The sequence below is a fragment of the Fundidesulfovibrio agrisoli genome (assembly GCF_022808715.1).
Taxonomy (GTDB): Bacteria; Desulfobacterota; Desulfovibrionia; order Desulfovibrionales; family Desulfovibrionaceae; genus Fundidesulfovibrio; species Fundidesulfovibrio agrisoli.
The window spans coordinates 1-56,571 of sequence record NZ_JAKZKX010000002.1 but is presented as its reverse complement, the minus strand read 5'-3'; the positions used below and the strand labels follow the sequence as shown (position 1 = coordinate 56,571).

At 65.9% G+C, this 56,571-nt stretch carries 48 protein-coding genes, 1 tRNA gene, 2 other RNA genes and 1 pseudogene (1 of these 52 only partly in view); 27 read left to right on the top strand and 25 right to left on the bottom strand.

All coding sequences use genetic code 11. The features are described from left to right. The 6 genes from MLE27_RS01695 to MLE27_RS01670 all read right to left on the bottom strand — a co-directional run. Positions 1-266: the 5' portion of an RNA recognition motif domain-containing protein gene (locus MLE27_RS01695; protein ID WP_243310137.1), read on the bottom strand. Its footprint begins 25 nt before the window's first position; only the first 266 of its 291 coding nucleotides appear in the window; it begins with the start codon at positions 264-266; its stop codon lies off the left edge, out of view. 254 nt (positions 267-520) lie between these two features. Continuing rightward, entirely contained in the window at positions 521-2,515 is a 1,995-nt protein-coding gene (gene tkt, locus MLE27_RS01690; protein WP_243310136.1) for a transketolase, read from the bottom strand. A 19-nt stretch (positions 2,516-2,534) separates the two neighbouring features. Beyond that, positions 2,535-2,969 carry a ribose 5-phosphate isomerase B gene (gene rpiB, locus MLE27_RS01685; RefSeq protein ID WP_243310135.1) on the bottom strand — a complete coding sequence of 145 codons (435 nt, stop codon included), beginning with the start codon at positions 2,967-2,969 and terminating at the stop codon, positions 2,535-2,537. A gap of 132 nt (positions 2,970-3,101) precedes the next feature. After that, entirely contained in the window at positions 3,102-3,929 is an 828-nt protein-coding gene (locus MLE27_RS01680) for a hypothetical protein (RefSeq protein WP_243310134.1), read from the bottom strand. Further along, the gene (locus MLE27_RS01675) at positions 3,926-5,593 is read right to left on the bottom strand and encodes a tetratricopeptide repeat protein (RefSeq protein ID WP_243310131.1); all 1,668 of its coding nucleotides are present in this window, start codon (positions 5,591-5,593) and stop codon (positions 3,926-3,928) included. The genes MLE27_RS01680 and MLE27_RS01675 overlap by 4 nt, the downstream gene beginning before the upstream one ends. 7 nt (positions 5,594-5,600) lie before the next feature. Next, a complete protein-coding gene (locus MLE27_RS01670; RefSeq protein WP_243310130.1) occupies positions 5,601-6,659 on the bottom strand; it encodes a sigma-70 family RNA polymerase sigma factor in 1,059 nt (352 codons plus the stop codon). 115 nt (positions 6,660-6,774) lie between these two features. Here MLE27_RS01670 and MLE27_RS01665 point away from each other — a divergent pair, with 115 nt between their 5' ends. The 9 genes from MLE27_RS01665 (at position 6,775) to MLE27_RS01625 (ending at position 15,926) form a co-directional block, all read left to right on the top strand. Then, positions 6,775-9,177, top strand: a complete 2,403-nt coding sequence (locus tag MLE27_RS01665) for a homocysteine S-methyltransferase family protein (RefSeq protein WP_243310129.1) — start codon at positions 6,775-6,777, stop codon at positions 9,175-9,177. A gap of 57 nt (positions 9,178-9,234) precedes the next feature. After that, positions 9,235-9,705, top strand: a complete 471-nt coding sequence (locus MLE27_RS01660; RefSeq protein ID WP_243310127.1) for a TlpA family protein disulfide reductase — start codon at positions 9,235-9,237, stop codon at positions 9,703-9,705. A 1-nt stretch (position 9,706) separates the two neighbouring features. Continuing rightward, complete coding sequence (locus MLE27_RS01655) at positions 9,707-10,174, top strand: N-acetyltransferase (RefSeq protein WP_243310125.1); 468 nt, start codon at positions 9,707-9,709, stop codon at positions 10,172-10,174. Between the two features lie 3 nt (positions 10,175-10,177). Further along, on the top strand, positions 10,178-10,708 hold the full coding sequence (gene hpt / locus MLE27_RS01650) for a hypoxanthine phosphoribosyltransferase (RefSeq protein WP_243310122.1): 531 nt from the start codon (positions 10,178-10,180) through the stop codon (positions 10,706-10,708). Between the two features lie 4 nt (positions 10,709-10,712). Further along, a complete protein-coding gene (locus MLE27_RS01645; protein WP_243310121.1) occupies positions 10,713-11,690 on the top strand; it encodes a DUF3426 domain-containing protein in 978 nt (325 codons plus the stop codon). A 3-nt stretch (positions 11,691-11,693) separates the two neighbouring features. Continuing rightward, positions 11,694-13,031, top strand: a complete 1,338-nt coding sequence (gene radA / locus MLE27_RS01640) for a DNA repair protein RadA (protein ID WP_243310120.1) — start codon at positions 11,694-11,696, stop codon at positions 13,029-13,031. A gap of 43 nt (positions 13,032-13,074) precedes the next feature. Beyond that, complete coding sequence (locus MLE27_RS01635; RefSeq protein WP_243310119.1) at positions 13,075-13,683, top strand: TetR/AcrR family transcriptional regulator; 609 nt, start codon at positions 13,075-13,077, stop codon at positions 13,681-13,683. A gap of 129 nt (positions 13,684-13,812) precedes the next feature. After that, positions 13,813-15,009: an MFS transporter gene (locus MLE27_RS01630; protein WP_243310118.1), complete on the top strand. Its 1,197-nt coding sequence runs from the start codon at positions 13,813-13,815 to the stop codon at positions 15,007-15,009. Between the two features lie 101 nt (positions 15,010-15,110). Then, complete coding sequence (locus MLE27_RS01625; RefSeq protein ID WP_243310117.1) at positions 15,111-15,926, top strand: hypothetical protein; 816 nt, start codon at positions 15,111-15,113, stop codon at positions 15,924-15,926. A 278-nt stretch (positions 15,927-16,204) separates the two neighbouring features. Here the strand turns inward: MLE27_RS01625 and cysS are convergent, their stop codons facing one another. From cysS to MLE27_RS01590, 7 genes are all read right to left on the bottom strand, one after another. Continuing rightward, a complete protein-coding gene (gene cysS / locus MLE27_RS01620) occupies positions 16,205-17,662 on the bottom strand; it encodes a cysteine--tRNA ligase (RefSeq protein ID WP_243310116.1) in 1,458 nt (485 codons plus the stop codon). Positions 17,663-17,719: 57 nt separating this feature from the next. Beyond that, the gene (gene ispD / locus MLE27_RS01615) at positions 17,720-18,934 is read right to left on the bottom strand and encodes a 2-C-methyl-D-erythritol 4-phosphate cytidylyltransferase (protein WP_243310115.1); all 1,215 of its coding nucleotides are present in this window, start codon (positions 18,932-18,934) and stop codon (positions 17,720-17,722) included. A gap of 156 nt (positions 18,935-19,090) precedes the next feature. Further along, positions 19,091-19,459: RNase P RNA component class A (rnpB, locus tag MLE27_RS01610), an RNA gene on the bottom strand. 32 nt (positions 19,460-19,491) lie between these two features. Next, positions 19,492-20,241 (bottom strand): zinc ribbon domain-containing protein, encoded by a 750-nt coding sequence (locus MLE27_RS01605; RefSeq protein WP_243310113.1) that lies wholly within the window; start codon positions 20,239-20,241, stop codon positions 19,492-19,494. Between the two features lie 37 nt (positions 20,242-20,278). Next, positions 20,279-21,301, bottom strand: coding sequence for a Nif3-like dinuclear metal center hexameric protein (locus MLE27_RS01600; RefSeq protein WP_243310112.1), 1,023 nt, complete (start codon positions 21,299-21,301; stop codon positions 20,279-20,281). A 125-nt stretch (positions 21,302-21,426) separates the two neighbouring features. Further along, positions 21,427-21,502, bottom strand: a tRNA-Ile gene (locus MLE27_RS01595). A gap of 69 nt (positions 21,503-21,571) precedes the next feature. After that, the gene (locus MLE27_RS01590) at positions 21,572-22,465 is read right to left on the bottom strand and encodes an NAD(P)/FAD-dependent oxidoreductase (RefSeq protein ID WP_243310110.1); all 894 of its coding nucleotides are present in this window, start codon (positions 22,463-22,465) and stop codon (positions 21,572-21,574) included. Positions 22,466-22,628: 163 nt separating this feature from the next. Here MLE27_RS01590 and MLE27_RS01585 point away from each other — a divergent pair, with 163 nt between their 5' ends. Further along, complete coding sequence (locus tag MLE27_RS01585; protein WP_243310109.1) at positions 22,629-24,908, top strand: Rossmann fold nucleotide-binding protein; 2,280 nt, start codon at positions 22,629-22,631, stop codon at positions 24,906-24,908. 92 nt (positions 24,909-25,000) lie between these two features. On the opposite strand, the gene MLE27_RS01580 is transcribed toward MLE27_RS01585, so the two are convergent. The 10 genes from MLE27_RS01580 to MLE27_RS01535 all read right to left on the bottom strand — a co-directional run bounded on the left by MLE27_RS01580 (position 25,001) and on the right by MLE27_RS01535 (position 37,817). Next, positions 25,001-26,503: a hypothetical protein gene (locus tag MLE27_RS01580; RefSeq protein ID WP_243310108.1), complete on the bottom strand. Its 1,503-nt coding sequence runs from the start codon at positions 26,501-26,503 to the stop codon at positions 25,001-25,003. 284 nt (positions 26,504-26,787) lie between these two features. Beyond that, on the bottom strand, positions 26,788-28,551 hold the full coding sequence (locus MLE27_RS01575; RefSeq protein WP_243310107.1) for an aldehyde ferredoxin oxidoreductase family protein: 1,764 nt from the start codon (positions 28,549-28,551) through the stop codon (positions 26,788-26,790). Between the two features lie 90 nt (positions 28,552-28,641). After that, positions 28,642-29,799 carry an iron-containing alcohol dehydrogenase gene (locus MLE27_RS01570; protein WP_243310106.1) on the bottom strand — a complete coding sequence of 386 codons (1,158 nt, stop codon included), beginning with the start codon at positions 29,797-29,799 and terminating at the stop codon, positions 28,642-28,644. Between the two features lie 83 nt (positions 29,800-29,882). Next, a complete protein-coding gene (locus MLE27_RS01565) occupies positions 29,883-30,587 on the bottom strand; it encodes an ABC transporter ATP-binding protein (protein WP_243310105.1) in 705 nt (234 codons plus the stop codon). After that, a complete protein-coding gene (locus MLE27_RS01560; RefSeq protein ID WP_243310104.1) occupies positions 30,584-31,348 on the bottom strand; it encodes an ABC transporter ATP-binding protein in 765 nt (254 codons plus the stop codon). Before MLE27_RS01560 ends, MLE27_RS01565 begins: the two co-directional genes overlap by 4 nt. 1 nt (position 31,349) lies before the next feature. Next, complete coding sequence (locus MLE27_RS01555; RefSeq protein WP_243310103.1) at positions 31,350-32,327, bottom strand: branched-chain amino acid ABC transporter permease; 978 nt, start codon at positions 32,325-32,327, stop codon at positions 31,350-31,352. 1 nt (position 32,328) lies between these two features. Continuing rightward, complete coding sequence (locus MLE27_RS01550) at positions 32,329-33,216, bottom strand: branched-chain amino acid ABC transporter permease (RefSeq protein ID WP_243310101.1); 888 nt, start codon at positions 33,214-33,216, stop codon at positions 32,329-32,331. A 74-nt stretch (positions 33,217-33,290) separates the two neighbouring features. Then, positions 33,291-34,487, bottom strand: a complete 1,197-nt coding sequence (locus tag MLE27_RS01545; protein ID WP_243310100.1) for an ABC transporter substrate-binding protein — start codon at positions 34,485-34,487, stop codon at positions 33,291-33,293. A gap of 509 nt (positions 34,488-34,996) precedes the next feature. Further along, the gene (locus MLE27_RS01540; protein ID WP_243310099.1) at positions 34,997-36,760 is read right to left on the bottom strand and encodes a sigma 54-interacting transcriptional regulator; all 1,764 of its coding nucleotides are present in this window, start codon (positions 36,758-36,760) and stop codon (positions 34,997-34,999) included. 289 nt (positions 36,761-37,049) lie between these two features. Further along, positions 37,050-37,817 (bottom strand): substrate-binding periplasmic protein, encoded by a 768-nt coding sequence (locus MLE27_RS01535; protein ID WP_243310097.1) that lies wholly within the window; start codon positions 37,815-37,817, stop codon positions 37,050-37,052. An 80-nt stretch (positions 37,818-37,897) separates the two neighbouring features. Between MLE27_RS01535 and MLE27_RS18105 the strand changes: the two genes are divergently transcribed. Continuing rightward, a complete protein-coding gene (locus MLE27_RS18105; RefSeq protein WP_341482494.1) occupies positions 37,898-38,815 on the top strand; it encodes a nitrous oxide reductase accessory protein NosL in 918 nt (305 codons plus the stop codon). Positions 38,816-39,019: 204 nt separating this feature from the next. Here MLE27_RS18105 and MLE27_RS01525 read toward each other — a convergent pair whose 3' ends face one another. After that, entirely contained in the window at positions 39,020-41,545 is a 2,526-nt protein-coding gene (locus MLE27_RS01525) for a fibronectin type III domain-containing protein (protein WP_243310095.1), read from the bottom strand. A gap of 1,147 nt (positions 41,546-42,692) precedes the next feature. Here MLE27_RS01525 and MLE27_RS01520 point away from each other — a divergent pair. From MLE27_RS01520 to MLE27_RS01505, 4 genes are all read left to right on the top strand, one after another. Beyond that, a complete protein-coding gene (locus tag MLE27_RS01520) occupies positions 42,693-43,196 on the top strand; it encodes a DUF2062 domain-containing protein (RefSeq protein ID WP_243310094.1) in 504 nt (167 codons plus the stop codon). Between the two features lie 78 nt (positions 43,197-43,274). Next, positions 43,275-46,001: a cation-transporting P-type ATPase gene (locus tag MLE27_RS01515; RefSeq protein WP_243310093.1), complete on the top strand. Its 2,727-nt coding sequence runs from the start codon at positions 43,275-43,277 to the stop codon at positions 45,999-46,001. A 14-nt stretch (positions 46,002-46,015) separates the two neighbouring features. Further along, on the top strand, positions 46,016-47,440 hold the full coding sequence (locus tag MLE27_RS01510; protein WP_243310092.1) for a ferredoxin reductase family protein: 1,425 nt from the start codon (positions 46,016-46,018) through the stop codon (positions 47,438-47,440). 100 nt (positions 47,441-47,540) lie between these two features. Beyond that, positions 47,541-48,761 (top strand): methyltransferase domain-containing protein, encoded by a 1,221-nt coding sequence (locus MLE27_RS01505; protein WP_243310091.1) that lies wholly within the window; start codon positions 47,541-47,543, stop codon positions 48,759-48,761. Positions 48,762-49,196: 435 nt separating this feature from the next. Here MLE27_RS01505 and MLE27_RS01500 read toward each other — a convergent pair whose 3' ends face one another. Next, a complete protein-coding gene (locus tag MLE27_RS01500; RefSeq protein ID WP_341482488.1) occupies positions 49,197-50,027 on the bottom strand; it encodes a LexA family transcriptional regulator in 831 nt (276 codons plus the stop codon). Positions 50,028-50,236: 209 nt separating this feature from the next. Here MLE27_RS01500 and MLE27_RS01495 point away from each other — a divergent pair, with 209 nt between their 5' ends. The 12 genes and pseudogenes from MLE27_RS01495 to MLE27_RS18245 form a co-directional block, all read left to right on the top strand. Then, positions 50,237-50,677 (top strand): hypothetical protein, encoded by a 441-nt coding sequence (locus tag MLE27_RS01495; RefSeq protein WP_243310090.1) that lies wholly within the window; start codon positions 50,237-50,239, stop codon positions 50,675-50,677. Then, positions 50,674-50,910, top strand: a complete 237-nt coding sequence (locus tag MLE27_RS01490; protein WP_243310089.1) for a hypothetical protein — start codon at positions 50,674-50,676, stop codon at positions 50,908-50,910. The genes MLE27_RS01495 and MLE27_RS01490 overlap by 4 nt, the downstream gene beginning before the upstream one ends. Further along, positions 50,910-51,518, top strand: coding sequence for a DNA-binding protein (locus tag MLE27_RS01485; protein ID WP_243310088.1), 609 nt, complete (start codon positions 50,910-50,912; stop codon positions 51,516-51,518). The genes MLE27_RS01490 and MLE27_RS01485 overlap by 1 nt, the downstream gene beginning before the upstream one ends. Positions 51,519-51,623: 105 nt before the next feature. Further along, positions 51,624-53,021 (top strand): Mu transposase C-terminal domain-containing protein, encoded by a 1,398-nt coding sequence (locus MLE27_RS01480; protein WP_243310087.1) that lies wholly within the window; start codon positions 51,624-51,626, stop codon positions 53,019-53,021. A gap of 11 nt (positions 53,022-53,032) precedes the next feature. Beyond that, a complete protein-coding gene (locus MLE27_RS01475; RefSeq protein WP_243310086.1) occupies positions 53,033-53,776 on the top strand; it encodes an AAA family ATPase in 744 nt (247 codons plus the stop codon). Then, positions 53,777-54,346, top strand: coding sequence for a winged helix-turn-helix domain-containing protein (locus tag MLE27_RS01470; protein WP_243310085.1), 570 nt, complete (start codon positions 53,777-53,779; stop codon positions 54,344-54,346). Positions 54,347-54,655: 309 nt separating this feature from the next. Then, a complete protein-coding gene (locus MLE27_RS01465) occupies positions 54,656-54,814 on the top strand; it encodes a hypothetical protein (protein ID WP_243310084.1) in 159 nt (52 codons plus the stop codon). Beyond that, complete coding sequence (locus MLE27_RS01460) at positions 54,815-55,432, top strand: DUF3164 family protein (protein WP_243310083.1); 618 nt, start codon at positions 54,815-54,817, stop codon at positions 55,430-55,432. It begins immediately after the preceding gene. A gap of 2 nt (positions 55,433-55,434) precedes the next feature. Then, positions 55,435-55,499: hammerhead ribozyme type II (locus MLE27_RS01455), an RNA gene on the top strand. Between the two features lie 23 nt (positions 55,500-55,522). After that, positions 55,523-55,936 (top strand): gp16 family protein, encoded by a 414-nt coding sequence (locus tag MLE27_RS01450; RefSeq protein WP_243310082.1) that lies wholly within the window; start codon positions 55,523-55,525, stop codon positions 55,934-55,936. Next, positions 55,933-56,481, top strand: a complete 549-nt coding sequence (locus tag MLE27_RS01445; RefSeq protein ID WP_243310081.1) for a Mor transcription activator family protein — start codon at positions 55,933-55,935, stop codon at positions 56,479-56,481. The genes MLE27_RS01450 and MLE27_RS01445 overlap by 4 nt, the downstream gene beginning before the upstream one ends. Then, positions 56,415-56,571: pseudogene (locus tag MLE27_RS18245) on the top strand (transposase); the annotation flags it as partial. The gene MLE27_RS01445 and the pseudogene MLE27_RS18245, both read left to right, overlap by 67 nt.

Below are 56,571 nucleotides of genomic sequence, written 5' to 3'. Positions count from 1 at the left end.
TCGCCGTAGGAAGGACGGGGAGCGCGCTCCTGAGCCTCGTTGATCTTCAGGGTGCGGCCGCCGAAGCTCTGGCCGTCCAGGGCCTCGATGGCAGCCACGGCGCCTTCGTCGTTCATCTCGACGAAGCCGAAACCGCGCAGGCGGCCGGTCTCGCGGTCGGTGATCAGGGCAACCGAAAGAACCTCGCCGTAGGGGGCGAAGTGGGCGCGAACGGAATCTTCAGTGGTGGAAAAGGGCAGGTTGCCGACATACAGTTTCTTGGACATGTGCGATACGCTCCAATTAAAAGTTGGCATTCATTCTCATCAGACCAGGAGCGAAGCACATGCTAAGCCTAACCTCAATGAAGACCGATGCCTTAATTAGACTTAAGTTAGCCTTGTCTTGCGAATAAGTCAATATCAATTTCGGAAATATTTGTCAGCACGAACGCAATGTCCTGAAAATCTTGGATTGATTCCCAAAAAAAGCCGGGGAAGCGCATGCTTCCCCGGCCTGGGAGTCGTTATGCGTTCCCGGGTCAGCCCTGGGCCAGCTTCTCGCGGATGCGGGCGATGCAGCTCTCGGCGGTGAAGCCGTACTCCTGGGCCAGGCGCTCGGCCGGGGCCGAGTGGCCGAAGTGGTTCAGGCCGATCACCAGGCTGTCCATACCCACGTACTTGTACCACAGCTCGGGCCGACCGGCCTCGATGGCCACGCGCGCCGTACAGGCCTTGGGCAGCACGGCCTGCCTGTACTCCTCGGGTTGCTCGTCGAAGAGCTCCATGGAGGGCATGCTCACCACGCGCACCTTGCGCTCGGCGATCTCCTTGGCGGCGGCCAGGGCCAGGTGCACCTCGGAGCCGGAGGCCAGGATGATGAGGTCGGGCTGGCCGCCGGGGGCGTCCAGCAGGACGTAGCCGCCCTTCTTCGCCCCGTCCGTCACGGCCGGGAGCTGCGCCGGGTCGAACACGGGCAGGTTCTGGCGGGTGAGCAGCAGGCAGGTGGGGCGGCTGGTCTGGGTCAGGGCGGTCTCCAGGCAGAGGGCGGTTTCGACGGCCTCGGCAGGGCGCAGCACCAGCATGTTGGGGATCAGCCGAAGCGAGCTGGCGTGCTCGATGGGCTGGTGGGTGGGGCCGTCCTCGCCGACCCAGAAGGAGTCGTGGGTGAAGACGTGCAGCACCGGCAGCTGTTGCAGCGCGGACATGCGCAGCGCGTTGCGCTCGTAGTCCGAGAACATCAGGAAGGTCGCGCCGAAGGGCACCAGCCCGCCGTGCAGGGCGATGCCGTTGCAGATGGCGCCCATGGGGAACTCGCGCACGCCGAAAGGCAGGTTGCGGCCCATGGGTGTGGCGGTGTTGAAGTCTCCCGTGGTCTCCCGGAACTTCATGGTCTGGTTGGAGGGGTCCAGGTCGGCGGAGCCGCCCACCAGGATGGGCAGCTGCTCGATGAGGGCGTTCAGGCACTTGCCCCAGGCCGAGCGGGTGGCCACCTTGCTGCCGGGCTCGAAAGCGGGCCAGGCGAAGCTCCGGTTGCCGGGGGCGCGCTTGGTGAGGCGCCAGAGATCCTGGAAGGCCTTGTCCGCGTCGAACTTCTTCTCGAAGGTCTTGTTCCACTCGGCCGCGGCGGCGCGCAGGGCGGGGAAGCGGGTGCGGAAGTGCTCCACGGCCTCTTCGGGCAGGTAGAAGTCCTTGTCGTCGGGCAGGCCAAGCTTGCGTTTGGTGGCCGCGATCTCCTCGGCGGGCAGGGGCGCGCCGTGGGTCTCGAAGTCGCCCTCGCGGGTGGCGGTGCCCTTGGCCATGGTGGTGTGGCCGATGATGAGCGTGGGGCGGCGGGACTCCAGCTGCGCGTTGGCGATGGCCTTGGCGATGGCCTCGCGGTCGTGCCCGTCCACGTCGATCACGTTCCAGCAGAAGCCCTCGAACACCTTGCGGTAGTCGGTGCAGTCGCTGCGGCTGGTGGGGCCCGCCAGCTGGACCTTGTTGGAGTCGTAGAAGACGATGAGCTTGTTCAGGTTCCACAGTCCGGCCAAGGAGGCCGCGCCCAGGCACACGGGCTCCTGCAGGTCGCCGTCGGAGGCCAGCACGTAGGTGTGGTGGCTGCAGATGTCCTCGCCCATGCGCGCGCGCAGCATGGCCTCGGCGGTGGCCATGCCCACGGCCATGGCCAGGCCCTGGCCCAGGGGGCCGGTGGTGGCCTCCACGCCGGGGGTCATGTGCTGCTCGGGGTGGCCGGGCGTGCGGGAGCCGAACTGGCGGAAGTGCTTGAGGTCGTCCACGGTGAGCACGCCCGCCAGGGTCAGCAGGCTGTAGAGCAGGGTGGACTCGTGTCCTGCGGAGAGCACGAAGCGGTCGCGGTTGAACCACTTGGGGTCGTCGGGGGAGTACTTCAGGAAATCCTTGAACAGCACGTAGGCGAAGTCGGCGGAGGACATGGCCCCGCCGGGGTGGCCGGAGTTGGCCTTGCGCACGGCGTCCATGACGAGGCCCTTGATCACGTTGACTGTCAACCGGTCCTTCTCGGCAAGCGCGGGCATATGCGGTTCCTTGTTGTGATTAGAGAGAGTCGAAGAGGTCGATGCGGCGCTGGTGGCGTCCGCCCTCGAACTCGGTCTTGATGAAGGTTTCAATGATGGATTCGGCCAGGCCCGCGCCCATCCAGCGCTCGCCCAGGCAGAGCACGTTGGCGTTGTTGTGCAGGCGCGTCATGCGGGCCATGTACTCGTTGGCGCACAGCGCGGCGCGGATGCCCGCGCGGCGGTTGGCCGCCATGGACATGCCCAAGCCGGTGCCGCAGATCAGCACGCCCAGGCACTTGTCCGCCAGGACGCGGGTGCAGAGCTTTTCGGCGAAGAGAGGGTAGTCGCAGCTCTGGAGGCCGTCGCAGCCCACGTCCACGACCTCCACGCCGAGCTTGGCGGCGAAAGCCTTGAGTTGTTCCTTGAGGGCGAAGCCCGCGTGGTCGGAGCCGAAGATGACGGGTGTGCTCATGGCTGGTATCCGTGAGTGGTTTGCGCCAGAGGCGCGCTGTGTCCGTGCCCCCCGGGCGGCGCAGCCGGGAGGCCGCTCCGCGAATGGCCGGGCCGGGGGCTGGCCGGGTGTACGGTCTTTGGCCGGAGAATCCTAGGGGATGTCCGGCGTCTGGAAGTCGCCCTCGCGGTCCAGGGGGATGTGGCGCGCCTGGGGCGGAAGAGCGAGTTCCAAGGATTGCAAGGGCATGGGCTCGGTGCCCAGTTCCAGCTTCTTGACGCGCAGGATGGCCTGCACCCCCCCTGGGGTGGTCAGCGTGATGAGCTGTGCCATGGGGGGCCGCCCGGCTTGCGGGGGCGCGAAATCGGAGAGATCGACGTTCCAGGGTTCCACGCCCCGGCCGGTGAGATGAATGGGTTTTCCCTCGAAGTCAAGGGTGAGGGCGGCCACCGGCGAGGAGGCCGGGAAGGAGTAAAGGAAACCGTTGGAGATTTTTTTCACGCTGGAATAGCTGGCCGGCAGGATCAGCCCGAAGCTGCCCACGCTCACGGCGGCAAGCTCCTTCATGCCGAAGGGGAAGGGCATGCCCAAGCGGGAGAGGGCCGCCTTGGTGCTGGAGTGGGTGAAGGCCTGATTGGCCCCCGGATAGACCGCCAGCCAGCCCTGCGCGTCCTCCCGCCACATGGAGAACACCTGGCCCATGCCTGTGGAGAGGTCCAGGCGCAGGGGCCGGTCCAGGTTGCCCCAGAAGCGCGCCAGCAAACGGGCCGACTTCTTGGGCGACTGCAGCGAGAGGCTGGCCGAAAGCGTGAACGACTTGGCCTGGGAGCCCCCGGCCATGAGCTGGGACCAGAGCGCCTGGGGCTGCGGGCCTTCGCCCGGTCCGGTGGCCGTGGGCTTGGGGGCGCAGCCGCCCAGCGCGGCCAGGCACAGCGCCGCCAGGAGCAGGGCGCGCCCCGGGAAGGATGCCGGGCGGATCATTTCAATCCGTCCAACTTGCGCTTGATCTCGTCGGCGTTGGAGGCCTTCATCTCCAGGGCCTTCCTGTAACCGGCCTGGGCCTGCTTGCGGTTGCCCATGGCGGCGGCGATGTCGCCGTAGTGTTCGTAGATGGCCGGGTCTTCGGCGGTCTTGGTGACGGCGCGCTGGATCTCGGCCCAGGCCTGCTTGTTGTCTCCGCGCTTGAAGTGCACCCAGGCCAGGGTGTCGATGTAGTAGGGGTTGTCGGGGCTTACCACCAGGGCCTTGGTTATCAGGTCCAGGGCGCGATCCAGGTCGCGGCCCTGTTCGGCCAGGGCGTAGGCCACGAAGTTCAGGGCGTCGGGGTTGCCGGGAGCCTGGGCCAGTACCTTCTCCATCATCTCCAGGGCCTCGCCCTGGCGCTTCAGGCGCTCCAGGGAGACGGCGTAGCGGTACACGGCGTCGGGGTTGCCGGGGAAGGCGTTCACCGTGTCGGCGTAGACGGCGGAGGCCTTCTCCAGGTCGCCCTGCTTGTCGTAGAACACGGCCTCGAGGAAGCGGTACTCGATGCGGTCCGGGTAGAGCTGCCTGCCCTCGTCGATGAGGGGCCTGGCCCTGTCGAACTGCGAGGCGTCGATGGCCAGCTGGATGCGGGTGCTCAGGGACTTGTCGTAGAGCTTGTTGTCCTTGGGAATGCGGGAGAGCAGCTCGAAGGCCTTCTCCAGGTTGTTCTCCTTCTCCACGGCCAGCATGGCCTGGATGAAGAGCACGTCCGGGTTGCCGGGCTGTTCCTGCGAGAGCTTGTCCAGCACCTGGGCCGCGGCGTTCTGGTAGCCCGCGTCAACGAACATGCCCATGACCTCGAAGAGGAAGGAGCGGTCGTTGGGGGCCTTCTCCAGCAGGGCCAGGGCCCTCTCGGGCTTCTTCTGCTTGAGCTCCAGGCGGATGAGCCTGATCCAGAGCTCGGGGCTGTCCTCGCCCAGGTCCAGGATGCGGCGGTAGGCCTCCTCGGCCTGCTTGAAGTCGCCCGCCTTCTCGAACTGGAAAGCCAGCTCGGACCATGCGGCCATCTGGTTGGGGTCTTCGCGCAGGGCCTGGCGCAGCTTCTCGATGGCCAGCTTCTGCTTGCCCATGGCGCTGTAGGCCTTGGACTCGTAGTAGGCCATGGCCGGGGTGCGGCGGTCCTTGGGGAGGGAGGCCATGAAATCCAGGGCTTCCTGGTTCTTGCCCGCCTCGACCATGATGGAGGCCAGCTCCTGGCTGGCGGTCTGGTCCTTGGGGTGGGCCGCCAGGTACTTGCGCAGCACGGCCAGGGACTCGTCGTAGCGGCGCTGCAGCAGGTAGGAGTTGGCCATGTAGAAGTGGAGGGTCTTGTCCTCCGGGTAGGCGGCCAGGCCGTGCTCGAGCACCTCGCGGGTTTTATCCGGCTGGGCCATGCCCCAGTAGATGTTGGCCAGCTCGCGGTAGAGCTCGGGGGTGGGGGCGAGCTCGATGATCTTCTCCAGCACCACGGCCGCCTGTTGGGGCTGGCCCTTGCGGGAGAGGTCCTGGTAGATGAGGAAATAGTAGTCCGCGGCGGCCTGGGGGGTGAGGCCCCTGTCGCTCACGTCGGAGGGCGCGGGTTTCTTCGGGGCGCAGGCGGCGAGGCCGAGCACCAGGGCGATGACGAGGGCGTATCTGAACATGGGGGCTTTACTCTTCTTTGCGGATCCACTCTGCCGAGAAGTCGCCTATGCGCTTGACGAAGTGGCTGCGGATCTTTTCGAGCAGTCTTGTCTCGATCTGGCGCACCCGCTCGCGGGTGATGCCGTACTTGTTGCCGATTTCGCGCAGGGTCACCGGGGAGTCGGAAAGGATGCGCTGCTCCAGCAGGTCGCGCTCCTTGTCGGAGAGCTCCGGGATGATGCTTTGCAGGTGTTTCTCCACCAGCCCCGCGATTTCGTCCTTGGCGAGCATGTCCTCGATGCCGGGGGTGAGCGCGGGCAGGTAGTCCAGCCGGGTGGAGGTGGAGTCGTCGCCGAGGGTGATGTCCAGCGAGAGGTCGTTGCGGGCCATGCGCTGGTCCATCTCCAGCACGTCGGCCTCGGACACGTTGAGGCTCTTGGAGATGTTGCTGGCCGACGGGTCGAAGCCCTGCGAGGTCAGGCGCTGGCGTTCCTTGTTCAGGTTGTAGAACAGGGTGCGCTGGGCCTGGGTTGTGCCGATGCGCACGAGCCGCCAGTTGTCCATGATATATTTAAGGATGTAGGCCTTGATCCAGTAGGCGGCGTAGTAGGAGAACTTGATGCCCTTCTCCGGGTCGAACTTCTTCACCGCCCGCATGAGGCCCACGTTGCCCTCCTGGATGAGGTCCGCCACGTTCTGGGCCCAGCGGCGCTGGAAATCCATGGCGATCTTCACCACCAGGCGCAGGTGGGATGTGACCAGGCGGAAGGCCGCCTTCTGGTCCCCCTCGTCGCGCACGCGCCGGGCCAGCTCGAACTCCTCGTCGGGCTTGAGCATGGGGAACTTGCTGATCTCGCGCAGGTAGGCGTGGAGGTTGTCGCGGGAGGCGGCCGGGACGGCCTGCACCTTCAGCGCGGGGAGGTTGGCCTCTTCGTCGAGGCCCGCCTCGGCCGCGAGGGCGACGTCGTCCTCGGAGGCGTCATCCGACTCGCCATTATAGAGGCCGTCCTCCGAGGATGCCTCTTCGGCGTCCGCGGGAAGGAGTTCGGGCTCTTCGGGCTGGTTTTGGTTCGTGCTGTTGCTCATATGCTTGTCCAGGCAGCGTAAAACGCTGGAAGGTATTATCCATACGCTTTTCATTTGCCGGATTCAACGATTTTCAGTACGAGAACGTGGCTCGGACCCCCAAGGAGGATGACTGGTGGCGGATTTTCGCAAAGCGTTGTCGGACGGAGGCATCATAGTTTTCGATGGTGCCATGGGAACGTTGCTTCAGGCCAGGGGGCTGCCCCCCGGGGCCTCCCCCGAACTGTGGGGGCTCGACAACCCCGGCATGGTTCGCGCCGTCCATGAGGACTACCTCCGCGCCGGCGCCCGCGTGGTGACCACCAACACCTTCGGCGGCACCCGTTTCAAGCTCCCTCCCGGAACCGACATCCGCCGCGTGAGCCGCGAAATGGCCCTGGTGGCCAGGCAGGCCGCCGGCGACGCCAATTTCGTGGCGGGCAGCGTCGGCCCCACCGGGCACTTCATCGAGCCCCTGGGCACCGTGACCATGCGCGAGATGGTGGCCGCCTTCGCCGAACAGATCAAAGGTCTGGCGGAAGGCGGGGTGGACCTGGTCATCGCCGAGACCCACTTCGACCTGGCCGAGGCCAAGGCCGTGGTGCTGGCCGCGCGCGAAGTCTGCGACCTGCCCGTGGCCGTGCTCATGACCTTCGAGCCCGCCGGTTCCCTCACGGGCACGCCTTCCGCCGTGTTCGCCGACACCATGCAGAACCTCGGTGTGGACCTGCTGGGCGTCAACTGCGGCCTGGGCCCCGAGCAGATGGTCCAGGTTGCCAAGGATTTCCTGCCCCGCATCGACACGCCGTTCTTCATCAAGCCCAACGCGGGCCTGCCGCGCCTGGAAAACGGCGTGACCGTCTACCCCATGGGCCCCGAAGAGTTCGCCGGCCGCATGGAGCCCTTCCTCGAGATGGGCGCCAAGTGCGTCTCCGGCTGCTGCGGCACCACGCCCGCGCACATCCAGGCCCTGGCCAAGCTGGCCGAGGGCCGCGCCTGGAGCCGGCCCGAACCCTCCGAGGGCCGCCCCCTGGTGGTCACCTCCCGTTCGCGCTCCGTGTGCATCGGGGTGGGGCTGCCCGCCGTGTGCATCGGCGAGCGCATCAACCCCACCGGCAAGAAGGTCCTCACCGAGGAGTTGCAGGCCGGTGAGTTCACCGAAGCCCTGCGCCTGGCCGAGGAGCAGGTGCAGGCCGGGGCCGGGCTGCTGGACGTGAACGTGGGCGCGCCCATGGTGAAGGAGGACGAGCTGCTGCCCAGGCTGGTCAGGCAGCTCTCCAGCCGTTTCCTGACCCCCCTGTGCCTGGACAGCACCAAGTCCGAAGCCCTGGTGGAGGGCCTGTGGTCCGTGCCCGGCTCCGCCCTGGTGAACTCCATCAGCGGCGAACCCGGCCGCATGGAGGAGCTCGGCCCCCTGTGCAAGCTGCACGGCGCGCCCTTCATCCTGTTGCCCCTGGCGGGCAAGAAGCTGCCGGTGACCGCGGCGGAGCGCATCGCGGCCATCGAGGCCCTGCTGGAAAAATCCGACGCCCTGGGCATCCCCCGCAGGCTCATCCTGGTGGACGCCCTGGCCCTGACCGTCTCCTCCAAGCCGGAGGCCGCCCGCCACTGCCTGGAGACCATCCGCCACTGCGCCAACGTGCTGAAGCTGCCCACTGTGCTGGGGCTTTCCAACATTTCCTTCGGCCTGCCCGCGCGCGAACTGCTCAACTCCACGTTCCTGGCCATGTGCCTGGGCGCGGGCATGGGCGCGCACATCTCCAACCCGTCCACGCCGCTGCCGCGCGAGGTGGGTTTCGCCTCCGAGGTGCTCCTGGCGCGCGACCCTCAGGCCGGGCGCTTCATCGAGGCCTGCTCCGGCTGGAAGTACGGCGGGGGAGAGGGCGGCGCCACCGCCAGGAAGGCCGCCGTGGAGGCGAAGACCCTGCGCGAGGCCGTGGTTGCCGGGCGCAAGGCCCAGGTGCTGGAAATGGTGGAGGAGGCCCTCGGCCGTGGCGAGGCCCCCGACGCCATCCTGAATGAGGAGCTCATCCCCGGCATCATGGACGTGGGCGTGCTCTACGAGCGCAAGGAATACTTCCTGCCGCAACTGCTGCTCTCCGCCGAGACCATGCAGGCCGGGTTCGCCCGCCTCAAGCCCCTGCTGGAGGCCGCGAACAAGGGCGCCGTGCGGCCCAAGGTCGTGCTGGCCACGGTGGAGGGCGACATCCACGACATCGGCAAGAACATCGTGGGCCTGATGCTGGCCAACCACGGCTTCGAGGTGCTGGACCTGGGCAAGGACGTGCCCGCCGCCCGCATCGTGGAAACCGCCAAGGAGCAGGGCGCGCGCGTGATCGGCCTCTCCGCCCTGATGACCACCACCATGGTCCGCATGGAGGACACGGTGAAGCTGCTGCGCGAGAACGGCATGGACCAGAAGGTCTTCGTGGGCGGGGCGGTGGTCACCGAGGCCTTCGCCCGGGCCATCGGCGCCGACGGCTACGCGGCCGACGCCGTGGAAGCCGTGCGCGTCGCCAAAGAGCTCATGGACGCCTAGGCCCGGACGATATATAGCTGGCCAGTCCGTCAACAATCCAACGAACAAGTGGTTGTCATGTACAAATATTCATTCGCCTTTCTTCTGTGCGTCCTGCTGCTCGGCAGCTCCCTGGCCCAGGCCCAGAACCGGCCCGAGGTCCAGATCTCCAGCCAGGACATCATCAAGGCCGTCAGCCAGTCCAGGGGCAAGGTGGTGGTGGTGAACTTCTGGGCCTCCTGGTGCCCGCCGTGCCGCCAGGAAATCCCCGACCTGATCGCCCTGCGCATGCGCATCCCCGAGGACAAGCTGCTCATGATCGGCGTGAGCATCGACCAGGACCCCGCCATGTTCTCCATGTTCACGGCCAAGACCGGGTTCAACTACCCCGTCTACCTGGCCAAGCCCGACGTGGCCCAGGCCTTCTCGCTGCGCTCCATCCCGCGCACCATGGTCTATTCGCCCAAGGGCGAGATGGTCAAAGCCATCGAGGGCTTCGTCACCGGACCCGAGCTGGAGAAAATCATCAACAAGCTGCTGGGCGCCTAGAATGGCGGAATACTTCCTGCGCAAGGCGCGCATCGAGGACGTTAAGGCCATCCACGCACTGCTGATGGAATCCGCGCGCGGCGAGCTGCTTCTGCCGCGCTCCTTCACCCAGTTGTACTCCCACCTGCGGGATTTCTACGTGCTGGCCGCGCGCGAGGGCAAGGACATCAAGGGCTGCTGCGCGCTCTCGCTCTGCTGGGAGAACCTGGCCGAGATCCGCTCCCTGGTGGTCCACAAGGATCTGCAGAAACAGGGCTGGGGCCGCAAGCTGGTGGAGGCCTGCCTCTCCGAGGCGGTGACCCTGGGCGTGTACAAGGTGTTCACGCTCACCTACCAGAGCGACTTCTTCAGCAAGCTGGGCTTCGAGGTGGTCAGCAAGGACGAGCTGCCCCAGAAGGTCTGGGCGGACTGCATCCACTGCCCCAAATTCCCCGAGTGCGACGAGATAGCAATGAAGATGGAGTTGTAGGCGGTGTACGAGAACCTGATCCCCGTCATCACCCGCGAGGCCATCGCCAGCCGCGTCGAGGAGCTGGGCGCGGCCATCTCCGCGGAATACGCCGGGAAGGACCTGCTGGTGGTGGGCGTGCTCAAGGGCGCGTTCATGTTCCTCTCCGACGTGGTGCGCAGCCTGACCATCCCCGCCCGGGTGGATTTCGTGCGCCTGGCAAGCTACGGCGCCAAGGACTCCCCGGGTGAGCTCAAGTTCCAGCAGGACCTGGAGACGCCCGTGGAGGGCAGGCACATCCTGGTGGTCGAGGACATCGTGGATACGGGCCATTCCATGGCCCTGCTCCTGGACGTGCTTGCCGCGCGCAACCCCCTTTCGGTGAAGCTGTGCAGCCTCATCGACAAGGCGGAACGGCGCCAGGCGCACGTGAAGGTTGACTTTTACGGATTCCGGCTGGCAAAGGGCTTTCTAGTGGGCTACGGTCTGGACTTTGCAGAGGACTACCGGTGTCTCCCGGCGGTCTATGAACTGATCCAACCCAAAGGTTGCTGATGCCATGAAAGTCGAATGCCCGAACTGCCATACGACGTACAAGCTCCCCGACGAGCGGGTGGGGCAGGATGGCGCAACGGTCCGCTGCACTGTGTGCAAGCACCAGTTCCATGTGGACGCACCCACGCCCGAGGATTTCCCCGGCTTCGGGGATACGGGCGCCTCGCCCGTGTGGCCCGTGCAGGGTGAGGACGAATCCGACGTTTCGAACGATTTCGCCAGCCACCTGGACGCCCAGCGCAAGAAAGACCCTTACGTCGACTCGGAGCTGCCCGGCGGGGACTTCGCCTCGGCGGACTTCGCCACCATCGAGTTCGGCAAGGAGGAAAAGCCCGGCTCTGGGGGGCTCTCCCGCAAGTCTCTGATTCTGGCCATTCTGCTCGGTGTCGTGATTCTGGCGGGCGCCGGGGCCACGGCCGCCTATTTCATGGAGTTCTGGCCCTTCGCCAAGAAGGCCCCGACCTCCGCCATGGAGGGCGCTCCCCAGGCCGCTCCGGGCCAGCCCGAACAGCCCAAATCGCCCAAGCAGGAGCCCGCCGCGCAGGCTCAGGCCCCCAGCCACATCGCCTCCATCGCCATCGAGTCGCACCAGTACTACTTCACCGAGAACGAGAAGATCGGGAAGCTGTTCGTGATCGACGGCAAGATCGTCAACAAGTCGCCCGTGGTGGTGGGGCAGGTGAAGATCGAAGCCACGCTGCTCGACCCCTCCGACGCCCCGGTGCTGACCAAGACCATCACCGCCGGACCCAAGGCCAGCACCTTCGAGCTCAAGACCATGTCTCAGACCGACATGGAAGCGCGCCTGAACTCCGTGCAGGAGATCCTGCTCAACAACGGCAGCGTCAAGCCCGGGGAAGAGATCCCCTTCATGTTCGTGTTCACCAATCCTCCGGCGAACCTGGGCAGCTTCTCCCTGAAGGTCACCGACTACCAGGAGCTGGCGCCCCAGGCCGGCCAGCAGACCTCCGACAAGAAGTAGCCCGTGGCCAAGGCCCGCATCGTCTACGTCTGTTCCGCGTGCGGGGCGTCGAGCCCCCGTTGGCGCGGGCAGTGCGAAGGCTGCGGCGCCTGGAACACCCTGGCGGAGAAGGCCGCTTCACCGGCGCAGCCGCGCTCGGCCGCCGCATCCCCCCTGTATTCCGAGAAACCCGTCTCCCTCTCAGGCTTCAAGGCTGAAACCGCGCCCGCCGCGCCCACCGGCATTCCTGACCTGGACCGGGTGCTCGGCAGCGGCATGCAGCCCGGCGCGGCCGTGCTCCTCGGCGGGGAGCCGGGCATCGGCAAGTCCACGCTGCTGTTGCAGTTGGCGGGGCAGGTCGCCTCCGCAAACCGCAGGGCGGTCTACGTTTCCGGCGAGGAGTCCCTGGGGCAGCTGGCGGCCCGGGCGCGCAGGCTGGGGCTCGACCATCCGGGCCTGCTGGCCGTGAGCACCACCAGCGCATCCGACGCTGCGGCCGCCCTGGCGGAGGCCGATACCCCGGCCCTGGTGGTGGTGGACTCCGTGCAGACCATGGCCTCCTCCTACGCCGACGGCGTGCCCGGCAGCCCGGGGCAGGTGCGGGCCGTGGCCTCCGAGCTGGTGGACGCGGTGAAGCGGGGCAATTCCACGCTGATCCTGGTGGGCCACGTCACCAAGGAGGGGCTCATCGCCGGGCCCAAGATCCTGGAGCACATGGTGGACACCGTGCTCTACCTTGAGGGCGACCGGCAGCACTTCTACCGCATCCTGCGGGTGTTCAAGAACCGCTTCGGCCCCACCGACGAGCTCATGGTGCTTGAGATGCAGGGCGACGGCCTGACCCCCGTGCCGGACCCCTCCACATACTTCCTGGGCGAGCGCGACGCCACGGCCAGCGGATCCGCCGTCGTCCTGGCGTTGGAGGGCAAGCGCCCCTTCGCCGTGGAGATGCAGGCCCTGGCCAGCAAATCCTACCTGGCCATGCCCCGGCGCACCGCCCTTGGGCTGGACCTGAACCGGCTGAACCTCCTGCTGGCGGTGCTGGAGAAACGCCTGGGCATCCAACTGGGCCAGTCCGACATTTACGCCAAGACGGGCGGGGGCCTGAAGCTGACCGACCCCGGGCTCGATCTTGGCCTTGTGGCGGCGGTGCTTTCCTCTTATTATGACAGACCGCTGCCGCCGCGGGCCGTCTTCTGGGGGGAAGTCGACCTGAGCGGACGCATCCGGCCCGTCTCCGGGCATGAGGCGCGGCTCAAGCAGGCCACGCGCCTGGGTTACGAACCCATTTTCCACCCCCCAGCCGAAGGGCGTGGCGTGGCCACCCTCAAGGATTTCCAGCGCGCCCTCTTCGGCGCGTGAATGTCCGGGCGAGCCGGACCCAAACCAGCACGGCGCCATACAGATGACCCAGTCCGCACCCAAACGCCCGCCCGGCAGGCCCCGCAGCGACGCGGCGCGCAAGGCCATTCTCGACGCAGCCTACAGCCTCCTGGAGGAGACGGGCTACGCCAGGCTCTCCATGGAGGGCATCGCCGCCCGCGCCGGAGTGAGCAAGGCCACCATCTACCGCTGGTGGCCCACCAAGGGCGCTGTGGCCATGGAGGCCTTTCTCGGGGCCATCTCGCCGCGCATCGCCTTCCCGCACACGCAGTCAGCCATAGCGGACGTCACCGCGCAGATGCGCTCCCTGGTGCGTGTCTACCTGGGCGTCAACGGGCGCGTGGTCTGCGAACTGATCGCCCTGGGGCAGTCCGAGCCCGAGACGCTGGCCTCCTTCGTGGACGGCTACCTCAAGCCCCGCCGCAACGCCGCCAAGGATGCGCTCCTGCGAGGGGTGCGCTCAGGGGAGATCCGCCCGGACCTGGACATGGACATGCTCGTGGACGCCCTCTACGGTCCCATCTTCAACCGGCTGCTGGTGCGACACCTCCCCCTGGACGAGGACTACGCCGAAGGGGTCGCCCGCATCGTGTTTTCCGGCGCTTCCGCCGGTGCGCCCGTCAACTCCTGACCCGCAGCAGAAGCCTATTCCCGCACGGGGTTACACGACGAGAACTGGAGGTAAGGTGCCGCCGCTTGACTTTTCAGTCTTCGTTGTTAAGATACGAAACGTATCGTATCTTTAAGTGGGGGACAAGCCATGAAAGAAGATATTTCATCCACGCCTGAAGAGACTCCCAGCCTGGACAAGAGCGTGGTCGCGCTCATGTCCGCGGCGGCGGGCCTCTTCGTGGCCAGCATCTACTACAACCAGCCCATGTTGGGCATTCTCGCGCGGGACTTCGGCGTCAGCCACGAAAGCGTGACCCACGTGCCCGTGTTGACACAGGTTGGCTACGCCGCCGGTCTGCTTCTGATCGCCCCCTTGGGGGACCGTTTCGAGCGGCGCGGCCTGATCGCGTTCAGCACGGCGCTGCTCGCGCTCTCGCTGCTGGCGGCGGCCCTGTCCCCGAGCCTGGGGACGCTCATAGCCGTCAGCCTTGCCATCGGGGTAACGGCCACGGTGGCCCAGCAGGTTGTGCCAATGGCGGCCCAGCTTGCCCCAGGGAGCCAGCGGGGCAGGGTGGTGGGCCAGGTCATGGCCGGGCTGCTCACGGGGATATTGCTGGCCCGCACGGTGAGCGGCTTCGTCTCGGAGTACGCAAGCTGGCGGCTGATGTTCGGGCTGGCCGCCGCCGCCACGGCCGTGCTGGGCGTTCTGCTCGCCCGCAAGCTGCCCAGGGTGGAGCCCGCCACGGTGATGTCCTACCCGGGCATCATGCGCTCGCTGGTGCAACTGGCCCGCGAGCATGAGCAGCTCAGGCGCTCTGGCCTCGTGCAGGGCCTTCTGTTCGGCGGGTTCGTGGCTTTCTGGGCCAACTTGGCTCTGTTCCTGGAGCAGCCGCCGTTTTTGGCTGGCAGCACGGTGGCGGGCCTGCTCGGCGTGGTGGGGGTGGTGGGCGTGATCGCCGCGCCCCTGGCGGGCCGCCTGGCGGACAAGGGCGGCCAGCGCACCGTGATACTGGCGGGTGCCGGGGCCGTGGCGGTGTCTTTCGCCTGTTTCGCCCTGTTCCGCGAGTCCTGGGCGGTGCTCATCGGAGGGATCGTGCTCATGGACGTAGGCCTGCAGGCGGCCATGGTTTCCAACCAGTCCCGGGTCTACGCTCTGGATGCGGCCGCGCGCAGCCGCCTGAACACGGTCTACATGACCATCATGTTCACCGGCGGGGCCATCGGCGCCGCCGTGGGCGCGCAGGCTTTCGCGCACTTCGGCTGGGCCGGGGTCTGCGTCATGGGCGCGGCCTGCGCGGTGCTGGCCCTGGTGTTCGAGCTGAAACGCCCCGCGCCTGCGCGGTAGCTGTCAGTCGCGCCGGCGAGCTTGCACGAGCCGTCCCAGGGAGCTAGTGGGTCTTCATAGCGTTTCCGCCGGGATGACCGTCGGCGCGAGGGAGGCGACGAATGCCGAGGCTGATGCTTGCCGTCCTGTTGCTTGTATTCTCCCCTTTGGCTGCCCTGGGGGCCGAACCGGCCGGGGCCGACGCCCTCACTTTGGCCCGGAGCGTGTTCAAGGACGCGCGGGAGGATGCTCCCGGCGTTCTGACGCTCGCGCTGGAAAAGATCCTGCGCCGCCCGGGCGTGAAGGATCGCACGGCGCTGCAGTCCGGAACCCGGCTGACGGCCTTCGAGACGGCGGACGTGCTCTCCGATGGCCGCCCATACGTTCTGCTGTTCGTCGAGGCCGAGGATGCGGGTACGGACGTGCCAGGCGAAGGGGCGACCGTGCTGGCGCTGTTCCGGGCGGGGGAAATCGAGCCGCTGGACGTGGTGGAGCTCAAGACGGATCGGTTCACCTCGCTTTCGCGCCCCTTCATGGCCTTCGGGGGCGGGCAGGCCTTCGTGGTGAGCAATTCCCATTTCAATTCCAACCAGGGCTACCAGGACGCGGCCCTGTTCCACATCCACAAGGAGCGTATCCGCAGGATAGCCTCCGTTTTCACGCTATCCCTGCGCGGCATGTGCCAGCGCTCGTTCGCCGAGAACCTGAAGTGGAGCTTCCCACCCGACCCCGGCAGCCCTTATCCCCGCGTGCTGGCGGAGGTGACCCTGGCCAAGGGCCCCGAACCGGACGACGCGGCGGGCTGCCCCAAGCCCAATCGCGCCGTACCGCCCGCAAAATTCTCCGACGAATACCGCTGGGACAAGGCTCGTGACCGCTTCGTGCTTTTGCGCGGGGGCCTTGGCGCGCTGGAAGCCTTCAACCGCGACAAGTTCTGAGCCGCCCTGCGGGTCGCTCAGTACAGCGAAGAGGCGATGCTCGGGCCATTCCATACGGGATTCCAAAGGGAGGACCTCCCTTTGGCCGCCGGAGGCTCCACGTTCGTCCGGGCACCGGTCTTGGCCTCTTCAGGGCTGGACCCGTCATGGCTCACCGCGTTTGATACGCGGCAAACAAGCAAGCCCGCTCTCCTGAATACCCCGCCGTAAGCCAACAAAAAACGCCGGACATCCTACTGGATGCCCGGCGTTGTTGCTCGCGTCAGTCTCGCGGGGAATTAGGCCACGTCCCAGACGGCTCCGGTCGGGGTGTCCTTGACCTCCACGCCCATGGCGGCCAGCTCGTCGCGGATGCGGTCGGACTCGGCGAAGTTCTTGTCGGCGCGGGCCTGCTTGCGGGCGGCCAGCAGGGCCTCCACGGCCTCGGCCCTGATGCCCTTGCGCCCGGCCTTGCTATCGCGCAGCTCAAGCAGGAACCCTGCGGGATCACTGCCGAACACGCCCAGAATGTTCGAGTATTCCTTGAAGTTCGAGCGGATGGACTCCAAGAGCTCCTTGCCGCCCTGGCTCTTGCGCAGGGCCTTGTCCTCCATGACGCGCCCGGCCAGGCGCACCATGCCGAACACGTGGCCGATGGCGGCGGCGGTGTTCAGGTCGTCCTCCATGGCCTGGGCGAACCCGGCGTGCAGGGTGGCGCACTCCTGGGTCAGCTCGGCCGGGGCGGCCGCGCCGGACCACTTTGTTCCGGCCAGGGTCTCTTCGATCTGGGCCAGGGCGGAGTAGATGCGCTTGATGCCCTTTTCGGCCTCGTCCAGGGCCTCGGTGGAGTAGTCCAGCGGGGAGCGGTAGTGCGAGGAGATCAGGAAGAAGCGCAGCACCTCGGGCAGGCAGTAGCCGAAAATATCGCGGATCGTGATGAAGTTGCCCAAGGATTTGGACATCTTCTCGGAGTTGATCTGCACGAAGCCGTTGTGCACCCAGTAGTTGGAGAACTCCTTGCCCGAGGCGGCCTCGGTCTGGGCGATCTCGTTCTCGTGGTGGGGGAAGACCAGGTCCTGCCCGCCGCCGTGGATGTCCAGGGGCAGGCCGAGCAGGTCTTCGCTCATGGCCGAGCACTCCAGGTGCCAGCCGGGGCGGCCGGGGCCCCAGGGGCTGTCCCAGGTGGGCTCGCCGGGCTTGGCGGCCTTCCAGAGCGCGAAATCCAGGGGGTCCTTCTTCTCCTCGCCGGGGGCCACGCGGGCGCCCGCCTGAAGCTCCTCCAGGTTGCGCCCGGAGAGCTTGCCGTAGGGCTTGAAGGCCCGCACGCTGAAGTACACGTCGCCGGAGGGCGTGGCGTAGGCGTAGCCCGTGTCGATGAGGTGCTGGGCCAGCTTGATCATCTCGCCGATGTATTTGGTGGCGCGGGGCTCCATGTCGGCCCGGAGGATGCCCAGGCGGTCCATGTCCTCGTAGAAGGCGGCGATGTATTTTTCCGACACTGCCTCGGAGGTCGTTCCCTCCTGCTGGGCGCGCTTGATGATCTTGTCGTCAACGTCGGTGAAGTTGCGGGCGAAGCGCACGTCCAGGCCCGTGGAGCGCAGGTAGCGGACCATCACGTCGAATACCACGGCCGAGCGGGCGTGGCCGATGTGGCAGTAGTCGTAGGCGGTGATGCCGCAGACATACATGGACACCTTCCCGGCGTGCACGGGGGTGAAGGTCTGCTTGGAGCGCGTCAGGGTATTGTAGAGCTGCATGTATGATCCTCGCGGGGCATGTTCGGGCAGGTTTCGTTGCAGAGCCCGCCCCAAAAGTCAAGCCGTGGCGCGGCCCACGGCGGTGGCCGTGGCGTAGGCCTTGATGCCCTGGCCGGAGCCGGTGAAGCCGAGCTTCTCCTCGGTGGTGGCCTTCACGTTCACGCTGGCCAGGGGCAGGCCAAGCAGCGCGGCCACGTTGCGGCGGATGTGCTCCCGGTGGGGGCCGATCTTGGGCAGTTGGGCCACGATGGTCAGGTCCACGTGCACCAGGGTCAGCCCGGCGGGCGCGAATTTGGCCTGCACCTCGCTGACCAGCACGGAGCTGGCCACGCCGCTGAAGCGCGGGTCGCTGTCCGGGAAGTGCTGCCCGATGTCGCCCGCGCCCAGACAGCCCAGCATGGCGTCGGCCAGGGCGTGCAGGAGCACGTCCCCGTCGGAGTGGGCCAGCACGCGCGGCGCGCCGGGGATGGGCGCGCAGCCCAGCACCATGGAGCGCACGCCTTCGCCCTCGGGCGTCTCGGGCGGGGCGTAGCGGTGCACGTCGTAGCCGAAGCCCACGCGCGGCAGGAGCATGGGCGGGGCCTGGTCGCCCAGCAGGCGCAAATCCTCGGGGGTGGTCAGCTTCACGTTCTCCTCCGAACCGGGTACGACGCGCACGGACATGCCCAGCGCTTCGGCCAGGCTCGCGTCGTCGGTGACGTCGATGCCTTCGCGCGCGGCCAGGGCGAACCCCTCGCGCAGCACGGCGAGCTCCACCCCTTGCGGCGTCTGCACGGCCATGAGGCGGCTGCGGTCCGGCGTGGCGGTCACGATGCCGCCCTCCACCTGCTTGATGGTGTCCTTCACGGGCACGGCGGGCACCACGGCGGGCGCGCCTTCCTCAAGCGCCGCGACCACGCGCAGGATCACCTCCGGGGTGACGAAGCAGCGGGCCGCGTCGTGCACCAGCACGTGGGTGCAATCGGGGGGGAGGGCGGCCAGCGCGTTCTCCAGCGAATCCTGGCGGCGCGCGCCGCCTGCAACGGCCTTCCAGGCCAGGCCCAGCGGGGTATCGGCGTCCAGCGCCTCCAGCCTGGGAAGCATGGCCTCCAACTCGGCCGGGGGCAGGGCGAAGACCATGCCGCGCACCCGGGGCACGCGGGCGAAGGGGCGGGCGGCCTTCCAGAACACGGGCTCGCCGCCGGCGTCCAGGAACTGTTTGCTCGTTACGAGCTTGGCGGGGGCCATGCGGGAGCCGCTTCCGGCCGCAAGGAGGATGGTCCAGACGTTCATTGTGCCGTGGGGTTGGGGTTGAGCCAGGGAGCGCGGAGGATGCCTCAAAGCGGGGCGCTTGTCACCTGCGGCGCTCCGATGACTGCGCTCCTGACGCGGCCCCCCTCCAATAAGCCGAAACGCCCGCGGGCGCATGGCCCACGGGCGAAATCGGAAGAGGGGAGCCGGCCGTAAGCCGGATTTTGTGGCCGGAGCCAGAAGGCCCCGGTGCGATCATTCCTCTAGGGCGACGGTTACCCGCCGCCTCAAGCAACCTACCCGGAAGCTTCGGCCGGGCCAGCCTCAAACGCTTCTCTATTTGGTCTTGCTCCGAACGGGGTATGCCTAGCTTGCCGCGTCGCCGCGGCAACTGGTGGTCTCTTACACCACCGTTTCACCCTTACCCTGCGGCCGAGGCCGCAAGGCGGTCTGCTTTCTGTGGCGCTCTCCGGGGATCGCTCCCCCTGGGCGTTACCCAGCGCTCTGCCCTGCGGAGTCCGGACTTTCCTCCCCGGGTTCCCCCGCGGCGACCGCCTGTCCGGCTCCCCCTTCGAATATAACCGCGCGGCGCGGGAGGGCTAGGCCTCCTGGGCCTCCTCGGCCTTCTCCTGCGTCAGGATGTGCTGATCCCAGTAGATCAGGCGCTGGCAGTTGGGGCAGGAGAGGATCTGCTGGCCCTTCTGCAGCTCGATGAAGGCCTGAGGGGGAATGGAGATGTTGCAGCCCGAGCACACGCCGTTGGTGACCGACACGATGACCGGGTTGGCCAGGCGCGAGCGGATGAACTCGTAGCGCGACAGGATGGGCTTGGGGATCACGCCGCAGGCGTGGGTGCGCTGCTCGGAGAGCTCCGCGATGCGCTTCCCGGCCGCGTCAAGGCGGGTCTTCAGCCCGGCCTGGGCGGTCTCGAGGTCGGCGCGGAGCGCTTCGGTCTGTTCGGAGAGCTCGCGGTCCGCCGTGGTCTGGCGCTCGACTTCCTCGGCGAAGGCGGCCTTCTCCTCGTCGCGGGAGCGGTTGAGCTTCTCCAGGCTGTCCATCTCACGCACCATGGCGTTGTATTCCTTGGAGTTGCCCACCATCATCATCTTGCTCTTGGATTTCTTCATCCGGACGTGGTCGTCCTCGATGTCGGTCTCCAGGCGGGAGAGCTGGTCCGTCAGGTAGCCGAGCTTCTCGCGAACTTGGTCGCGCTGGGCTTCGACATCGCGGCACTTCTTTTCAAGGGAGGCGATCTCCTTGGGAGCGTTCTCCACCTCGGCGGTGAGGGAGATCATTTCGCCGTCGATCTGCTGCAGAATCACCAACTGTTCGATCTGTTTCTGATACATTGCCGTCTCCGTGTGGAATCGTTGCACCCAGGCGGGGCTAGGCGGGGTTGAGGACCGCGCGCATGGGGTCCGCGCTTGGGAAAAAGCGGACCTCGAGCCCCTTTTCGGAAAAACGTCCGGCAAAATCGCCGGCCAGACGCCGCATCATCTCTTCTTCAAGGCTCCTGTGCCCGACGTCGATGGTCAGGCCCAGGGGTTCGATGTCCAGGGCGGCGTGATGGGTCACGTCGCCGGTGATGAAGACGTCCGCCCCCTTGGCGAACGCCTTGGCCGCGCAAGACGACCCGGAGCCGGTGCAGTAGGCCACGGTGCTCACGGTTTCGGGCTGCGCTCCGATGAAAGTATAGAAGCTCCGGGGCACGGCCCGGCGCAAAACGGCAAGGAAGGCCTCCCAGGGCAGGGGGGAGGGCAGTTTGCCCACGAGGCCATATCCGAAGGGCTCGGACGGTCCGGCCAGCCGGACCAGTCCGGCGAAGCCGGTGACGTCCTCGTTGGCTTCCAGATAGGCGCGCAGCTTCGGCCAGTCCGTCTCCGGGCAGGAGAACCCCTGCGGCGCGTGGCGCAGGGCGTCGCGGTCGAAATGGAGCCTGCCGATATCGATATCGTCGGGCAGGTTCAGCCCCTCGAAGCCGTCGGTGGCCACCTCGCGGTAGAAGGCCATCACGCGCGGGGTGACGCCCTGCGTGTCCACGATTGCCCGGCCGGTCAGGCCCAGTTCGTCGGCCAGCCAGGCGGCGGGGCCGCCGGGGGCGCAGTCCAGGGTGGTGTGCGCGGCCACCAGCCAGGCGTCGCGCTCGAGCAGCAGCTTGAGCACGGCGCGGTGGTCGCCCAGGGTGTCGGGCAGGCGCGGGGTCTTGCCCAGGGGATGGTGGGTGAGCACCATCTGCGCGCCCCAGGCCAGGGCCTGCTCCACGGTCGCGGATGTGGCGTCAAGGGCCACGGCGAGGCGCGTCACCTCGTTCACGGGGGAGGCGACCTGCACGCCGCAGCGGTCCCACTGGGCGGCCATGTGGGCGGGTGCGGCGTGTTCGATGGCGGCGAAAATATCGCGGATGTTCATATCGCTCAAAAAAGAAAGGCGCTTTCAGGGTATTCCCCTAGGAAAGCACCTTCCGGTGTGTACGGGTTGCGGCGAATGCCGGAAAGAAAGCGTGTGCGATCTTCCGCAACGAATCGTCCTTGAAGTGGTGGGCCTACCAGGGTTCGAACCTGGGACCACCCGGTTATGAGCCGGAAGCTCTGCCAACTGAGCTATAGGCCCCCAGCAAGTTCTGAATCCAAGTCAATAATATCCAATTTAGGGGCGTGTCAATACCTGGTTTGCGCCAGCCTATTTTTTGAGGGACTTGACCCAACTGCTGGCGGCCTTGGCGGCGGTGGCCCCTTCGCCGACGGCCACCGCGATCTGCAGGAACCCGCCCGTGCAGTCGCCCGCGGCGAACACGCCGGGGATGTTGGTCTTCATCTCGCGGTCGACCTCGATGAAGTTGCCGCTGCGGGTCACGCCCAGGGTGTAGGCGAAATCAGTGGAGGAGGCCTCGCCCAGGGCGATGAACAGGCCGTCGGCCTTGAGCACGGTGCCGTCGGCCAGGGTCAGGCTGTCCATGGCCGGGCTGCCGCCGATGGCCGTGATGCCCTGCTCGACGATCTCGATCCCGGCGTCCCGCAGGCGCTTGAGGAATTCCTCGTCCATGGTGGGCTTCTTGCCCAGGGTGCAGACGCGCACGTCCTTGGTGTAGTTGAGCAGTTCCAGGGCCTGGTTGGCCGCGAACACGCCCTCGCCGGCCACGACCACGGGCCTGCCCTTGTAGAAGTAGCCGTCGCAGGACACGCAGTAGGACACGCCCTTGCCCTCGTAATCCGCGATGCCGGGGATGGGCGGCCTGGAGCGGGACACGCCCGTGGCCAGGATGAGGGCGTCGGCCTGGTATTCGTTGTTGTCCGTCTTGACCTTGAAGCCGCCGAAGTCGCCGTGGTGCACGCCGAGAACCCGCTCGCAGCGCAGGTCCGCGCCGAAGCCGATGGCCTGCCTGCGTCCCTTGTCCACCAGGTCGCGTCCGGAGATGGCCTCCTCGAAGCCGAAGTAGTTGGCGATCTCGTAGTCGCCCGCCACCTTGGGGTCGCAGCCGATCAAGAGGGTGCGGATGCCCGCCCTGGCCAGATAGATGCCGGCGGAAAGCCCTGCGGGGCCCGCGCCGATGATGAGGCATTGCGTGTTTTCCATTCTGCTCTCCGGTAAGGTGAAAATGCTCGTTCGTTCAATATACGCGGGAGAACGAAAAAGGGAAGGGCGCGGGCGGGTGCCGGAGGGATGTTGCCACCGCCCGGGAATGGAAGTAAATTGAGTGAGATTCGACACTTCAAAGCATAAAGGATCAGGCACCCCCATGAATCAGGCCCCATTCGTCACCGGCGACGGCCAGTTGGTGGAAGCCAGCGTCATCCATTTCAATCAGGAGCTTTCCGCCCCCCAGTTGTTCGGCGTCATGCGCCTGAGCCACGTCAGCGATGCCCTGCGCGGTCTGGTGCGCGACATCGCCGAGCGGGCCAAGGCCCAGTCCCGCCCGCTGCAGGACTTTCTGGACCTGAGCGGACGCAGCGGCCACTCCCGCATCGGCATAGACATCCACCTGGCCGAGGGCGACCCCCACATCTCTGACACCGGCAAGTACATCGAGATGCCCGTGGTGGTCACGGCCCTGAACGCCCACCTGGCCGAGTCGCTCTCCGACCTCAAGATACTCACCCAGCGCTCCCCGGTGGATATCGGCAGGCTCTTCGTGCCCATGGGGCCGCACCTCAGCCGCAACCAGGTGCTCGAAGCCCTGGACCAGGAGGAACTGCTGCTGCCCGAGGTCCACGACATCGGGCCGGACGGGCTAATCGAGATACCGCTGGACAATGTGCGCTACATCCTCTCCCAGCGGCTGATCTCCATCCCGCACAACTTCGCGGAGATGATCATCAGGGGCAAGCACGGCCTGTCCATGTTCCAGCAGCCCGCACCCTCGGGCCTGCCGGAGGCCATCGGGCCCAAGGAATTCTTGGTCAGCGCCCTGCGCATCTCGCTTGGGCCGTATATGGCCTTCATCTCGCGAGAGCTCTCCAACCCGGCGGTGTTCCACCTGGCCTCGCGCCTGCTGGACGGCGTGCGCACCACGGGCATCGCCACCATGCGCCAGGCGGAGATTTTCAACCGGGGGGAGGAGCCCGTGCCCTGCCGGGACCTGCGCCTGCGCATCAAGCTCTATCCGGCGGAGGAGCGCGTCGCGGCCATCTCCAAACGGGTGCTCAAGCCGGGCAAGGCCACGGCCATCCTGGCCCGGGGCGTGGATTTCGCCGAGATCACCGACATGTTCAACCCATCGGCCTGCGAGGCGCTCTTCGATGAGATCTCCGCCGCGCCGGGCCGGGGAGGGCTCTACGGGCGCATCATGATGCCCGGGCGCATCGTGAACATCGCCTGGGAGCAGGAGGACGGCCGCTGGATCCCCGAGTTCCAGTGGCGCCTCGTCTACGAGTGCGCCCGGGGCAACGTGCCCGAGGCCGTGCTGGCCGAGGACGAGATACCCAAGCGCTTCCGCACCTTCCTGCAGGATCTCAAGTATGTGGGCGGCGAGCAGAGCCTCTCCAAGGTGTTCGTGGCCGACGCCCTGCCTCCGGTGGACACCCTGCGCGTGCTCAAGCGCAGCGGCGTGGGCGTGGTGCTCATCAAGAGCATCACCATGCGCGCCGGGCGCAATGGGGCCAAACCCGAATACTACCTGGACCAGTCCTCGTACGAGGAGATCGCCCGGCTCTGGCGCGAGGGCATGCGCTTCTACATGATCTTCGAGTGCTCGGACGGCTGCCACGTGCGCGAGTTCAAGAACGGCTTCTGGGTGAGCGCCGAAGGCAAGGACCGCATGGACCGCATCCACACCACCTTCGCCTTCTTCGGCTCCGTGGTGGACGAGCTCAAGCCGGTGCTGATGCCGCAGTTGGAGGACTTTTTCACCGCCCTGGCCGCGGACCAGCGCCTGGGCGACGGCTTGGCCGTGGCCCACGGCAGCGGGCCTGGCGTGATGAAGGCGGTGGACGACGCGGCGGCCCGCCACGGCATCTACCGCATCGGGGTGGGCATCGACGGCGAGAGGATCGGGCAGGAGACCAACTTCTCCCCCGAGGCGGTGGTCCAGTTCGTGAACATCGCCCTGAACACCCGGCAGGACATCCTGGACCGGCGCTCCATCTTCAAGGTGTTCAACATCGGCGGCTACGGCACCTGCTACGAGATCAACATGGCGCTCACGTTCATGAAGATCGGGCACTGCCTGCCCGCGCCCTACGTGTTCGTGGACCCCATCGGCCTGGACGGGCAGGGCGGACACCTGTGGCACCGAGCCATCGAGCAGTTCCAGGTGCTCTCCAGCGCGCACACCGTGGACGGGCTGGACATCCCGCCCCTGGGGCCCATGTGGGTGGTGAACTGCTGCCACCTGGTGCGCTCCTACCCGGAGGCGCTGGAGGTCATCACCGGCTTCCTGGACGACCCGGCGGCCTACTGGCGCAAGGCGGGCATCGACATCGCCAAGGCCGCCGCCGCGCGCGACAACCTGGCCCGGGCCGGGGTGGTCATCCCGCCCTACATCGAGCGGGCCTTGAGCGACTACCTGGTCGAGAAATAGGCCGGGGTCGCCTGCACGCTGCAATGCGAAAGGGCGCGGCCTCAGGCCGCGCCCTTTTTGTTCGGCTGTGCGCCTTACCCGCCGCCCGGGGCTCAGTTGCCCAGCAGGAGCATGGATTCGGGCGCGACGGTGGGGGTATTCGCCGCAAGCGGAGCCCCGATGCCCACGATCCAGTAATTGACGCTGCTCTGGCCCAACTGCACCGTGTTGACCAGCGGGCCGCTGCCGAACCTGTCGCTGTAGGGGACGCCGTACACGGTGTTGCCCGATTCCTCGTATATCACGTTGGCGTAGGTGTTGTAGTAGGCGGTGCCGGGCTGGATGGTGGAAAAGGCCACCATGGGCACGAGCGACCACCAACTGTTGCTGACCATGTTCTTCAGCTGCGTTCCGTTGACCATGTAGTTGCTGTTGTAGAAGCCGCCGAGGATTCCGGTTGTGATTTCGCCGACGATCATGTTCACGGTGGTGGCGTAGGCCGTGTCGTAAAGGCTCGGGTTGGTACTCGCGTTGTACGGCAGCGCGGGGTTTTTGAGAATGCCCTGGGCATAGGTCTGGAAGTCGGTCCAGGCCTGGCCGGTGAGGGTCACGGCGTTGTTTTGGATCTGGCCGTAGATGGCGTTGTTGTAGTCGTTCACGTTGGCGGCGGAGATGGTCACCGTGGCGTTGTCCCAGTCGCTGGCGGCCTGGTCCCCGGTGTGCCAGTGGGTGAGTTTGCCGGTGACGGTCACGGTGCCGTCTGAGCCCGCCGTGGCCTGCATGTCGCAGCCGAACTGGTAGACGCTGGAGCCGTCCGGGAAGTTGAAGCCGTTGGAGCGGGCGATGTGGGTGCTCTGGTTTGCCGTGTGCACGGACTGCATGTAGGGCACGAAGGAGGGCCAGGGGTTCGCGCCGTTGTAGTTGCTGGGGCCGATGTAGCGCACCACCTTGCCCGCCGCGTTCTTCATGACGGCGCTGGGGTTGCTGTTGGTCAGGGCCGCCATGCGCGCCCCGATCTTCCGGGCCGTTGCGCTGCCCCAGTCCGTCTGTTGCAGCACGGGGGCCGAGGGGTTGGTCTTGGGGTTCACGCTGTAGCTGCGGATGGAGAGCGGGGCGGTGAAATAATTGATGGCGGTCAGGTTGCCCTGGTCCCCGCTGTTGCCGGTCATTGTGACCTCGAAGGGCTGGAAGCGCTGGGTGGAGACCAGGTGCGCAGGCGCGGCGGTGCGCGAGTTGTTCGTGGGGTCGTCGTAAAAGATGAAGAACACCGCGCTGTTGGAGTAGGCGACGGTGAGCCCCCCCGCCCCGATGGCGCTCAGTTTGACGGGGGCTGACATCAGGTTTTTGCCCCCGTTGCCGTCGTCGAAGCTGATGGACGTGCCGGAGCCGTAGCTGGCCACGAAGTTGGCCGACGTCGAATTGTGGTTGGGGTCCTGTATCTGGAGCCAGACCGGGCCGCTGTAGCCGCTTTGCGAGAAATAGATGGTGAAGGCCTGGGCGGTTGCCGGGAGCCAGGCGCAGCTCATGAGAATGATGCTGGAGAGCAGCAACTTCAAGATGGGCCGGGAAAGCCTCATGGAGCTGTGCGGAATGTCCGTGGTGGAGTGCAGACGCATGACATCATCCTCGTGGTGTGTGCGTTGCCGAGTGGGACGGATCGCGGGGGCGGGGCAATCCCAAGCGGCGCAAAGGGATGGTTTGCGCACCGGGCATGCATGCAGCGCCGTGCCGCATCGATCCTGCAAGGACATCAGCACAGGCAATGGGGGAAGTCCAGGGCAAACTTGAGGCGTCCGCGGGGCGGGGCGCACACGCGCAAACGCCCGCAAGCCGGGCGCTTGCGGGCGTTTGCAATCTCTCGAGGCGAACCCCGCCAGGGCGGGTCCGCGCAGGGCTGTTTCTAGGGCATGGACCCGTCCGGGTTCCAGCCCCTCAACCGGTAGTAGTCGGCCAGCAGGCGCTCCATCTCGGCGGCCGTCAGGGTCCGGCCGTCCGGCAGGGCCTCGCGGTGCAGGCGGCCGGGGAGGCGGTCGTCCTTCATGGTCAGGCCCTCGCGCAGATTGAACTTCCGGGTGAGGTTCAGCACGCGGGCCGCCTTGCGCCTCAGCTCCTCCTTGGAGGCGTCCAGCCCGGTGGCCAGCCCCACGGCCTTTTCCAGCTCCTCCCAGGTGTACATGTCCCGGTAGAAGCGGCAGAGGACGAGCGTGTCGAAGATGGTGAGGCGGTCCTCGTAGTCGGTCAGCATCTCGGCCTTGCCTTCGATGGCGTCCGGCGGGATGAACCCTGCCAGCTCGGGCTTGTAGAACGTGGTGCGCAGGTGGCAGGCGCCTCGGGGGGATGTGCCGTAGGCCAGGCCCATGCCCTTGAGCACGCGCGGGTCGTAGCCGGGAGGCTCCATGCCCTTGACGTGGATGGCCAGGTCGGAGAGGCCCCATTCCTCGGCCGTGGGCACGATGCCCTCGGCCATGAGCTCCCCCACGCCCCGGCGTTCCGCGATCTCGTGGATGAGCCTGCCCACGCCCTCGAAGTCGCCGTAGTCCAGGCCCAGGTCCAGCTTGCCCCGGCGGCAGGCCTCGATGGCCAGGGCGCAGAGGTTCCCGGCGCTGATGGTGTCCATGCCGAGTCGGTCGCACAGGTCGTTGAGCCAGACTATCTCGTCCATCTCCTCGATCATGCACAGGCCGCCGAAGGCGTAGATGGTCTCGTATTCCGGGCCCTCCAGCACCAGCCCCTGGTGGCGGCCCTTGGCCAGCTTGGCCATTCGGCCGCAGGCCATGAAGCACTTGAGGCAGGCGTGGGGCGTGACCTCGTGCTCCTTGTGGAAGGTCTCCCCGCTGATCTTGGGCCAGTGGTCGCAGGTGCCCTGGCTCCAGTACTTGGCGGGGAAGGCCCCGGCGGTGTTCATCAGCGCCACCATCATGGTGGTGCCGTAGGCCTTGTAGGCCTTGACGCCCTTGTTCTCCTTGTTCTGCTTGGCGAAATCGGCGGCGTAGGCGCGCGCGCCCTTGGGGTCGGCCAGTTCACGCTTGCGGTCGCCCTGGAAGACCACGGCCTTGAGCCGCTTGGAGCCCATCACCGCCCCCACCCCGGCCCTGCCCGCGCAGCGCCAGAAGTCGTTGGCGATGATCGCGTAGCGCACCAGGCGCTCCCCGGCGGGGCCGATGACCACGGCCCCGGGCGGGCCGAAGCCCGGCTTGTCCACGCCCAGGGCGGAGCGGGCGGCGCGTTCGGCGTCGTAGGTCTCCAGGCCCCACATGTGGTCGGCCTCGTGGAATGCGCAACCTTCGGGGTGGATGGCCAGGGCCACGGGCCGCTCCGACACGCCCTCGATCACGATGGCGTCGAAGCCTGCCCTGTCGATGGCCTCGGGCACTTTGCCGCCCGAATAGGATTCGGCGTAGAATCCGGTCAGCGGGGACTTGGTGAACACGCCGTAGCGGCTGCCGCCCCAGATGGGGCCGCCGCAGAAGGGGCCGGTGGCGAAGATCAGTCGGTTGTCCGGCCCCAGGGGGTCCGCCCCGGCGGGATTGCGCGAGGCGAGCAGGGCCGTGCCGAGACCCTTGCCCCCCAGCACGGACTCCAGCAGCCCGGCTTCGGGCGCGTCGATGGAGTATGTCCTGTTGCCAAGGTCCACCGTGAGTATCCTGCCGTAGAATCCGAACATGGACTTTCCTTCTGGGCGTCGGGTTTGGGGGACGCGCGCCCGCATGACTTGATGCGGACGCGCCGGTTCAAGCCGTCAGAACGCCGGGGCCTACAGCACGCAGCGATAGATGCGCTCGGCATCCTCCAGGCGCAGCAGGCGCGGATTGTTGGCCAGCAGGCGGGTGACCTTCATCACGCCCTGGGCCAGGCCGGGGATGTCCGCGTCCTTGACCCCGAAGGCGGAGAGCCGGGCGGGCACCTGCAAATCCTTGGAGAGCTGGCGCAGCGCCTCCACCGCCTTGAGCGCGGCCTCCCGGGCGGAGAGGCCCGCCACGTTCTCGCCCAGCATCCCGGCTAGGTTCGCGAACTTGGGGATGTTGCCCAGCATGTTGAACTCCATAACGGGCACCAGCATGATGCTGTTCGCCACCCCGTGGGGGATGTGGTACTCGGCCCCGATGGGGTAGGCGAAGGCGTGCACCGCCGTGACCCCCGCGTTGGCGAAGGCCATGCCCGCCAGCATGCTGCCCTCCATCATCTTGGATCGCGCCTCGATGTCGCCGCCGTTGGCGAAGGCGGTCCTGATGCTGCCGTGGACAAGCGTGATGGCCTGCATGGCCAGCATGTCGGTCATGGGGGTGGCGTTTACGGAGGTGTAGGCCTCCACGGCGTGGATCAGGGCGTCCATGCCGGTGGCCACGGTGATGCTCGGCGGCAGGCCCAGGGTCAGCTCCGGGTCCAGCAGGGCCACGCTTGGGAACAGGTACTGGCTCACGATGCCTTTCTTGAGCTTCTCGTGGTGGTCGGAGAGGATGGCGATGGGCGTGACCTCGCTGCCCGTGCCCGCCGTGGTCGGTATGAGTATGAGCTTGAGCCCCGGCTTGGGCACCAGGTCGATGCCGAACATGGTGGAGACGCCGCCGGTGTTGGTGGCCAGGATGGAGGAGACCTTGGCCACGTCCTGCGCGGAGCCGCCGCCCAGGCCCAGGATCACGTTCGCCTTGAACTCCTTGACCTTCTCGCTGGCGCGCACGGCCGTCTCGTAGGAGGGGTCGGCCTCCACGTCGGAGAAGCGCGCGAAGGCGATCCGCTCCCGCTTCAGCAGATCCTCCACCTTGTCCACCAGGCCGGTCCCGGCGAGGCCCGGGTCCGTCACCACCATCACCCGCTTGCCCCCCAGCCTGCGGACTTCCTCACCCAGTTTGGCTATCGCTCCGGCGCCCATGACGATGCGCCGGGTGGTCTGAAACGTCGTAATGGTTCCCATGGCAGTACCCCTGCTTGGTTCGGCTCCGCTTGCGCGGGCCATTGTGCGGTGCGTGCCGTCGCTGCCCAGGCCTCGCAGTCTGCTCAGACCGCCAGGTAGCGGCTCTGGATCTCCGCGTCGTTCCTGAAGGACTCCACAGGCCCCGTGTAGACGGCCCGGCCCTTGTCCATGACGGCCACGCTGTCCGAGACGGCCAGGGCGAAGCGGATGTTCTGCTCGGAGAGAAGAATCGTGGTGCCTTCGCGCTTGAGCCGCAGCACGAGCTCCTTGAGCTCGCCCACGATCACCGGGGAGAGGCCCTCGGTGGGCTCGTCCAGGATGAGCACCTCGGGGTTGCCCATGAGGGCGCGGCCGATGGTGAGCATCTGCTGCTCCCCGCCGGAGAGGGATGCGCCCATGCGGTCGAGCATCCGGCGCAGGGTTGGGAAGCAATCCAGCACCGACTCCAGGTTCCAGCGCCCGGTGCGCCCGGAGATGACGCCCATCTCCAGGTTCTCGCGCACGCTGAAGGGGCCGAGGATGCGCCTGTCCTCCGGGACGAAGCCCAGTCCGAGCCTGGCCATCTTGTAGGGGGGCAGGCCCGCGCAATCGCGCCCCATGAACCGCACCCGGCCCGATTTCGGCGGGGAGAGGTTCATCAGCGAGCGGAACGTGGTGGTCTTGCCCGCGCCGTTGCGGCCCACGAGGCAGACGGTCTCTCCCTGGCGGACCTCCAGGCCCATGTCGAAGAGGATGTGGCTGCGCCCGTAGAAGGTGTTGAGGCCGCCGGCAGTGAGAATGGGGTTCATGCGACCTCCTCGCCCAGGTAGGCGGTGATGACGTCCTGGTTTTTGCGGATTTCCTCGGGCGGGCCTTCGGCGAGCAGCCTCCCGCTCTGGAGGACGCGCACGCTCTGGGCCAGCCCGAAGACCGTGTCCATGTCGTGTTCGATGAAGATCAGGGTGAGGTTGAAGTCCTTCCAGAGCTTGCGCACCAGCTCGCGGGTGAGGTGGCGCTCCTCGGGGGACATGCCGGAGGTGGGCTCGTCGAGCAGCAGCAGCACGGGCTCCAGGGCCAGGGCGATGCCGATGTCCAGGAGCTTCTGGTCGCCGTGGGCCAGCTCGTGGGCCTGCCGGGCGGCGTAGCGGGCCAGGCCCAGGCTGTCGAGGATCTCCATGGCCCGCTTGGTGGCGCGCTTGAAATCGGAGACGGGGCGCAGGGGCTTGCGCGTCTGGTCCAGCTTGGAGAGGCAGGCCACGCGGATGTTGTCCAGCACGGTCTCGCCCAAAAACAGCGAGGCCACCTGGAAGGCCCGGCCCACGCCCAGGGCCACGATCTGCTGGGTGGTCCTGCCCACCAGATCCTGCCCCTTGAAGAGGATGCGGCCGCTGTCCGGGCGCAGGTGCCCGGTGATCTGGTTGAACAGGGTGGTCTTGCCCGCGCCGTTGGGGCCGATGACCACCGAGATTTCACGCGGCATGACCTTGAAGCTCACGTCGTCGGTGACCTTGAGGCCGCCGAAGGCCTTGGAGAGGCCCTTCAGTTCGAGGATCGGGGCTATGGGTTCCATCTCAGTTGCCCTCCTCCCTGGTTGTCAGGGCCTGCTGCCTTCCGGGCAGGCGCGTCCAGAGCTGGCTGATCTCGCCCATGAGGCCGCGCGGCAGCCCGAGCACCATGACCAGCATGACCGTGCCGATGATGAGCGACCAGTACTCGGTGAAGGCGCCCACCACGTCCTCGATGGTCACGATGACCGCCGCGCCAACCAAGGGCCCGAAGAACTGGCCGATGCCGCCCAGGATGGACATGAGGATCACGTGGCCGGAGGTGGTCCAGTAGAACATGTCCGTGTGGATGGAGTAGTCCACGCCGCTCATGAGCCCGCCCGCCAGGGCCGTGAACAGGGAGGAGATGATGTAGATGCGCTGCTGGTTGCGGCGCACGCGCCTGCCCAGGAAGCGCACCCGCTCCGGGTTCTGGCGCACGCAGCGCAGGATGAGCCCCATGGGCGAGGCCGAGAGCCTGCCCAGGAACCAGATGGACGCCCCCACCAGGGCCAGCACCAGGTAGTAGTAGATCACCTTGTTGGAGAAGAGGCCGGGCGGGATGATGTTCTGCACGCCGTCGTCGCCGCCGGTGAAGGAGTACCACTTGAACATCACCTGCCAGCCCAGTTGCCCGAAGGCCAGGGTCAGCATGGTGAAGAACACGCCGCTCACCCGGATGATGAGATGCCCGAGCAGCCAGGCTGTCACGGCGGCCAGGACGATTCCCAAGGCCATGCCCGGGAAGAACCAGGCCTGCCCGAGGTACTTCACGCACAGCCCGGCGCCGTACGCGCCCATGCCGTAATAGAGGGCCTGCCCGAAGGAGAGCATGCCCGTGACGCCGAAGAGCATGTTGAAGGACACCGCGAACAGGCCCCATACGAGCACGTGCGCGGCCAGGAGCATCTGGTAGTTGGTGGTCTTGAGCACCGGGACCAGGCTGAACAGCACCAGGAAGATCAGCAGGTACCAGGTGTTCGCGGTTTTGGGCTTGCTTGGCATGCTAGACCCTCCTGACCTTGCGCGGGGCGAACAGGCCCTCCGGCTTGAAGATCAGCGTGAGCGCCATGACCAGGTAGCTGAACAGCGTGGCCCACTTGGGCACCAGGACGATGGCGAAGGAGTTCACCTCGCCGATGAGCAGCGCGGCCAGCCAGGCCCCCCAGAAGTTGCCCAGCCCGCCAAGCACCACCACGATGAGCGAGTCGATGATGACCTCGATGCCCGCGCCCGGCGTCACGGAGCGCAGGGGCGCGGCCAGCACGCCGGTCATGCCGGCGAGGGCCGTGGCGATGCCGAACACCAGGGTCATGGTCATGGGCACGTTGACGCCCAGGACGGAGAGCATCTCCCGGTCCAGGGCGGAGGCGCGCGCGATGCGCCCGCCCCGGGTGTTGTTGAGCAGCCACCAGGCCGCGACGACCACGGCCAGGCCGATGGCGATGACCGCCACGTTGTAGGTCGGAACCACGATGCCGCCCATGGAGATGGCCCCGGACAGGGCAGGGGGCTTGGCCAGGGATTTGTATTCCGTGCCCCAGACCAGCTTCACCAGGTCGTCGAGGATGAGGATGAAGGAATACGTCAGCAGGATCTGGAACCCGCCCTCGTCGGCGCGGCCGTAGATCCTGCGCAGGAAGAAGAATTCCGCCACCATGCCGAGCAGCCCCGCGAAGAGGCCCCCGCAGAGCAGGCTAAGCCAGAAGTTCTGCCCCCAGACCGAAGAGAACTGGTAGCCCACATAGGCCCCGATCATGAAGAACGAGCCGTGGGCGAAGTTGAAGACCTTGCCCACGCCGAAGATGAGCGTCAGGCCGCTGGCGATGAGAAAGAGGAATGTCGCCATGGTCAGACCGCTGATGAGCTGCACGACGATGAATGAAAAGTCCATGAGCCGCTCCTGGTTGTCAGGTGCTTGCCGGGCGCGGGAGGGCTCCCCGCGCCCGGACCACAGGTCTCGAAGCGTTACGGCTTGTTCTTCGCGGCCCATTCCTTAGGCGGGAGCAGATCCTCGGCCTTGTAGATCTTCCACTGCCCGAGCATGCGGGTGGCGGGCGGGAAGGCGGTGTTGGGCACTGTCACGCCGATGGCCTGCACCTGCACGATCTGGTGGGAGGCGGGGTCGATGTAGGAGGTGAAGCCCTCGGGATCCTCGGGCTGCTGGAACTTCAGGCCTTCCAGCGCCTTGACCAGGGCCTCGGTGTCGTCGGGGTTGCCGACCTTCTTCACTGCCTCGGCGATGGCGTACACGCCCACGTAGGCGCCTTCGGCGGCGTAGGTGGGGTAGCGGCCGGTCTTCTTGTGGAACTTGGAGACGTAGTCCTTGTTCATGGCCGTGTCGGGCCAGTTGTTGTGGTGCCTGGCGGAGAGCACGAGGCCCAGGGGCAGGCTGTCGCCCATGGCGCTCAGCAGCTCGTAGTTGCCGCCCGCGTCGGGGTGGAAATAAAGGCTCTTCTCGAACAGGCCGTAGGGCGCGGCCTGCTTGATGAAGGCCACGGTGTCGCCGCCCCAGAAGCCGCTGACCAGGATGTCCGGCTTGGCCTGCATGATGGAGGTGATGTAGGAGGTGTAGTCGGATTCGAACAGCTTGGGCCAGAACTCGCCGACCATCTGGTACTTCACGCCGAAGCGGTCCAGGTTGAACTTGAGCTCCTCGATCTGGGCGTGGCCGTAGGCGTAGTCGGGGCCGATGTAGGCGATGGTCTTCCAGGGCTTGGTCTGGGCCAGCTCCTTGAGGTAGAGCGCCCCGGCGGCCATGGACTGGAAGGTGTTGTTGGAGACGCGGAAGTAGTAGGGCTGGAGGTTCTGCACCGTCAGTTCGGTTGCCGCGTGGTCGGTGCCGATGAAGATCTTCTTCTCCTGCTTGGAAACCTCGGTGAGGGCCAGGCCCACTGCGGAGCTGACCACGCCGAACAGGAAGTTGACCTTGTCGTCGGAGATGTATCGCTTGGCCACCGTCACGGAGTAGTCGGGCTTGGCCTTGCTGTCCGTATTGATGAACTGGATCTTGTACCCGGCCGCGCCGCCCTTTGCGTTGATCTCCTCCGCGGCCATTTCGGCGGCGGCCACGGAGTCCATGCCGTAGATGCCGGACCTGCCCGTCATCGGGTAGAGCGCCCCGATCTTGATGACTTTTTCCTGTGCCAATGCGGACGTGAGCATGCCTGTCAACAACAGCAACAAACAAAGAGAAGCGATGCGCCTGATGGATGCCATCCGTCATTCCTCCTGTTGGGTGTTTGACTCGACTCGATGTCCGATCCGGCACGGAATCGGATGTATCTCGCTGGGCTGGTCCTCCTGTGCCGCGCCGGATTCCGGTCCGGTGCGGCGTGCTTGAAATGTCCCGCATGGTCTGGGCGAGGGCGTTTCCAGTTCAGCGAGCGCGTTGAGGCGCAACTGATGCGGAATCACTCCTCGACGGGGCGGGCGTCGGGTCGACGGATTGGATGCAATGCGCCCGCGACGCGCCGTGGAAAAAGAAACAAGCCGCGATGAAACGGCGCGTGACCCGGCTTTAGCCAGAAGTATGCCGGACACGCAAAAGCGAGGATTGGTGCGGGTGGAGCAGGAATTGATATATGCGAGTAAAGTGGCAGGATCGCGAAAAGCAGTCTGGATACATTACATAATAAACTGAAATAAAAAGATTTCGCAGAAATGCGACAAATTCAATTCTGCGACAAGAGGGTTTGCCCGAACTGGCCGCGTTCTTTCAGCAGCCCATATTTAGCCGCCTTGCGGTAGGCGGTGGCCTTGTCTATCCCCAGCTCCTGCGCAGCCTTCTGCCAGGTGCCGTGCTTGTTGAAGGCCTTCTCCAGCAGGTAGGTCTCCACTTCGGCCACGGCCTCGCTCATCCTCGATCCGCGCTTGGGAATGTAGACCGAACGCCGGATGTGCGACGGCAGATGCTCCACGGTGATCTCGTTGTCGGCCGTGGTCACCATCAGGCGCTCGATCATGCTCTCCAGTTCGCGCACGTTGCCCGGCCAGGGGTAGAGTTCGAGCACGTCCACCGCTCCGGGGCTGATGGTCTTGCGGTAGCCGAAGCGGCGGTTGAACTTGTCCATGAAGTGCATGGCCAGCAGGGGTATGTCCTCCTGGCGTTCGCGCAAAAGCGGCAGGTGGATGGGCACCACCATGAGCCGGTAGTAGAGGTCGCGCCGGAACTCGCGCATCTCCACCATTTTCTGGATGTCGCGGTGGGTGGCGCCGATGATGCGCACGTTGACGTTGATGGGCTTAGTGCTGCCCAGGCGCATGATCTGCTTGTCGTTGATGGCGCGCAGCAGCTTGGCCTGCAGCAGCACGGGCATGTCGCCCACTTCGTCCAGGAAGAGGGTGCCGTTGTTGGCCAGCTCGAACAGGCCGGGCTTGCCCTCCTTGCGCGCGCCGGTGAAGGCGCCGCCCTCGTAGCCGAACAGCTCCGATTCCAGCAGTTGCTCCGGCAGGGCGGCGCAGTTGATGGCGATGAAGGGCTGCGTGGACCCCTTGCCCTTCTTGTGGATCAGCTTGGCGATGAGCTCCTTGCCGGTGCCGGAGTCGCCGGTGATGAGCACGGTGGAATCCACGTAGGCCACCTTGGTGGCGGTCACCAGGGCCTGGGCCATGGCCCGGCTGCGGAACACGATGTCGCTGGCCTCGATCTGCAGCGAGCGCAGGTAGGATATCTCGGATTCGTACTGCTTGGTCTTTTCCCTGGTCTTGTTCAGCTGGTCGCGCAGGCTGAACAGGTCGGTGATGTCTCGCACGTTGGTGACCACCCGGACGAGCTTGCCCGCGTCGTCGAACACGGGGCTGCCCGTGACCAGCAGCCTGCGCTTGCCCTTGATGGTCTGGTTGATGGTGGCGGCCCTGCCGGTCTCCATGACCAGCAGCGTCACGGACTGGTCGTAGTATTTCTCCTCGACCAGCTGTTGCATGTTCTTGCCCAGCACCTCTTCGGCCTCGATGCCGGTCATGCGCTGGTAGGCCTCGTTGAGCAGCAGCACGTTGCCCGCGCCGTCCGTGATGAACATGCCGTCGTAGGAGGAGTTGATGATGGCGCTGAGCTCCTTGATGTGATCCTTGACGTAGTGGAGCTCGCAGGAGGCGTTCTCCAGGATGGTGGTGTCCTGGAAGACGCTGATGACGCCGGAAAGTTGCCCTGACTCATGGACCGGCGCATGGTTGGCCATGAGCACCGCGTTGTCCAGCGCGAGCATCTGGCCGTAGACGGGCTTGCCCGTGGCCAGGACCTGCGTGGCCAGCGAGCCCGGCAGCACGGCGGAGAGGTTCTTGCCGGTCAGCCCGCCTTTGGGGGCTTCGAGGAAGGCCTCGACCGGCTCGTTGGCGAAGCGGACCACCCCGAGGGAGTCCACGACCATGAGCCCGATGGGCGCGGCATCGAGGATCGTCTGGAACGACGCAGGATCGCAGACATGCGGTTCGGACACGCTCTCGCCCCCACTGTTGCAGTCGCCTGGAAGGAATACTCCACGCAAGGGAAGCCGGTACCGGATTGGACGCCGCCCACCCTACGCAGAGCCGATGCGCGAGTAAAGCGGGCGGCAGGCGGTTCGTACGGGGCCGCTGCGGATCGCGGCAGGAAGAGGGGACCCAGACGAGGCTGGCGCACGGCGCGCCGCTTGCGCCTGCATCGGCATGAGGTGTTGGCGGGCAGGGGCGCTATGGCTCGTGTGCGTGGCGCGCCAACGCCCGCGACGCCGCCGGGCCGCCAAGGGATCATTTGATGTGTTCGATGGTGTAGATGCAGTCGTTGACAGACTCGACGGTCCTGTCGCTTACATCGTTGGAGAACATCAAGTAGCGCATGTTGCCTGGCGGGATGTCCTCCAGGCACTTCAGCATGTATGCATCCGCATCGAGCTCGTGCGTGATGACAAGGTTGTCGAACTCCTCGGGAGGCAGGAGTATGTAGTCGAACCTGCCCGCGTCGAGCATGGAGATGATGTTCTTCTGTTCGGCGTCGACGCGGTAGACGTTTTTCGGGTTCTTCTTGATGACGTCGTCCACGGCCTTGCCTTCCGAGTGGCCCGCGACAACGCCAAGCACCAGTTTCGATTTGACAATCAAGGAGGACAGCGTGTCGTACGGCGCGAAGTCGTCCGCCCGCTCTTTTTTGAATACCGCGGCCTGCGGCTTGTTTTGATATATCGGCCTGGAGAATTTTGCGAATGTCTCCCTCTCCTGCGTCTTGAACCACCCGATGGACATCGCCTGCGTTCCGAGCTTCACCGCGTCGATGGCGCGGTTCGACGGCAGCTCGTTGAGCGAGAACTCGATCCTGGCGCATTGAAGCACGCTGACAGCCTTCTCGAGCAGGACCCCTTTGGGCTTGCCGTTGTCGTTGTAATAGTACGGCGGGTATTCGATATACGAGACGTCCAGCTTGCTATGGGGAATGCCGCTCGAAGGAAGGAGCACGCACAACGCGAAGAACTGGAGACCGAAAAAGGTTCTTATGGCTTTGGTTCTGTTAAGAAGCTGCATTTGATTATGAATCAAACATAAATGAGAAACCTTTGCAACCCCGCGCAGCAGGCCGGTTAGCCAATGCCTCGCGGCGGCAGATGGGCCTCGCGCGGTTCGGCACGCTGCTCGCTGTGAGCGCCGTCGTAAATGCCGTATGCCGCATCCCCCATGGGGCTGCCTCGCCATCGGGTATATGCCCGGGATGCGGCCACACCATGCCGGCGCAAGGGAAACGGCCCCGCTCGCTTGCGGTGCTGATGGCAATTCCGTATGTGATTGAGGATGGCCCGCATCATAGCTTGTGTCGGGGCCTGTATCATCGGGTGATGCCGTTACGTGCGCCGCCTTACCCGGCCATCGGCCCGACGGCAGCGTTAGCGATGAGCCGGTGCGTATGCCGGCGAATGACAATCAGGAGTGTATCAATGCGTCATAAAGTCCATGTCATCTTTTCGCTGTTGTGTTGCTGCCTGCTCCACACCGTGACCGCCGGGGCGCAAATGGAACATCCAGCCCTGCCAGGAGCAGGCAACCACGGGGACATGCACGGGCACATGGGCGCCCCCGCCCCGGTTGACGCATCCGCGCCTCCGGACATCAAGGCTCACCCCTCATGCCCCCTGTGCAACATGAACAGGAGCATGTTTTCTCACGCACGCATGGTCCTCGAATACGCGGACGGCACCACCTACGGGACCTGCTCCCTGCACTGCGCCGTTCTGGCGATGGCCGTAAGCATGGATAACGCCCCCGTCAGGATGCTGGTGGCGGACTACGGCACGAAGGAGCTCATCGACGCCGAGACGGCATTCTGGGTGCTCGGGGGCGAACGGATGGGCGTCATGAGCAAACAGGCCAAGTGGGCCTTCCGGGACAAGGCGGCGGCAGAGTCCTTCATCAAAAAACACGGCGGCAAGCTCGCCGATCTCGACACGGTGATCCAGGCCTCATTCATGGACATGGCCGCCGACACATTGATGATCCGGAGCCACCGCAAAATGATGCACGGCAATTAGCAGTGAGCCGGCTGACCCCGGCATAGCGGCTGAACCGGCCTGACGAGCGCCTGTGAAATCCGGCATGGCCGGATATCGTATCACGGCGAATGGCCTTGGATCCGGCTTGCCGGACGGAGCGGAACAGAAGTCACGCTCGATGCGGCCCGTAAGCACTGCAGCAACGCATCCCGCCGCTGCGGCGCAAGATGTCCAGAGTCGCGGCTAGTTGGCAAGCAGCAGCACAAGCGGCAGGGCGACCGTGCCCGTGGCCGCGTAGGAGTTCACCTCCACCGGCTGGCTTGGGGCGCCCTCGCCGGTGGCATTCACCGAGGACACCGCATACAGCCGAACGCTGCGGCGTGGCATGGCATCCTTGTACGAGGTGCCCGTGACCACGCTGGAGGGATTGAGCACCCGCCAGCCGGTCTCCGGAGTCCATTTGTGGATGCGGTACCCGGTAAGCCCCAGGAAGCCGGACGGGTTCCAGCGGATGAGGGCCGCGTTGCCGCTGAGGACCGCGCTGACGGCCTCAGGGGCGGGCGGCGCGCTGGCCGCCAGGGTGAAAGGCCCCTGGACGCTGGGCGTCCCGGCGTTTCCGTCACGGTCCACGGGGGTGAACTGGTAATAGTAGGGCACTCCAGCCTGGGCCGCCTCGTCAATGAAGGCCGTGCGGCCGAGAATGCGGTCCTGGGGCAGGCAGGCGCTGAACGGCCCTTGAGAGGACGTCCCCCGGCCCAGCCTGAATCCGATGGTCGACGGGCCGGGGCGGGCGAAGCGCAGTTCAAGCCGCCCGTTGAGGTTCGTCGCGGAGACGCCGCCCGGTAGCGACGGCGTCGGGGTGGAACTCGCGAGCTTGGTGGCGCAGGCGGGAGCGGACCATGTGCCGGTGGTGGAGCCGTTCTTTGCGGCCACCCGGTAGCAGGCGGTGCCGCCCGAAACCTCGCTGTCCACCCAGAGGGGCTCGGGGTTTTGCCCGATCTCGATCCATGGGCCGGCTTCGCTGGACGCCCTGGCCACTTTGTACGCGCTCAAGTCGTTCTCTGTGTTCGGAGTCCAGCGCAGGCTGATGGCGGCCTTCCCTGGCAGCGCCTCCAGGCCGGTGGGCATGGTGGGAGCGCCCGTGGCCGTGAATTTCGATTGGGCCGAAAGTACGCGCCCGGCGAGTGTGACCACCCGGACCTCCAACGTGTTGAGCCCTTCGTTCAACTGTGCTTCCGGCCAGACCTTGTACGAATGCGCGCTCCAGTTCCCCTGGAGCGACGCGCTCACATCCCTGCCGTTCACCCACATCTGGCAGCCGCTGGGGTCCACCATGTCATTCCCGGAGATAGGATGGCTGACTTGCAAGGTGGGGCAGCGGGTGGTCAACAGCGCCCCGTCGGCGGGCGAAAGGGTCAGGCCGGCGTTGAGCGTTCCGGAAGGCGCGGCAAGGGTCACCGCAGACCCCGGCGTGGTGGAGCCGATCAGATCCAGGGTGCGGCTGGTGCCCCCCGGGATCAGCCAGGAGGTGCCCGAAGTATTCGCGAGGGTGAGGGTTTGCCCCCTGTTCTCCACGCGGAGTCTGCCGTTGGCCAGCAGCTCGATGGTGTGGCGGGAACCCTGGCTCGCACTGGGCGGAGGGGCGGCGGCCACAGGCGTCAGGCCCTGGGGTTGGGCCGCATCCCATTGGGCGGAGTTCGGGGACAGGGGCCTCTGGTCCCAGTAGTCCCGGAGGGTATGGACCCCGTATTTTGCGATCTGCCCCACCGTGGTGCCGATGATGAAGCCGTATCCGCCGGTCAGCCCTTTGGCTATGGCCCCGGCCGCCGTGTCCACGACCGCGCCCACCAGGCGGCGGGGCTCGTAGAAGGCGTTGTAGTGCAGCTGGTTGAGCCAGATGTCCATGGTGCTCGGCTTCTTGCCGAGGATCGAGGCGCTGCCGTTGCCTATCTCCACAACTACTTGGCCGCCGTTGTCGTCGCAGAGGTCGAAATCCGTTGTGCCCATGCCGTTGCCGAAGGAGAGCGAAACACTCGGGTAGACCGTGTTGTACGGGCTCACCTGGCGCTCTCCATAAATGTGCACCCCTGGGGTGATCGGCATTCCCGGCGAGACCAACTGGGGTTGGGGGGAGAAGGGCTGGGTCATCCAGACGGTTCCGACGACGCTTTCAACTCTGCCGAAGGAGCGTTTGGCGGTGGTGGTCACCGTATCCTTGCTGTCCACCTCCACGGTGAGTCCGATGGAGACCGTTCCGTCGGAGATGTCGGTGGGGCTCGCGGACGATTTTGACGCGGCAGGCGTGGCCGCCGCGAATGCGGCCGGGTCGACGAACAGTTCGAACACGGCAATGCCCTGGGCGTTGGTGCTCTGTTGTTCAGGGTTCGCGCGCGCCGATCCCGGCAGGTCCTTCACGCTGACGCTGATGCCTTCGGCGGGAACAGCCGTACCCGTGATGATGTTGCCGGTATCTTCCGTCATCACGTTGTTGACGGTCACCCAGATGGAATCCGCAGCGGAGACGGTTATGCGCCGGTTTTTGAGTACGAATACGTAGGCGGTCGATTCTCCTGTTTTCTGGATCAGTCCCGAAGTGGTCTCCTCGCCAACGGTCTTGGTCCAGTTGAACTGGAGCAGGACGTTGACGGAAAACTCGTAGCTGTTCTGGAGGCCCTCGCCCACTTGCGGGCACAGGAATTCGGCATGGACGTTGTCGAAGGCCGGTGCCCACCCGGTGGAGCTGTCCCTGAAAGACTTGAAAGTCTGCAAGGATCCAGGAACGATGGAAGCTCCGTCCGGTACATGCCGATTGATCTCGGACTCAGGCAGGTCGATGGACAGATCCAATGCTATGGCTCCACTGCCCTGATAAAACAGTACAATCGAGCCGGCATAGTCGCTCGTCTTCAGCAGCTTCGCTGGTGAACATTCGAAAGATATGGTCGGCTTGAGTTCACCGGTAATGGAATCAGGGGCGATCGTCGCAGCAGAGGCGACGCAATTGAACGAAAGCGCCAAAACCAAAAGGGCTGTCATGTATGCTTGTTGAAGCATGGCGCCACCTCTGGATGATATTGACATCTGTTCGTCCATATTAATGAGAGTTCAGCCAGGCAGTCAATATTATCCTTCGATGCGCAATCCCACAGGCCGTGTTCAGGGATATGCACGGAAAATATGGACATGTCGGAAGAAAACAAGAAGGATGTAGTTCGTGGGAAGCCCAGGGCCCTGCGCCGTGAATCGGATGGAAAAGAAGAAGGGGCTTGATTTTGCATCCAATCCCAGCGTGGCGGACAGGCCCTCACGCCCATTGCCGTCAACGCCTTGGTCAAGGGCCGGTGACGCTCGATCAAGCTCAAAGGCAACTTCGGCGCACTCACCCTTCGGAAAACTTAGGGATACCGCCAGCGCGTGACCTTCGGGGTGGACATCCCGACCTTGATGGCTTGATTCAACCACGCAACCCCGCGCCAGACCCTTGCGAACCTGGGGTTCACGCCCGACGAGATGCGGCCGCTGTCCGCCAACGTGATCTAGCCTTGCAACCCTCGTCACTCCACACTTCAGAACACCTTGGTCATTCCCACTGAGGTTTTTTGTCCCAACCTCATCCAACGCCTCCTCTAATCGGCCTTCTACGAACCCGCCTCTCGCCCATTTGCCGATGGAGCCGCACCCAATCGGACCGGATACCCTTGCCACCCGAGGCGGCAGTACTGGAGGCATGTCCAGGCATGGTGCTGACGATCTCGCCATGACCGAGTTGACGAACCAGGTCCGGCGTCGTCGCAGGCCATTGGCGAAGAAGCTTGGGATTGCCGCGGGGCTGTCCCTTTGAGTGGCGGTACAGAGCGAAGCGATGCGATGCCGTTCTGGCTGTTCAGAAGGGTGAGCATATGGTAACAGTGGCTTCATGACAAACCTGATACGCAACAAGAAGCTCGAGTGCCTGCGCCTGGCTCGGCATAAGTGGCTGACTCTGTTGCGCATCCGGAAAACACCCGAGGAGATCGCGCTGGGGCTTGCCTTTGGCGTCTTCGTGGGTTTCATCCCGATCATCCCGTTCCAGTCCATCTGGGCCATCGGGCTGTGCTGGTTGTTCGGGGGGAGCAAGCTGGCGGCTTTCGCGGGCGCATGGGTGTCGAACCCGGTGACCGTGCCCCCTCTCTTCGCGGCGTTCTATTTCGTCGGCAGGCAGGCCTTCCCGGAACTCGACATAGAGGCGTCGCCGGCCACATTCCATTTGGGCCTGCTCGATTGGGACTTCATATTGGATTCGGGATGGAAGCTCGCCCTCATCCTCAACACCGGCGGGGTGGTGCTGGGCGTCCCCGCCGCCCTGGCCTCGTATTTCATCGCCCTGAACTTTTCCAGGCGCTACCAGGCGCGCAAGATCAGAAGGCTGGAAGCCTCCTAGGCGGCAGCATTTCTGCTCACGCGAAGATCGTCGTCGATTCGCAACGGACCTGAAGGTTCTTCATTGGAGAGACGCGGCATGGAACAGGTGAACGGACAGCCTTGGCACAACCTCTCCGCGACAGACGTGTCCGGCATCCTGGAGACCGCCCCCGATCAGGGTTTGACACTCTCCGAGGCCCAGGCCCGCCTCGCCAGGTTCGGGTCCAACGCGCTGGAGCGGCGAAAAGGCAAGACGCCCCTGCAACGCTTCCTGCTCCAGTTCCACCAGCCGCTCGTCTACATCCTGCTCGGCGCCGGAGCCGTCACGGCCCTGCTCGGCACCCCGGTGGACTCCCTGGTCATCCTCGGGGTGGTGCTCCTCAACGCGGTCGTCGGCTACGTCCAGGAGGCGAAGGCGGTCGACGCCCTGGAGGCCCTGGCCAGGTCGATGATGACCGAGGCAATGGTGCTGCGGGAGGGGACTGTCACGCGCATATCCGCCGAGGAACTCGTCCCTGGCGACGTGGTCCTCCTGCGCTCCGGCGACAAGGTTCCGGCGGATCTGAGGCTCATCGCCTCCAAGAGCCTCATGGCGGACGAGTCCGCGCTTACGGGCGAGTCGCTCCCGGTCGAGAAGGACCCCGGCGTGCTCCCCGCCGAGACCGTGCTAGGGGACAGGCGCAACATGGCCTTCGCTACGACGCTCGTCACCTACGGGCAGGCCTCCGGCCTTGTCGTCGCCATCGGGCGGGGCACCGAGGTCGGGAAGGTCTCCACGCTGGTGTCGGAAGCCGACGACCTGGACACCCCCCTGACGATGAAGATCAAGGCGTTCAGCAATTTCCTGCTGTGGGCGATCCTGTCGCTCGCCGCGTTGACCTTCCTGGCGGGCGTGCTCAGGGGCGAACCGGCCTCCGAGATGTTCATGGCGTCGGTGGCCCTGGCGGTGGGGGCCATCCCCGAGGGGTTGCCCGCGGCCGTGACCGTGATCCTCGCCATCGGCGTATCCCGGATGGCGGCCAGGGGGGCGGTGGTGCGCAAGCTCCCCGCCGTGGAGACCCTGGGCGGCGCGACGGTCATCTGCTCCGACAAGACCGGCACCCTAACCCGGAACCAGATGACCGTGACGGAAGTCTTCGCCGCAGGGGCGGCGCACCGGGTCAGCGGGGCGGGGTACGAGGCCGCCGGGGGTGTGGAGGGCGCCGACCCCGCCGACTTGGCCTTGGCCGGGACGCTCCTGGCGGGCCTTCTCTGCAACGACACGCGCCTGGAGTCCGCCGGGGGCGGGGCCTCCGTCATCGGCGACCCCACCGAGGCGGCGCTGCTCGTCTCCGCCGCCAAGGGCGGACTGGACGCGGGGGAGGCCTCGGCCGCGTTTCCCCGCCTGGACACACTGCCCTTCGAGTCGCAGCACCAGTACATGGCCACCCTCCATGCCCGGGAAGGGGCCGCCCCGGTGGCCTTCGTCAAGGGCGCCGTGGAGGTCGTGCTGGACAAGGCCTCTTCGCGCGTCGGCCCGGACGGCTCCCTCTCGCCCCTGGACGCCGAGGCCGCCAGGGCCGAGGCGGAGCGCATGGCCGCCCAGGGCATGCGGGTGTTGGCCATGGCCCGGAAGGCCATGCCCGACGGCACCGCGGCGCTGACGCACGAGGGCCTTTCCGGCGGGCTCGAGTTCCTGGGCCTGCAGGGCATGATCGACCCGCCGCGGCCCGAGGCGCTGCAGGCCGTGGCCTCCTTTAGGAGAGCGGGGGTCCAGGTGAAGATGATCACCGGGGACCATGCCCTGACCGCCGCGGCCATCGGCGTCACCTTCGGGCTGGGCGGCGGCTCCTGCGAATCCCCCTCCGAGTGCGAAACCCTCACCGGGGCGCAGATGGCGCGGCTGGCCGACGCCGAGCTGGAGGCCAAGGCCCGCTCCGTGGACATATTCGCCCGCGTCGACCCCGACCAGAAGCTCAGGCTGGTGAAGGCGCTCCAGAAGCAGGGCGAACGGGTGGCCATGACCGGCGACGGGGTCAACGACGCCCCGGCGCTCCGCCAGGCCGACATCGGCGTGGCCATGGGCCGGGCCGGAACGGAGGCCGCCAAGGAGGCGTCTGACATCGTCCTCACCGACGACAACTTCGCCACCATCGAGGCCGCCGTGGAGGAAGGCAGGGGGGTGTACGACAACCTTTTGAAATTCATCGTCTGGACCCTGCCCACCAACCTGGGCGAAGGGCTGGTCATCCTCGTGGCCGTCCTGCTGGGGACGGCGCTGCCGATCCTTCCGGTGCAGATCCTGTGGATCAACATGACCACGGCAGTGTTTCTGGGCATGACCCTGGCCTTCGAGCCGAAGGAGCCGGGGCTCATGGACAGGCCGCCCCGCAACGCGGACCATCCCATCCTCGACAGGCAGCTGATGCAGCGGATCGTCCTGGTGGGGAGCATCCTGCTGCTGGCTGCGTTCGGGCTCTTCGAGTGGGAGCTCGCCACCACCGGCGACGCGGCGCAGGCCAGGACCGTGGCCGTCAACGTCTTCGTGATCGTCGAGGCCTTCTACCTGTTCAACAGCCGCTCCTTCAGCAAGTCCCACTTCGCCCTCGGCTTCACGGGAAACCCCTGGGCGCTGGGCGGAGTGGCCCTGATGATGGCGCTGCAGGCGCTGTTCAGCTACCTCCCGATCATGAACACCATGTTCCATTCGGCCCCCGTGGACGCCGCGAGTTGGGTGAAGGCGGGCGTGGTTGGCCTGATCGCCTACGCGGCCGTGGAGTTCGAGAAGCGGGTCAAGAACGCCCGGCAGCGGCGCGGCGGCGCGGGTTCCGCCGCAGCTGGCTAGGCAGGGGGCCGCCAGTGCTCACGACCTCGCGGTTCCACCTGCGCATCTGGCCTGTCCATGCCTCGGTTGCGGCGGTTCTGCTGCTTTGGCTGGTATGCAAATGGGCTTACGGCGACTGGTTCGACGACGGATACAAGTATGTTGCCAAGGCGGCCTCCCTCTCCGTCACGACGCTCATGTGCTGGTGCGTCGTGCTCTCAGCCAGGTTCAGGCCCCTTGAGGATCTCTTCGGCGGCCTGGACAAGGTCTACCAGGTCCACAAGCGCCTCGGTAAGATGTTGTGCCCGGTTCTCGCGCTGCACCCCCTGTTCCTCGCCGCGCACAGGCTCCCCGATGCGGCGGCGTTCCTCTCGTACTTCGCGCCGGCGCTGGAGGCCGCCGACCCCTACGCGCTCGGAAAGGACGTCGGCTCCGCGGCGATGATCCTTCTCTATGCGCTCGTGGGAATCTCCCTGCGGCAGTTTTTGCGCTACGACCGCTGGAAGCGGCTTCACGAACTGCTCGGCCCCTTGTTCCTGACCGTAATGCTCCATGTGTATCTGGTCCATGCGGACGTGGCCCGCTACGCGCCATTGCGCCTCGTGTTCTGGGCCATGCTCCTGACGGCCGCCGGCTCGTGGGTTTACATCCGACTGCTTTACGGCCGGTTCGGCCCCCGCCACGAGTATGCGGTCGAGCGGGTCGAGCCAGTGGGCGAGGTCCGGGAACTGACGCTCAGGCCCCTGGGCGAACCGATGAACTTCAAGGCCAGCCAGTTCGTCTATCTGGTGGTTCGCAAGCCCGGGGTCAGTCCCGAGCCGCACCCCTACTCCATCGCCTCCGGCTACTCGCCCGACGGCCGCTTCAAGCTGGGCATCAAAGAGGCGGGGGACCACACGCGCTCGCTGGCCTGCCTGGAGGCGGGCGACAGGGCGGACGTTTACGGGCCATACGGAAGGTTCAGCCAGCCCTTCTTCTCCCGTGGCAGGGACTGCGTGTTCATCGCGGCCGGGATCGGCATAACCCCGTTCATAGGTATGTGGCATGTGGCCCTGCACACGGAGGAGCGCGTGCGCTCATGGGAAATGGACGCTCAGCTCAAGGCCAGGCATCCCGAGCTGTCCAGCGACTGGAAGGCTCCGAAGGTGGCCCTCTTCTACATCTGCAGAACGCGGGCGGAGGCCAGCTTCGACGACGACATACTCGACCAGGCGGCCTCGAGCCCCTTCGGTTCCTTGGAGGCTGCCGGGCGCGCCGGGTATGAGTACGTTCTGCATCAGAGCGGCGTCTCGGGGCGCTTCGGCGTCGACCATGTCAAGGACGCCGTCGGGGAGGGGTACGCCGGCCGGCTCTTCTTTCTCTGCGGGCCGACGCCCATGATGGAGTCGCTCAGCGCACAGCTGCTGGCGCACGGCGTGTCCCCGGCCGACATCGTGGTGGAGGATTTCAACCTCGTATGAGGGGGGCGGTTGACAGGCCGTCGTGGGGGATTACTGGACATGATGAAAGCTTGTCCCCCGAACCTCTGAACCCAACTCAGGGTGAGCAAAGAAGGAGAGGTTGATCCCCGTATCCGAAAACACCCATGCGACCCTTGACCTGACCGTCACCTGGCGGAGCCCCGAGGCCCTGCACGAGGAAAGGTACCTCCTGCGCAACGCCAACCCCTGGCGCGACATCTATCCCCCTGGCGTCAAGGAGGCCATCACGGGCCTTTGCGCCGGGGAGAAAGCCTCCTTCGACTACGCCCCCGGCTCCGTGACGCCCGATTGGGATGAACGGCTGGTCCGCACCCTGCCGCGTAAATCCTTCAAGCCGCAGTCGGCCTCGGGCCACGAGATACAGCCCCTGCCCGGGCGTTTCTATCCCCAGGGCTTTTTCGAGGGGCTGCCCGGCGTGTACCCGCAGAACGTCCTCCCCGCCCGCGTCCTGGACGCATCGGCGGAGGAACTCACCATCGACCTGAACCACCCCATGGCCGGGCGCGCCCTGCGCCTGGACGTGGCCGTGGCCGACGTCCGGCCAAAACCGGGCGACACCGGAGGCGCGCTGGCCCACCTCATGGAGCGCGTTTGCGACCACGGCCCCGGGATGCAGGCCCCCCGCCGCGACGGCAGCCCCACGGAGTTCGACGGGCCAGGGGCCTTGGCCCGGAAGGATGAGGCCCCGGATGGGGACTTTTACGCATCTCCCCGTCTGGTCAACCATGTGGACACGCAGGCCTCGGCCCATCTGGCGGACATCCACGCCAGGCTCGTGAGCCCCGGGGCGCGGGTGCTCGACCTCATGTCCAGCTGCGCGACGCACCTGCCGCCGGGCTTTGCCGCCAGCGTCACAGGCCTGGGCCTCAACAGCGAGGAGATGGCCGCCAACCCCCGGCTGGAGGGGTACGCCGTCCATGACCTGAACGCCGACCCCCGACTGCCCTACGGCGTGGGGACATTCGACGCGGTGCTGATCAGTCTGTCCATCGAGTACCTGGTCCGGCCTGAGCAGGTACTCGCCGAGTGCGCCAAGGTACTCAAACCCGGCGGCAGGCTCGCAATAGGTTTCTCAGACCGCTATTTCCCAACCAAGGCGGTCTCCCTGTGGCAGGAACTGCACGAGTTCGAGCGAATGGGCTTCGTTGCCGGGCTCATGGGAGACTCCGGGCTCTTCAAGGGGCTCACCACCCATTCCGTGCGCAATTGGTGGCGCCCCGTCGAGGACCCTCACTTCCCCAAACTGCTGACAAGCGATCCGATGTTCGTGGTGACCGGCACCAGTGTTGGCGGTGCCTAGGCCGTCTTATGGGGATTTTCGCGAAAGCCATGCACAAGGCAGGAAACTGTTTCCTTGGCAGGCAAGAAGGGCGGATTGGTCCCCGCACCCGGAAACCCTTCGGGCTGCGGGGATCAGGCCGAGATCGGCACTCCCTGGGCTGTCCCCTCCCCGTAGGTCGGGCGCGGCGGGACATTCCATGACCATTGGAAAGGGTCAGATGGAGGGGGAGGGGGGGAGAAAACGTGCTGGACGCAGAAGAGAGAGCGGAAGCGGGGGCCGCCTTTCGATGTGAACGAGTCTGGGTTAGCTGGTGCTTAGTTCTGACGCTAGCACCAGGAAGCCCCGCGAAGCCGCACCGCGTAAGGATTAACGGCAAATTGGGGCCAGCGGTCATAATTGGCACTGATTGAAAGGAAATGAGCGGAAAGCGCGCGAAAAATGCGCGGGAAACGGCTATTTCAGTTCACGGCCAACCCAGACAGCGCGCCCGATGATGCGGATGCCGTCAACCAGGTCGCCCCTGGCGTCCACTTCTAACGCCGGATATGCCTTGTTGTAGCTGCTGAGCACCAGCTTGCCGGGCTCGGCGTTAACTTCCTTGATATACACCATATCTTCCACTCCCACGGCGTAGAGCTTGCCTGGGATTGGCGTCTTCTGATTCTGGTCGATCAACACCACGTCGCCGTCTTTAATGTCCGGCTCCATGCTGTCCCCGGCAACACGCATCAGGACCATTTGCGAAGGGACGCCCTTGCGGATCAAGAAGTCGAGTCGGAACGCGTAATATCGCTCCGCATGGTCACCGGTTTCAAAACTCCCCGTACCAGCAGACAGCCTGGCTTCCACCATCGGAACCATGAGAATGTCTCCATTCTCATGCTCAATGGTGCATCCGTCATCTTTTGAAGCAGTCTTTATCGGAACAACTTTCTGGAGGGGCTCCCCCGCACGCATCGCCCCGGCGCGAGCCGGTTCTTGGCTTCCCCTATTCGGGTCAACCATAGGCCCCGTTCCGTAAAGCAGCCAGTCAGCTGAAACACCGTACTTATAGCTAATGGCTATAATCCAGTCCGACGGTACCCGCCCCTTCTTTTTTGCTTTGGCTACAGACGCTTGAGTAATGCCCAGGGCTATGCCCAAGGCCGTGTCTGTAGTCGCATTACACGCAAGCTTCAGACGCTCAAACCAACCATCATTGCTTGCATGTTCAGCAGGATAACTCGCGCCCAAAGGAGCAACGTCGGTATCGGCGGCAGTGTCGGGCGTTTTCTTCGTGTCCACGGGTGTTTAGCCTGTAGCTATTGGCGCAGGACAGGGAAAATAACCTGCAATCATGTTTAGGGCTTGACGACAATAGCCACCGGCTATAAAAAGAGGCCGTTGGCTGTAAACAACTTGGCATTGTTGGTTATGTCTAACCGCCTGTTAGCCCCAGGTCAACGTCCACGGGCGACCTCCGTTTGGACGCAGAACTTTAGCGACAGTGGATCATGCGGCAACTGAACCTCTTTGAAGACGACACGAATTCCCTCGCTGGAACGCTCGCTGCCATCCGGGCCGCGATGAACCGCGCGGTGGGTGGAACCGAAGAGGGTCGTAAGCTGTTCGTCGACAGCATCAACGACATCGCCAGCGCCGCCAACATCCGCCTCACGGCTGGAAACAGCAGGCTCATCAGCAAAGACACCCTGGACAAATGGCTGTCCCCATCAGACCGCGACCATCCGCCATCCATTCTGGCGGTGCTAGCGCTCTGCATGGCGACAAAGGACTCGGAACCGTTACGGGCGATGCTACGTCCTCTTGGCCTCGAAGTAATGACGCCTGAGGATCGCCGCCTGCGCGATTACGGCCGGGCCTGCATTGAGAGCAAGGCGAAAGCCAAGGCGAAGCGGCGGCTTGAGGATGAAATTCTGGAGGGATTGAAATGAGAGTGCGTGCAGGAAAGAACCGCCAGGCTTGGCGCATCCGCGAATTCCTTTCCGACAAGGGCCTGACCATGGCCGATGTGGGACGGGCGGTGGGCGCAAGCAACTACCTCATGAGCGAAACCGTGCGCGGCATTCGCAACAACCGCAAGATACTCGCATACCTGCGCGACCTCGGATGCCCGGCCAGGTTTCTGGACCTGCCGGAAGACTTGAAGAGCAAGGACGCCGCCTAATGGTCGCCAAAGACGCATATACGGCGTCTGAGCTGGCCGATGTGCTTGGCGTGAGCCGTCAGGCGGTTGATGCTCGCGCCAAGCGCGAGAGCTGGGAGTCCCGCCCGCGCCAGGGCCGGGGCGGCGGCAAGGAGTGGCTTGTGGCCTCCATGCCCGTGGCCACCCGCGAGGCAATTGCGGCGGCCATGATGCGCCAGGACGCGCCCCCGGCAGCCGTGCCCGCCGTTTCCGCCCCCGCTCCAGCCGCCCCGGCTTCGCCCTTGGCCACGTTGACCGAACACCAGCGCGAAACGGCTCTGGCCCGCCTGGCCTTTGTGCGCGAGATCGAGCGCACCTCCGCCGTGGTGGGCAAGGAAGGGGCCATCCGCAACCTGCTCAAGGCCGCGTCGGAAGGCACCCTGGCCCCGAGGCTGGCCGAACTGATCCCGGTTGCAAATGACCGCTACGGCGACGGCTCCAGCCGCCCGGTGGGGCTCTCCCGCCGCCGCCTGTACGAGTGGTGCTCCAAGTTCACCGCCGACGGCGAACGGGGGCTGGCTCCCCAGCACAAGGGGCGCGACATGCACGTGCCCGCCTGGGCTCCGGGCTTCCTGGCCATCTGGCAGTAGCCCCAGAAACCCACCGTTGCCGACGCCTACCGCCGCTTCGAGCAGGAATACGCGGGCAAGCTGCCTTCAATTTTCGCGGTGCGCCGCTGGCTGGAAAAGATGGCCATGCCTGTGCGCGAAGCCGGGCGCGTCACGGGCAACGCGCTGCTGCACCTGCGGCCCTACAAGCTGCGCCGCACCGACGAGCTGTGGCCCACGGACGTGTACACCGCCGACGGCACCACCTTCGACGCCGAAATCCAGCACCCCCTGCACGGCCAGCCTTGGAAGCCAGAAGTCACCCTGGTCATCGACGTGGCCACGCGCCGCTGCGTGGGCCTGGCCATCGGCGAGGCGGAAAGCGCCATCACGGTGCTGGACGCCATCCGGGTGGCCTGCCTGTGGGGCGGCATCCCGTGCATGTTCTACTGTGACAACGGCTCGGGCTACAAAATCGCGCTGATTTCCAGCGTGGCCAGCGGCATGTTCGCCCGGCTGGACATCGAAATGCGCAACTCCATCCCCGGACGCCCCCAGGGCAAGGGCCTGATGGAGCGCGCGGTACAGAGCATCTGCGTGGCTGCGGCCAAGCGCCTGACCAGCTGCACGCACGCCGACATGGACGGCGACGCGGGCAAGAAGGTGTTCAAGATCACCCGCGCGGAGCTGAAAGCCTTCGGCAAGTCCCGCCTGCTGCCCACATTTGAAGAGTTCAAGAACACGATCCTGGCCCGTGTGGACGAATACAACGCCACGCCGCACCGGGCGCTGCCCAGCATTGAGGACGCCGCCAGCGGCAAGCGCCGCCACATGACCCCGGACGAACTTTGGCGCGGCTTCCTGGAACGCGGCTTCACGCCCGTCGCGGTGCCGGAGTACCTCCGGGGCGAGCTGTTCATGCCGGGTACGCCCCGCAAGGTGCGCAACGGCATGGTGCAGCTGTTCAACGGCACCTACTTCTCGCAGGAGCTGGACGACTTCCACGGCGATTACGTGGAGGTGCGCTACGACGTGTGGGATGCCTCCCGCGTCTACTGCTGGACCACTAGCGGGGAGAAGATTTGTACCGCCGAACTTGACGGCAACGCCATGGACTACTTCCCCATGCCGCAGATCGAAGCGGCCCGCGAGCGCCGCGCCAAGGGCAGGATTGCCCGCCTGCTGGAGAAGGTGGAGCGCGTGGCCCCCGGCGCGACCCTGCAGCTGCCCGAGCATCCGCCCACCTACACCATCCTGGCTGACTCCATCACCCAGCCCACGCCCGTTGCCTCTGAACTGCCCCAGGCCGTGGTGCTGGACATGCCCGCGACCGCCAAGGCGGAAGCGCAGCAGGAAAAGCGCCCCGTCTTCACCGCAATGCAGGACCGCTACAGCTGGCTGATGCAGCATCGCGACAGGTGGACGGACGCGGACCACGCCTGGGTGGAGCGCTACGTCGGGAGCGACGATTACGCGGACTTGCACCCCTACTTCGAGTCCAGGCGCATTGCATGGCCTGGATATGCCCCGGCCGTTCACAACTAAAGGAGAGTGAGATGCGCAAGCAGTTCGTAAAGACCGAAAATTATAGCCGTTTCACGACGGGCATCCAGGCCGTGGAGCAGCGCGGCGCGGCCGAGGCGGGCATGATGCTCGTGCACGGCGCGCCGGGCTACGGCAAGAGCCACATCGTGGGGCATTGGGCGGCCGAGTCCAGGGCCGTGTTCCTGCGCGCCAACGTGGACTGGACCCCGAAATACTTCCTGGTGGAGCTGGCCAAGGTGCTCAGGGTGGACCCCACGGGCACGGCGCAGCAGCTGTTCTCCCGCCTGCTGGAGCGCGTGGTGGAAGCTCAGACCCCCATCGTGATCGACGAGGCCGAATTCACCCTCCACAACGGGGCCGCCGCCCTGGAGAAGGTGCGCGACCTCTCCGACCGGGCCGAGGTGACCGTCGTGTTGATCGGCATGGAGCGCATCCAGCAGTCCATCGCCCGGCACAAGCAGATCGCCAGCCGCATCGCCCAGGTGGTGGAGTTCGGGGCCTCCACCCTGCCCGACGTGGAGCACGCCTGCGGGCAACTCTCCGAGGTGGCCATGTCGCCCGCGCTGATGGCTGAGGTGCACCGCATCTCCGGCGGCAGGATGCGCGAAGTGCTCAATGTGATCGCCGCCGTGGAGCGCATCGCGGCCATCAACGGCCAGGACTCCCTGGACGTGGCCGACCTGGACGGCGCGGCCCTCTCCTACGACTGGCAGACCCGCACCCCCAAGGCCGTGCGGCAGGCGCGGGGGCGTTAGATGGCCTGGAACGGTCTCACCATTCTGACGGCCCTGGCGGACGGGCCGCGCCTGACCCGTCAGATCGCCGCAACCTTGGGCACGTCATCCCGCAGCGCCAACGAATGCCTGCGCCGCCTACGCCAGCGCGGGCTGCTGACCAGCACCGAGGGCAACCACCAGCTCACCGAGGCGGGCCGGGCCGCTTTGGCTTCCGGGCGGCAGATCACCAGCGGCCCTTGCGACGGGGCCGCAACGGCCCGCAAGGGCAACAATCTGCGGGCCAGGGCCTGGCGCACCATGCAGATCATGGAGGGCTCCGGCCTGGATGACCTGCTGGGACTGCTTTGCGACGGCTCCGAGGTTGATGCGGAACGAAACCTAGCCACCTACCTGCTGGCGCTGGAGGAGGCGGGCTACCTGACCCCCATGCGCCAGGGCAGCGACGGCAAGCGCCGCTGGCGGCTCAAGCGCGACCTCGCGGGCGAGCAGGCCCCGGCCTGGAACAAGAAGACCCGCGTGCTGCGCGATCACAACACCGGGAAGACCTACGTCATCCCCCGCCGGAAGGAGGCCAGCCATGCCGCGTGACTGGCTCCATCTGCTGCGGGAGGAAGCCTAGGCAACCTCCGGCTCCGCCGCTGCCCGCCGCCTGGGATACTCCCGCCCGGCCATCAGCCTGGCCCTGGGCGGCAAGTACCCCGGCAAGACGGACAAGCTGGCCGCTCGCGTGCTGGAGGTGCTCGGGCGCACTGAGTGCCCGCACCTGGGCCGCCCGGTGAGCGCCGGGGAGTGCGCCGAAAACTCGGGCGTCATGCCCACGTCCAGCCCTGTGGCCCTGCGCCTTTGGCGGGCCTGCCAGGACTGCCCACACAAACCCCAAACCGAACGGAGGTCCGCATGACCATGCTCCGGCTTCGCGCCGTCCAGCTGGCGCTGGTGGCCCTGATCCTGGCCGCTCCCGCCGTGTGCCGCAGGGAGATTGAGAGCTGTTTCAACCGCCTGGACGAAGAGGCCAAGCGCCTGGAGCGTGCGGGCACCATCAAGGAGGAATTGTAGATGACCACCAACCCCGACATCCCCGAAGGATTCATGCAGGACGCCCAGGGGCGCTTGATCCCCCTGCGCATGGTCAAGGAAGTGGACATGGCGAGGCATGACCTCGTGCTCGATATCGTGAGCAAAGCGCAGGCCCTGCAAGCATCCATGGCTGCCTTCCTGGGTGACGCCATGGCCGATGTGGCTGCCTTCTGCCAGCTCTCCGCCGAGCAGTACGGGGCCAAGGTAGGCGGAGATAAAGGCAACGTGACGCTCGTCACCTACGATGGCCGCTACAAGGTGCAGCGCCAGGTGAGCGAGACGCTGGTGTTCGACGAGCGCCTCCAGGCGGCCAAGGCGTTGATCGACGAGTGCATCACCGAGTGGACCGAAGGCAGCCGCGACGAGCTCAAAACGCTCATCAGCGACGCTTTCCAGGTGGACAGGGAGGGCCGGATCAACACCGGGCGCGTCCTGGGCCTGCGGAGGCTGAACATCAGCGACCAGCGCTGGCTCCAGGCCATGCAGGCGGTGTCGGACAGCCTGCGCGTGGCTGGAAGAAAGACCTACCTGCGCGTGTACGAGCGCCGCGACGACGGCAAGTACGTGCCCATCGCCCTGGACTTGGTGGCGCTGTGATCCCGCGAAACCGCCCTGAGGGGCGGTCGCCGGGGCGTGGCGGCCCCGGCCTGACGAGCAGCCGAATCACACTGAACGAAGGATGCCCACATGAGGCCCGAATCGAGAATGAGCCTGCTGGCCAAGGTGCACATAGCACGCAAGGACTTGAACCTGGATGACGACACGTACCGCGAACTGCTGCACCGCGTAACCGGCCACGAAAGCGCCAAGGACTGCACCGTGCCGGAGCTGGTGCGGGTGGTGGCCGAGTTCCGCCGCAAGGGCTGGCAGGAGAAGCCCAAGGGCGGCAAGCCCCGCCCCGCGCCCTCCAGGGGCACGGCGGCCCTGCGCGGCAAGATCACGGCGCTGCTGGCCGAGGCGGGCCGCCCCGAGGAGTACGCGGAGGGCATCGCGCGCAGGATGCACAAGGTGGACGCGCTGGAATTCTGCACTCCCAAGCAGCTGAAAGGCGTGATCGCCGCGCTGGTGCGCGATGCCCAGCGTCACGGTAGGGTGGCATGAGCACGCAAACAACCCTCCCGGGCGTCGTGCTGGAGCTGCTGGAGCTTATCGGCAGGGAGGCCACCTCCGAGCTGGTCAACCGGCTGGGCGGCACTACGTTCCCCATCCCGATGCGTAAGACCAGCATCGGCGAGCTGCGCTACAAGGTACTCGCGGACGTGGTGGGTGAGACGGCGGGGCAGGCCCTGGTGGAACGCTTCGGCGGCACCAACCTCTACGTGCCACGCTGCGCCAAGGAATTGCAGGTGATGCGCGACGCGGACATCAACGCCACCTACGTGAGGGAGACGAACGCCGGGCGCTCCAGCGCGGAGGTTGTCAACGAGCTGGCGAGGCGGTATAGGCTAACGGACAGAAGCGTATGGTACATACTTAACTGCGTGTTGAAAAAACACTGCCAAGTGACCGAGAATCCGGCCATCGAGCGGGCGGAGGTGAAGCGATGGGTCTTGGCCGTCAGGGCGACCAGCAAGGGAAGATGTATTTGGCCTGGGATGAAATTCCCAGGTCACGCGGACACGCCTTTTACGACCGTCTCCAGCTGATCCTACGTAAGTCCGGCTTCGACGTCTTCGCCGAGAAGCTGTGCAACCCCTTCTATTCCGACAAGGGCCGCCCATCGATTCCGCCCGGCC

What these genes read in the sequence shown, in the direction of transcription:
- MLE27_RS01460 (WP_243310083.1), top strand. Translation starts at nt 54,815, where the DNA reads ATGACCACCAACCCCGACATCCCCGAAGGATTCATGCAGGACGCCCAG.
- MLE27_RS01515 (WP_243310093.1), top strand. Translation starts at nt 43,275, where the DNA reads ATGGAACAGGTGAACGGACAGCCTTGGCACAACCTCTCCGCGACAGAC.
- MLE27_RS01600 (WP_243310112.1), bottom strand. Translation starts at nt 21,301, where the DNA reads ATGAACATCCGCGATATTTTCGCCGCCATCGAACACGCCGCACCCGCC.
- MLE27_RS01590 (WP_243310110.1), bottom strand. Translation starts at nt 22,465, where the DNA reads ATGGAAAACACGCAATGCCTCATCATCGGCGCGGGCCCCGCAGGGCTT.
- MLE27_RS01465 (WP_243310084.1), top strand. Translation starts at nt 54,656, where the DNA reads ATGACCATGCTCCGGCTTCGCGCCGTCCAGCTGGCGCTGGTGGCCCTG.
- MLE27_RS01495 (WP_243310090.1), top strand. Translation starts at nt 50,237, where the DNA reads ATGCGGCAACTGAACCTCTTTGAAGACGACACGAATTCCCTCGCTGGA.
- ispD (WP_243310115.1), bottom strand. Translation starts at nt 18,934, where the DNA reads ATGAACGTCTGGACCATCCTCCTTGCGGCCGGAAGCGGCTCCCGCATG.
- MLE27_RS01520 (WP_243310094.1), top strand. Translation starts at nt 42,693, where the DNA reads ATGACAAACCTGATACGCAACAAGAAGCTCGAGTGCCTGCGCCTGGCT.
- tkt (WP_243310136.1), bottom strand. Translation starts at nt 2,515, where the DNA reads ATGCCCGCGCTTGCCGAGAAGGACCGGTTGACAGTCAACGTGATCAAG.
- MLE27_RS01475 (WP_243310086.1), top strand. Translation starts at nt 53,033, where the DNA reads ATGCGCAAGCAGTTCGTAAAGACCGAAAATTATAGCCGTTTCACGACG.
- MLE27_RS01645 (WP_243310121.1), top strand. Translation starts at nt 10,713, where the DNA reads ATGAAAGTCGAATGCCCGAACTGCCATACGACGTACAAGCTCCCCGAC.
- MLE27_RS01555 (WP_243310103.1), bottom strand. Translation starts at nt 32,327, where the DNA reads ATGCCAAGCAAGCCCAAAACCGCGAACACCTGGTACCTGCTGATCTTC.
- MLE27_RS01490 (WP_243310089.1), top strand. Translation starts at nt 50,674, where the DNA reads ATGAGAGTGCGTGCAGGAAAGAACCGCCAGGCTTGGCGCATCCGCGAA.
- MLE27_RS01680 (WP_243310134.1), bottom strand. Translation starts at nt 3,929, where the DNA reads ATGATCCGCCCGGCATCCTTCCCGGGGCGCGCCCTGCTCCTGGCGGCG.
- MLE27_RS01560 (WP_243310104.1), bottom strand. Translation starts at nt 31,348, where the DNA reads ATGGAACCCATAGCCCCGATCCTCGAACTGAAGGGCCTCTCCAAGGCC.
- MLE27_RS01635 (WP_243310119.1), top strand. Translation starts at nt 13,075, where the DNA reads ATGACCCAGTCCGCACCCAAACGCCCGCCCGGCAGGCCCCGCAGCGAC.
- MLE27_RS01625 (WP_243310117.1), top strand. Translation starts at nt 15,111, where the DNA reads ATGCCGAGGCTGATGCTTGCCGTCCTGTTGCTTGTATTCTCCCCTTTG.
- MLE27_RS01550 (WP_243310101.1), bottom strand. Translation starts at nt 33,216, where the DNA reads ATGGACTTTTCATTCATCGTCGTGCAGCTCATCAGCGGTCTGACCATG.
- MLE27_RS01535 (WP_243310097.1), bottom strand. Translation starts at nt 37,817, where the DNA reads ATGCAGCTTCTTAACAGAACCAAAGCCATAAGAACCTTTTTCGGTCTC.
- MLE27_RS01480 (WP_243310087.1), top strand. Translation starts at nt 51,624, where the DNA reads ATGCCTGTGCGCGAAGCCGGGCGCGTCACGGGCAACGCGCTGCTGCAC.
- cysS (WP_243310116.1), bottom strand. Translation starts at nt 17,662, where the DNA reads ATGCAGCTCTACAATACCCTGACGCGCTCCAAGCAGACCTTCACCCCC.
- MLE27_RS01565 (WP_243310105.1), bottom strand. Translation starts at nt 30,587, where the DNA reads ATGAACCCCATTCTCACTGCCGGCGGCCTCAACACCTTCTACGGGCGC.
- MLE27_RS01545 (WP_243310100.1), bottom strand. Translation starts at nt 34,487, where the DNA reads ATGCTCACGTCCGCATTGGCACAGGAAAAAGTCATCAAGATCGGGGCG.
- MLE27_RS01580 (WP_243310108.1), bottom strand. Translation starts at nt 26,503, where the DNA reads ATGCGTCTGCACTCCACCACGGACATTCCGCACAGCTCCATGAGGCTT.
- MLE27_RS01670 (WP_243310130.1), bottom strand. Translation starts at nt 6,659, where the DNA reads ATGAGCAACAGCACGAACCAAAACCAGCCCGAAGAGCCCGAACTCCTT.
- MLE27_RS01450 (WP_243310082.1), top strand. Translation starts at nt 55,523, where the DNA reads ATGAGGCCCGAATCGAGAATGAGCCTGCTGGCCAAGGTGCACATAGCA.
- MLE27_RS18105 (WP_341482494.1), top strand. Translation starts at nt 37,898, where the DNA reads ATGGGCCTCGCGCGGTTCGGCACGCTGCTCGCTGTGAGCGCCGTCGTA.
- MLE27_RS01630 (WP_243310118.1), top strand. Translation starts at nt 13,813, where the DNA reads ATGAAAGAAGATATTTCATCCACGCCTGAAGAGACTCCCAGCCTGGAC.
- MLE27_RS01445 (WP_243310081.1), top strand. Translation starts at nt 55,933, where the DNA reads ATGAGCACGCAAACAACCCTCCCGGGCGTCGTGCTGGAGCTGCTGGAG.
- MLE27_RS01605 (WP_243310113.1), bottom strand. Translation starts at nt 20,241, where the DNA reads ATGTATCAGAAACAGATCGAACAGTTGGTGATTCTGCAGCAGATCGAC.
- rpiB (WP_243310135.1), bottom strand. Translation starts at nt 2,969, where the DNA reads ATGAGCACACCCGTCATCTTCGGCTCCGACCACGCGGGCTTCGCCCTC.
- MLE27_RS01585 (WP_243310109.1), top strand. Translation starts at nt 22,629, where the DNA reads ATGAATCAGGCCCCATTCGTCACCGGCGACGGCCAGTTGGTGGAAGCC.
- MLE27_RS01470 (WP_243310085.1), top strand. Translation starts at nt 53,777, where the DNA reads ATGGCCTGGAACGGTCTCACCATTCTGACGGCCCTGGCGGACGGGCCG.
- MLE27_RS01675 (WP_243310131.1), bottom strand. Translation starts at nt 5,593, where the DNA reads ATGTTCAGATACGCCCTCGTCATCGCCCTGGTGCTCGGCCTCGCCGCC.
- MLE27_RS01660 (WP_243310127.1), top strand. Translation starts at nt 9,235, where the DNA reads ATGTACAAATATTCATTCGCCTTTCTTCTGTGCGTCCTGCTGCTCGGC.
- MLE27_RS01655 (WP_243310125.1), top strand. Translation starts at nt 9,707, where the DNA reads ATGGCGGAATACTTCCTGCGCAAGGCGCGCATCGAGGACGTTAAGGCC.
- MLE27_RS01575 (WP_243310107.1), bottom strand. Translation starts at nt 28,551, where the DNA reads ATGTTCGGATTCTACGGCAGGATACTCACGGTGGACCTTGGCAACAGG.
- MLE27_RS01485 (WP_243310088.1), top strand. Translation starts at nt 50,910, where the DNA reads ATGGTCGCCAAAGACGCATATACGGCGTCTGAGCTGGCCGATGTGCTT.
- MLE27_RS01570 (WP_243310106.1), bottom strand. Translation starts at nt 29,799, where the DNA reads ATGGGAACCATTACGACGTTTCAGACCACCCGGCGCATCGTCATGGGC.